Consider the following 57,671-nt stretch of genomic DNA (forward strand, 5'->3'; position numbering starts at 1 on the left):
TAGTTTATAATCACTCGGTCCATAATACCAATCCATAGACTGGTTAATTTCTCCTGCTTGAAGTGTTAGAGGAATTGAAGACGCGAAGTTTTTAGTATACAACGTATCAACCTCCTCATTTTTAACGAGATTTTCTGACTTTAAGGTTACCTTATTGAACTTCGAATCTGTTAATAAAACCGATGCAAAGAAATGTTGTTTATAGCCAATCCAGGAAACATCATTTATGGTTTCTTCTTCATCACGACGCCCCATATAATCGGCTTTATCGTCTTCGTAATCATAATGAATATCAGTGTAGCGGTTCTCGTAAGAAATACTTTTGGCATGGCGGTAACCTTTCAATGTCCAATCTAAATTAATAGGCTGGCTACTATTAATGATATCGCTTAAACCCTGGGAACGTACCGTAAACCCAATCATATAATCGTCCTTCTTGATATCATAACGGTACTCCAAAAATTGCGTTTTTGAAACTTCAAGCTTCATGGAAACTATGGTTTCATCGCCATTTTTAGTAACGGTAGGCCTAAAATAAAGATCCTTGGTGTTTAAGATGCGGCTATCGGTAGTTCCGAAGTTTATATTGAACGAAGCATTTTTATTTTTGATCAGGTAGATGGGAACGGAATCGTAGTTCACATATTTCTTTAATTTTACCTCTGATAAATACCCGCCTTTATTATCAAACTTTAATTCATACAAGTCGCTTTCAACGGTAGTCTGCTCTTCTTTCGCGTTCATTCCGGAGAAAGCAAAAGCACCTAACTTATTTTTAAGTGAATTAACTTTTGTGGAATCCGTGGCATCAGCGGTATAATCCTCAACTGTAGCGGTTGTATCTATTTGCTCTTTAGCCTTTTCTTTATTTTCTTTTTCAACCTGCTCTTGTTTGGCTTTTTGTTGTGCCGCCTGTTCTTCAGGGGTTGGTTGATTTTGCCACAGCATATAGGCCAAAATCACGAAGATTAATACAAATCCTATGATTGAATTAATGTCGAGTTTCTTTTCTTCCATTGATCGTTATATAAATTAAAAAACTGTCTTATTCATTTTTGAATAAGAACTGCACAGCAATTAGCTGTCCAACTTTTAATTTTGTGCCATTCTGACACCTCTATTTTTCTTATTATAATTTAGGGCAGCTTTTACGAAGGCTACAAATAAAGGATGTGGATTCGCCACGGTGCTTCGGTATTCCGGATGGTATTGAACTCCAACAAACCAGGGATGATCGGGAATTTCAATGATCTCAACCAATCCGGTATCCGGATTTAATCCTGTTGGAATCATACCAGCATCCTTGATACGTTCCATATATTCACTGTTGAACTCATAACGGTGACGGTGACGTTCCTTTATATGTTCTGATTTATAAATATCCCAAACCCTACTTTCACGCTTCAGATCACAATCCCAGGCTCCTAAACGCATCGTGCCACCCATGTGGGTGATACTCTTCTGTTCTTCCATGATATCGATCACAGGATATTTTGTGTTCGGATCCATTTCAGTAGAGTTCGCTTCTTTTAGGCCCAGAACATTTCTGGAAAATTCAATGACTGCCATTTGCATTCCTAAGCAAATACCGAAAAACGGAATATTATTTTCTCTTACGAATTGTACGGCATCAATTTTACCTTCAATACCACGCTCACCAAATCCTGGAGCTACTATAATGCCATCCAGATGTTCTAGCTTTACGCTTACATTATCTTTATTAATGTATTCTGAATGAATCGATTCCACATTCACCTTCACCTCATTTTCAGCGCCGGCATGAATAATGGCTTCTAAAATAGATTTGTAAGAATCCTGTAATTCTACATACTTCCCGATCAATCCAATATTGATCTCCATTTTCGGATTTTTAAGTCGTTTTAAGAAAGCGTTCCATTTTTGGATATCAGGCTCCTTGCTTTTTAGGTTTAATTTTTTCAAAACAACCTTATCCAAACCTTCTTTCAACATAAAATTAGGAACTTCATATATGGTTGAAGCATCTATAGATTGGATCACGGCTTCTTCTCTTACGTTGCAGAACAAAGCCAGTTTCTTACGAAGATCGACTGACAAATGATGTTCCGTTCTACAAACCAAAACATCAGCCTGTACCCCACTTTCCATGAGGGTTTTTACACTGTGTTGTGTAGGTTTTGTTTTTAATTCGCCTGCGGCGGAAAGATAAGGCACCAAAGTTAAATGGATAACAATACCATTATTATCCCCAAGATCCCATCGTAACTGACGCACGGCTTCAACATAAGGTAGTGATTCAATATCACCTACCGTACCACCAATTTCTGTTATGATTATATCGTAATCTCCTGAATTACCAAGAATTTGAACACGTTCCTTAATTTCATCAGTGATATGCGGTACAACCTGAACCGTTTTTCCTAAAAACTCGCCACGACGCTCTTTTTCGATAACACTTTGATAAATTCTACCTGTAGTAACGTTGTTTGCCTGACTCGTTTTTACATTCAAAAACCGCTCATAATGTCCAAGGTCCAAATCCGTCTCGGCTCCATCCTCCGTGACGTAGCATTCGCCATGTTCATAAGGGTTTAAAGTTCCCGGATCGACATTAATGTAAGGGTCTAATTTTTGAATGGTTACACGATATCCCTGAGCTTGAAGTAATTTGGCCAAAGAGGCGGCGATAATACCTTTTCCTAAAGAAGAAGTTACACCTCCGGTTACAAATATGTATTTTGCTTTGTTTGTCATGTTGCGCTTATAAACGCAGGCAAATTTACAAAATTAAAACAGTTAATCAGGAATAGTTATTTACATATTTCAGGCGGACTTGTTAACAACATCGACCTGAACAATAAATTAGCTATTTCGGATATTCTTTTTTGATTTTTCGAACCAAATATTCCAGACCATTTATTTTTAGCTCATAAACTTGAGCCATCATAAGTCCGAGTTGCCCTTTAGGAAAACCTTTTCTGTGATAGAACACCATATAATGCTCCGGAAGATCAATTAAATAGCGGTCTTTGTACTGCCCGAATGGCATTTTTGTATGTGCAAGTTTGATTAGAAATTCCTTATCAGGGAGCATGAGCATGTTTTAAAAAATTAAATCACTGCTCAACCACAACAATGTTAAGCTGATCATATTTCACTAAATAGGCTGTATCGTTGTAATAACCACCGAAAAGTTTCTTCTTGTAAGCGAATTTGTTTTCTACATATTCCGTCATAGGTGCTTTAATAACCGATTGATACAGATTTTCAGAAGACACTAAACGAAGTACCACATCCATGGTTAAGTCGAAGCCTTTCACCGCCCATTTATTTGGAGTGATGTTGTAATTCCGAGCATAATGTTTTACAAAACTATCAGGCTCAATATCGCTATAGCTTCTGGAACCGGTAGCATAAGAAAACTGAAGTTTGGATAAATGTTCATTGGAAATTTCATCGCCCGTAAAAGCCGAATTAAAGTTCGTGGTGTATAATCTAATATTAATCTCCGGCAATTCTTCTTCCTTATTTTCCTTTTGAATCAAAGAAGCTAAAACACTGGTAACATTCGAAGCAAAACCGGCATTTTCAGTTTCAAGAAAAACCTTATTATTACCAGGTTTTAAATGATCCTTTATGTCATCAACCAATACATAATTCACATCTTCTCCATCCTTATTTTTTCTGGATTGAATGATTTGAGCTCTTGAAAAATCATTTTTCAATTCATTCGCCGTATTGATGTGTTTAGAATCAGTTATGATCAGAACATTAGCAGCCGACGTATCTTTTTTTACATAATTTACCACCTTTTCTTTCAATAAATCATCTGAAGGTCGTGTTTGAAATACATTATCGTATAAATTCAAATTTGTACCAATAGGTGAAAAAATAGGAACATTCGTGCGTCGAAGTTCTGAAGAGGCTTTTTCAAAATTATTGGAAATAAGCGGACCTATTACAGCATCCATATTTTCAAAATCATTTTCAACTATAATTGAGGATACTCTGCTGAGTTCATTTTTAGTATCAAAAACATCTACTTTTACTGAAATACCAAGGGTTTTTAAAGAATCCAAAGCCATTAGTACGCCTGAATAGAAATCCAACGAAGCCTTGAGGTACGGATCAGTTTTGATACTTCGTTTTGTATTATTTACGGAATCAAATTCTACCCGATTCAATCTGAAAGGCAGCATAACCGCTATGTGTTTCTCATTATAATCAGAAATACTATCTACCAGGTTTACGGCATAGGAAGCAGTTTCATCAACCAGATCAGTGGACCCTTTTCCATAAGGAACTTTGAGGATCATACCAGCCTTTAAACCGCTTTCCTTCAAACCGGGATTAAGCGAATCTAACTGCGTTTCATCCAGGCCCAATTTCAATTTTAGACGATAAAAGCCTTCTTTCGGTAAAACTTTATAATAGCTGTAAGTATAATCTACCTTGTTTTCTGCATCTTTCTCAATATTTGGTACTTTCAATTCCTGACCTTCCTGAAGCACTTCGCCCATATCCGGGTTTAATTCTTCCAACTGATCGATCGTGATCCCGAACTTATAAGCAACACGCCATTTTCCTTCTTTCGGCTGAACGATATACGTTTTAAAATCGGGGTTTTCTTCAACTACTTCCGTTATTTTATATACAGGGATTTGAATTTTATCGCCTTTTTGTAAAGGTTTTGCATACAAGGATCTATTATACTGCTTGATATCTTCTTCATCAACATGATATTCTTTGGCGAGACTATATAAGGTTTCTTTACGGCGAACTTTGTGCTCTTTGAAACCAGTTAGTTCTCTTTTTTCAACAACCTTCGGTGCATTAGCCTTGGATATTGGGATAATTAAAATCGTATTAGGCTTCAACCCTTTCTTAGCATCCGGATTGTAAGTATAAATGTCTGAAGGTGTTACGTAGTATTTTTTTGCGATCGATTCTACGGTTTCTCCTTCTTTAACCTGATGGGTACTAAAATTTTGTGCTTTTAATGTTTGAATTCCAAAAAAGAAAACCAGAATTGAGACTAAAAATAATTTCTTCATGAGTTGTTTTTTTCTAACGGATACTAATGTAATAATATACGTTCTTTTTCTGCAAATAAGATGCCAATGTTATAACTAAATTTGAGGTCTTTTATTTTAACACAGCACAGAATACAGTAATTGTCGGATTCTTTAAATGTTTTCCGAAGGATATAGGTAAAAATCAAATCTTACTCCCACTCTATCGTTGCCGGAGGTTTTGAACTGATATCGTATACCACACGATTTACACCTTTTACTTTATTAATGATATCATTCGAAACTTTCTGAAGAAAGGCGTACGGTAAATTTACCCAATCTGCCGTCATGCCATCAGTACTTTCAACCGCTCTTAAAGCGACACATTTTTCATAGGTACGTTCATCTCCCATAACTCCCACACTGTTCACCGGCAAAAGCATGGCTCCGGCCTGCCAAACCTGATCATACAACCCCCAGGCTTTAAGTCCGTCGATAAAAATAGCATCAACTTCCTGTAAAATACGCACCTTTTCAGCCGTAATATCACCGAGAATTCTAATGCCTAATCCGGGACCTGGAAATGGGTGTCTGCCCAATAATTCGGGATTAATTCCTAGAGTAGCGCCCACACGACGTACTTCATCTTTAAAAATAGCGCGTAAAGGTTCCACAACTTTCAATTTCATAAAATCCGGTAATCCACCAACGTTGTGGTGACTTTTAATAGTTGCCGAAGGACCTCCGGTTGCTGAAACACTTTCTATAACATCCGGGTAAATGGTACCTTGGGCCAGCCATTTTACATCTTTTATTTTGTGGGCTTCATCATCAAAAACTTCAATGAAGGCATTTCCGATAGCTTTTCGTTTTTGCTCCGGATCTTCAATACCTTTTAAAGCGGCTAAAAAACGACCGGAAGCATCAACACCTTTAACGTTTAGCCCCATACCTTCGTATTGTTGTAGCACATTTTCAAATTCATTTTTCCGTAATAAACCATTATTTACAAAAATGCAATACAAGTTTTTACCAATAGCTTTATTCAACAATACTGCAGCTACACTAGAATCTACACCTCCTGAAAGACCAAGAACTACCTTATCATTACCAACTTTTTCCTGAATGGCTTCAACGGTTTCTTCAACAAAAGAAGCCGGCGTCCAATCCTGATTCAAGCCTGCAATATTAACCAGGAAGTTTTGTAATAATAATTTTCCGTCTGTCGTATGATACACTTCCGGATGAAATTGAATGGCATAAGTGGTTTCGCCTTCAATTTTAAACGCTGCATTTTCAACATCGCTGGTACTAGCCAGTAACACGCCGTTATCCGGTAATTGCTTGATGGTATCACTGTGGCTCATCCAAACTTGACTTCCTTCACTAATTCCGGCAAAAAAAGGTTCTTCTTTTTTTATTGAAGACAAATTCGCTCTACCATATTCTCTCGTACTAGAGGGCGCTACTTCACCTCCTGAAAAGTGAGCTAAATATTGTGCGCCGTAACAAACGGCCAACATGGGTTTTTCCCCTCTGATCTCGGAAAGGTCCGGATGCAAAGCATCTTCACCTCGCACCGAATTCGGGCTACCGGAAAGAATTACCGCTTTAAATTCAGATAGATTGTTTGGAATTTTGTTGAATGGATGAATTTCGGAGTAAATGTTGAGTTCTCTAACCCGACGGGCAATAAGCTGTGTGTATTGCGATCCGAAGTCTAAAATGAGTACCTTATCATGTTGCATGCGCAAAAGTAATAATTGATTTTAAATTGGCATATTTGAAGTTCTCATTTTTTATGAACAATCAAATCATCGATTTTAAAATCTGCTCGATATCATCTTCAGTCGTATCCGGATTGATAAAACAAAAACGCGAAACGGTTTCAAAAGATGCTCCCGTTTTCCATTTTGTTGGTGTTACAAGCGCAAACCCTTTTTCATGATTCTCGTAGGTCCAATGGGTATAATCATCCGGCTCCCAACCTACACGTCGGTATAATACACAAGACAAACTCGGTTCCCGAACCAATTCCACATGATCCATTTTAGTGATCATTTCACCTGCAATTTGCGCTAATTCAATCCCACGCTCTACCGCTTGTTTGTATCGATCTGTTCCGTGCATGGCTAAAGAAAACCAAAATGGCAAACCACGAACCCGACGTGTTAACTGAATTTGATAATCTGTTGGATTGAACCCATGAGCACCTTCATCTTTAAAAATATCTAAATAAGAACCCTCTTGAGAGTGCGCATTCTTTGCCAACTCAGGATTTTTATATATCACCGCACCACAATCATAGGGAGAAAACATCCATTTATGAGGATCGATAGTAATGCTGTCTGCTTTTTCAATCCCGTTGAATAAATGCCTTACAGAATCTGCCACTAAAGCGCCGCCACCATAAGCTGCATCTACATGAAACCATAAATGCTCTCTTTCACAAAGCGATCCAATACCGTACAGATCGTCAATAATACCTGCGTTTGTAGTTCCTCCTGTAGCAACCACTGCGAAAAGGCGCTTGCGTTCTTCACTTGTTAAATTATAAATAACTTCTTGTAAAGCTTCCGCAGTCATCACATCTTCGGTATCTACTAATAAAATTTCTACATCGGCAACTTTAGCCATGGCCTTTATGGATGAATGCGCTCCAATAGAAGTAATTACCAATCCTTTTTTATTTTCATTAACAACATCTAAACTGCGCCAATACTCGCGGGCTGCTACGATCGCCGACAGGTTTGCTGCTGTTCCTCCACTGGTAAATACGCCAAAAGCACCTTCAGGTAATCCTGTGAGCGATACCATCCAGCGCATCGCTTCATTTTCGCAAAAAATACCGCCGGCACCTTCCATCCAATAGGCGCCATGAATACTGGAAGCCGAAGTTACCAGATCGAACATGATCGCTGCCCTGGTAGGTGATGCGGGCACAAAGGCTAAATGTCTGGGATGATCGATCGGGACATTGGATTTGGTTAAATACTCCTTCCAAAGGTTAAAAGCTTTCTCGCCTCCGATCCCTTCCTTGGTGATGGTCTCTCCAACAAGCGCCTTAAGTTCTTCTGCTTTTTTAGGTTTATTAATTGTAGTCTGGGTATTAGAAATTCTATCGATGACATATTTCATGACATCCATAGTCATTTCTACCAAATCCATGTCTATTTTGTGCATAATTTATAGCGTTAGGATTAAAAATTCTCCACAAAATGGATCTAAGCATTCTAACAAGCTTGGAATTAAAGTATCTCCATATTCCAGATAAAATTCTGAAAAATTAGTGTTTCGTTCTTGCAATCCACGTTGTGGAAATAATTCATTTTGCAGCCTGGTTAATCGTTCTACATGATCCGAAAGTTTCCGCTTTTGTGCTCGCAACAATCGTTTTTCAAGTTTTTCAAGACCATTGATTTGCTTTACCTCCTGAGCCTTAACAGCACCAATAAAGGATTTATCGGTTTGCTCTGCCAGGGTATACAAATCTTTGAACTGCTGTTTTAAATAGTCTTTTTGAGGTGTAAAGTCGATGTCGATCTCTGAAAGTTCTTCAACCTTTTTATTAATTAATACATCCTGATCTTGAAATAAAGCTTCAGTGGTAACACCAAGTTTTTCAAGTTTTTCTTTTTGCTTTTTAGTTTGAATTAAAACCGAGTTTCTTAAAAGTAAGATCGGATAAGGAACCTGAACATGTTCAAAAAAACCTTTTAACTGAAACCAATATGCTAATTCTCCGCCACCACCGATATAACATAAATTAGGGAGTATAACTTCCTGGTATAACGGCCGCATGATCACATTTGGTGAAAAGCGTTCGGGATGTTGTTCCAATTCCTTTAAAACCTCAGCTTCAGACCAAATAATATCAGTATTCAACACCTTATAAACCTCATTTTCAAAAACGATTCGCTCCCGTAGATTGGCATTCAAATAAAATAAGTTGATCGCACGGGGATTTACTTGCAAACCATAATGTTTCTCCAGTTCGGCATTGGTTTCAGTCACTTTTTTATGGGAACATTGCTCCAAAAGTTCCATTCTAACATAGGGTGAAAAGAGCTGTTTCAGGTCTCTATCATTCGCATCGATAATAACCAAACCCGCTTCTTTAAACAAAGCATTTGCCAAATATCTGGTGGCATCAGCTAAATTATCATGTTTCAAATAGCTCGCTTCAAACAATTTCTTGAGGTCCTGAGCTACAAAACTATCACCGAATGCCTCTGAAATTACGTTGAAAACAGAATCTAAACCTGAAGTATCAAGTTCTCCAACAGCGCCGTTTGTCTCTTTAGACCAACGCATTTTCCCTCCTTTGAAATTGAAATAATTGATCTCATCAAAATCATGATCTTCCGTAGCCATCCAATACATGGGTACAAAGTGGTAATCGGGATAGTGTTCTTTTAACGTTTTGGTTAGATTTATAGTTGAAATGATCTTGTAAAGAAAATATAACGGACCGGTAAATAGATTAAGCTGGTGACCTGTAGTGATCGTAAAAGTGTTGGAATTTTTTAACGCAGCTATATTGGTTTTTGTTTTTTCCGACATTTCAGAATTTGCATATTGCTCCTTCAATACCTCGGCAAGTACGGAACGATGCGATTCCGGAAAGACCTTTTTAGTTTCTTCTATCTGTACTTTAAAAGAATTTAACTTTGGAAAACGATTATAGAAAGGTTCAATTTTAGGATCTTCCGCCAGATAATCTGTAATTAATGAAGTGAAATAGCCTGTTTTTTTAAATGGTATGTATTCTGTTTGCATAGCGTGTTAAAAAATCACGTAAAGATACGTCTATTTAAATTTTTTAAATCTAAAAATAACGTTAAGAGTAAAAAGCCTGAAACCTCAGTTATAATTACATATCAAAACGATTGAAATTAACATAAAATTTGACATTATTTCTTAAGAATTTCGTATTTTAATTACTTAAAATTAAACCTTTTGTAACAAACAATATGAAAAAGAAAACAATCTTAAAATTTACCCCAATTGTCGTCTTACTTTTTTTTACCTTTTTTAGGATCACCGCTCAAGAAACACAAGCCTTTAAAGAAGTAAAGGGTGTGGTTATAGACCGTAATACCAAAGACCCATTAATGCTTACAGATCTTGCTGTAAAGGAGTCTAATATTACAACGATTACAAATTCAGATGGCGAATTTTTATTAAAGATTCCCAGCTCGCAACTTAATGGAACATTGATCATATCCAGATTGGGATACATTAAACAGGAAATTCCCATATCCGATCTAACGGATGAGATAACTATAGCTTTAAGTCCGGCCGTAACACAACTCAAAGAAATTGAGATCGCTTCATTTAAAAATGCTAAAAGTTTGTTTGATGCGGTTATGGATAAGCGCGGAAAACTATATAACGTTGATAACACTTTAATGACCGCCTTTTACCGCGAAACTATTAGAAAACGTCGTCGCGATGCCTCTTTATCAGAGGCCGTCCTTTTAATTCATAGACGACCAAATGTAGGTTTCAGACGTGATGGCATTGAACTTGTAAAAGCCAGAAAAAGCACAGATTACTCCAGATTAGATACCCTAGCTCTTAAATTGCAAGGCGGGCCATTTAGCAATTTATATACGGATATTGTTCGTTATCCTGAATATATTTTTGATTATGATGATATATCGAGTTATGATTTTTCCTTTGGAAAATCTACGCAAATCAATGACACACCGGTTTACGTTATAAATTTTAAACAAAAACGTGAAGTTGTTCGACCTTTATATTATGGCAAATTATATATCGATGCTTCTTCGCTGGCTTTGATCAAGGCAGACTACCGTTTAAATGTGGAAAATAAAGAGTTAACCAGCAGGATGTATGTTCGTAAAAAACCCCGGCGTGTAGATGTTTATCCAACGGAAGCCCACTATACCGTAACTTACAGAAACAAAGGTGGTTCATGGCAGTTTGCATACAGCAATATCGACCTTACCTTTAAGGTAAATTGGAAAGGCCGTTTGTTCAATAGTGTGTACAATTTGAAAAGTGAAATGGCTATTACTGACTGGAAATTAAGTGAAAATGCTACTGCAAAAAACGACGAGAATATTTTAAGACCTTCAACCGTGCTTGTTGATAAGGCTTCAGGATTCTCAGATCCAAGATTCTGGGGAGAATATAATATTATTGAACCCGAAAAGTCCATAGAATCAGCAATAAAGAAAATTCAAAGACAATTGGAACGGTCTTGATGTAACGAATTAAATAAATCCATTAAGCAACCTTATTCTTCCTCATCGAATAAGGTTGCTTGTGATTTATCTTCTTTTGAATTTGACTTATTATTCGTATTTGAAGAATCTTCCTCTTTGGAAGTGGATAGATCTTCTTCATCTACAACTTCCAAATCATCTGCATGCACCTCCTCCGGCGCTTCGTATGGCAAAGGATCCAGTAAATTAATTTGATTCACCTTGTCCTTGGTTAATTGATTACCTAAGGCAGTAATTCCTTTAACAGCAATAAAATCTTCCAGGTCAACCTCAAGATTGTCTTTACGATCTTTTCCGCGCTCTTTGGCAAAAACAACTTCAGCTACCGGTCGCCAGTCCGTGGAAACCACTTCCAGTTGTGAATTTGGATGTTCTGAAATAAACAACTCCTCTTTGCCTTCATTCTCTATTAAAAAGCGCTTCACATAGTACAATTCTTTTTCACCATTGTAATAAATCGCAGAAATAGGCTTTTTAGGAATCCATTTTTCCATCACGATCATATCGCTGTCAAAATGTGTGGTTAGTTCAGGAATAATGGTTTTTGCTACACCATTTTGTTTGATGATCAGAATACGATCTTCCCCACGGAATTCACCGACCAATTCTCCTCTGCCATCAACATTTAAACGTTCAACGGTATCGTCGAACCAGATCTTTCGGGGTTTCAAGGTGGAAACACCTTTTTCTTTAAGTTCGATACGCTTTATGGTATATTTTGTTACCAAATTACCTTTCGAAGTGCGTCCTTTTATAATGATATCAGCAAAATCAATATCCCATTTCAATTTTTTAATACTTCCAGCCTGACGCAGATGTACAGTAACAACCTCGGCCTCACCATTCGGATTGGCAGAGAAATATAAGACTTTTGAGTTCTTTGACCCGTTTGTAAGGTCGTATTCACGATCGCGGGTCATACTGGTAACAGCAAAGCGTTTGATGTATGAAGGTCCACCTTTACCATCGCGATAGATCATATTGTAAATGGTACGCTTGTCTTTTTTCTTGAAAACGGCAACGTGAATGATATCTTTACCAATGAAGGTTTTGGCATCCACTTTTGTAACCATCATTTTACCTTCTGCCGTAAATACAATGATATCATCGATATCACTACAATCGCAAACATATTCGTCGCGACGAAGGGATGTTCCTATAAAACCTTCTTCACGGTTTACATATAATTTTGTATTTCGAATAACTACTTTGGTCGCATCCACATCATCAAAGATCTTGATCTCCGTTTTACGCTCGCGACCTTCACCATAATCTTTCTTAAGGCGTTTGAAATAAGCCACTGCATAATCAATAAGATGTTCCAAATGATGCTTGATCTCAGCGATCTGAGCTTCTAAAGCTTCAATTTTTTGTTGTGCTTTGTCTATATCGAATTTTGAAATACGCTTGATTCGAATTTCAGTCAGGCGAACAATATCTTCCTCCGTTACGGCACGCTTCAAATGTTTTATGTGCGGTTTTAAACCTTCATCGATCGCTTTTATAACACCTTCCCAGGTTTCTTCTTCTTCAATATCACGATACACCCGGTTTTCAATAAAGATACGCTCAAGAGAGGCGAAATGCCATTGTTCTTCAAGTTCGCCTAATTTGATTTCGAGGTCTTGTTTTAGTAAGTCTACTGTATTATCCGTAGAACGACGTAACATTTCTGTAACCCCAATAAATAAGGGTTTATTATCTTCAATAACACAACCTAAAGGCGAAATGGAGGTTTCACAACTTGTAAAGGCATAAAGAGCGTCGATAGTTTTATCAGGCGATAAACCTGAAGGTAAATGTACCAGAATTTCCACCTCAGCTGCCGTGTTGTCCTCAATTTTCTTGATCTTGATCTTGCCTTTATCATTGGCTTTTAAAATAGAATCTATTAATGTAGAGGTCGTTGTTCCGTAGGGTACTTCAGTAATAACTAAAGTATTTTTATCTAACTGCGAAATTTTGGCACGAACACGAATACGTCCGCCGCGCATACCATCATTATAATTTGAAAAGTCGGCTTCACCTCCGGTAGGGAAATCCGGAACTAATGTAAAGCGTTTGCCTTGTAAGTGTTTTACTGAAGCATCGATCAATTCGATAAAGTTATGAGGCAATATCTTGGTCGATAACCCTACAGCAATACCTTCGCCGCCTTGTGCTAACAAAAGTGGAAACATCACCGGAAGGTTCACGGGTTCCTTTCGTCGGCCGTCATAACTAGCCTGCCATTCCGTTATTTTAGGATTAAAGACAACATCCAGGGCAAATTTGGATAAACGCGCTTCGATGTAACGTGAAGCAGCTGCACCATCACCGGTAAGTATATTTCCCCAGTTTCCTTGAGTATCAATTAGTAAGTCTTTCTGACCAATTTGTACCATAGCATCAGCAATACTGGCATCACCATGGGGATGGTATTGCATGGTATGGCCTACAATATTGGCTACTTTGTTATAGCGACCATCATCGAGATCCTTCATCGAATGCATAATCCTGCGTTGCACCGGCTTAAACCCGTCTTCAATGGCAGGAACTGCACGCTCCAGAATCACGTATGAGGCATAGTCCAAGAACCAATCTTTATACATGCCGGTAACCCGGGTTATGGTTTCTTGTGACTCTTCTTCAGGTTGGTTATTTAATTCGTCGTTGGTTTCGTCAATCATGGATTAGGACACTTTCTCGTCTTCAATTAAATCTAACTCTACTTTCAAATTGTCTATGATGAATTCCTGGCGTGAAGGCGTATTTTTCCCCATATAGAACTCGAGTAACTCATCGATCGACATGTTATCATCGAGCATCACGGGATCCAATCGCATATCATCACCAATAAAGTGTTTGAATTCATCCGGTGAGATCTCACCCAGCCCTTTAAATCGGGTGATCTCCGGTTTTGGTTTTAATTTTTCTATTGCCGCTTTACGTTCTTCGTCAGAATAACAATAAATGGTTTCTTTTTTATTTCGAACACGGAATAGCGGGGTTTGTAAAATATACAAATGGCCTTCTTTAATTACTTCAGGGAAAAATTGTAAAAAGAAAGTGATCAATAACAGGCGAATATGCATACCATCTACATCGGCATCCGTAGCAATTACCACATTGTTGTATCGCAGATCTTCAAGAGATTCTTCAATATTCAATGCCGCTTGCAAGAGGTTGAACTCCTCGTTCTCATAAACGATCTTCTTAGTGAGTCCGTAACAGTTCAAAGGTTTTCCTTTCAAACTAAAAACGGCCTGCGTATTCACGTCTCGAGATTTAGTAATACTTCCCGAAGCCGAATCTCCCTCAGTAATGAACAAGGTGGTTTCCAGATTTCGTTCACTTTTGGTATCACCAAAATGAATGCGGCAATCGCGTAATTTTTTATTGTGAAGACTGGCTTTTTTAGCACGGTCTTTCGCCAATTTTCGAATACCGGAAAGTTCTTTTCTTTCGCGTTCCGCCTGAAGAATTTTACGTTGTATCTTTTCTGCAGTTTCAGGGTTCTTGTGTAAATAATTATCCAGATGAGTTTTAAGGAAATCATTCACGTAGGTACGAACCGTAGGGTAATCACCACCCATATCTGTAGAGCCCAATTTCGTTTTGGTCTGACTCTCAAAAACCGGCTCCATAACCTTGATAGAAATAGCACTAACCACAGATTTTCGAACGTCCGAAGCATCGTAATTCTTTCCGTAAAATTCGCGAATGGTTTTTACCAACGCCTCACGAAACGCATTCAAATGTGTTCCGCCTTGAGTGGTATTCTGACCGTTTACAAAAGAATGATATTCTTCACTATATTGTGTTTTACTATGGGTTAAGGCCACTTCAATATCGTCACCACGCAAGTGAATAATTGGATATAAAAGATCGGAATCATTAATATTTTCACTTAAAAGATCCTTTAACCCATTCTCGCTGTAATATTTCTCACCGTTAAAAACTATGGTCAGTCCTGGATTCAGGTATACATAGTTCTTCAACATTTTAACTACATATTCACTTCTGTATTTGTAGTTCTTAAAAATGGTTTCGTCCGGAATGAACGATACTTTGGTACCTTTTCTACGTGAGGTGTCATCCAATAATTCTTTATCCTTCAGATTACCTTGTTCAAATTCGGCAGAAGCCGATTTCCCATCACGCGTAGATTCAACTCTAAAATAATACGACAAGGCATTTACGGCCTTGGTACCAACACCATTCAATCCCACAGATTTCTTAAAGGCCTTAGAATCGTACTTTCCTCCGGTATTCATTTTGGAAACTACATCTACCACTTTTCCGAGAGGAATACCACGACCGTAATCACGAACGATCACTTTATTGCCTTGAATGGATACCTCAATGGTTTTTCCGGCCCCCATCACATATTCGTCGATGGAGTTATCCAGCACTTCCTTTAAAAGAATGTATATACCGTCATCCGGAGACGAACCATCACCAAGTTTCCCGATATACATTCCGGGACGCATGCGGATATGCTCCTTCCAGTCCAGTGAACGTATATTCTCTTCGGTATATTTCGTTTCTGTAGTCATATTAAAAATGCAGGGGTTTTAAGGTAGGTCGCTAATATAACACAACACCATAAAAAATAAAACAACCGCTTCACAAAGTAATTAACAATAAATCGGCAAAATTGTTGAGAACATTGATAATCAGGCCGTCATTACGAATTTATTTTTGTCATTCAGAGCACTAGCGAAGAATCTCACCGTCAATGCGAGTAAAACGATTTGTCATTCCCGCGAAGGCGGGAATCTATAAATTATCATAACACTTTTATATTTTTTTTCGGGCGTTCCCCTGCGGGTCGGGCTATCCGCTACAAGTCCGCGCTCGTCCCTCGCTGTGGGCTTTCCGCTACTATCCCTAACGCGGGTGTATTGCTTCCTTGAACATTTCGTTAAAAATTAAGACAAATCTTCAAGTAAGCCAAAAACCTTGAGCAATCAGTCATTCCTGCAATGGTGGGAATCTTTAACCTAAAAAAAAGACAATCAGTCCTGTGGATTCCTGCCTGCGCAGGAATGACGATAGTGATATGAACACGTTAGTGTGAACCTCGCAATGTCTAACCTGTCATTCAGAGCGTCAGCGAAGAATCTGAAGCAAAGAAAGGAGATTCTTCAGTCGTTGCCTACTTCTGAATGACAAAAAGCATGGTCATTTAAAACCAGAACAAAAATCAGAGCGTCATTGCGAGCAAAGCGGAGCAATCTTTCAAATTGGAGTATTCATTATGAGATTACTTCGTCGTTCCTCCTCGTAATGACGTTAAACATTAAACAAGAAATGCATCACATCGCCATCCTTAACAATGTAGTTCTTCCCTTCAACACGCATTTTACCGGCCTCCTTCACTTTAACTTCAGAGCCATAATGCACATAATCGTCGTAAGCAATAACCTCAGCACGTATAAAGCCTTTTTCAAAATCCGTATGGATCACACCGGCAGCTTGTGGCGCAGTTGCACCAACGTCAACCGTCCAGGCACGAACTTCCTTGACACCGGCAGTAAAATAGGTTTGCTGATTTAATAATTTATAAGCACCACGGATCAATTTTGCAGAACCGGGTTCGTCTAAACCAATATCTTCCAAAAATAACTTCCGTTCTTCGTAATCATCCAACTCATTAATGTCAGCTTCTGTTCCAACAGCCAAAACCAAAACTTCAGCATTTTCATCCGTTACGGCAGCCTTTACCTTTTCTACATAGGCATTCCCTGAAACTGCAGAGCCTTCATCTACATTACAAACGTACATCACCGGCTTATCGGTAATAAACTGAGATGGTTTTACAAAATCGTTATAATCATCGGCTTCAAATTCAATAGCACGAACAGAGATCCCGGACTCTAAGCCTTGTTTTATCTTTAAAAGTACCGCTTCCTCTTTTTGCGCATCTTTATTTCCTGTTTTAGCAGCGCGCTTCACTTTGTCCAGTTTTTTCTCTACCGTTTCCAGATCCTTCAACTGCAATTCCATGTCTATGGTTTCCTTATCTCGTATCGGATTCACCGAACCATCAACATGCACAATATTATCGTTATCAAAACAACGCAGTACATGCAGAATCGCATCAGTTTCACGAATATTTGCTAAAAACTGATTCCCCAGGCCTTCACCTTTGCTCGCCCCTTTTACCAGACCGGCGATATCTACAATTTCCACGGTGGCAGGAACCACACGCTCCGGTTTAACCAAAGACTCCAATTTTTCCAAACGCTGATCCGGAACATTTACCACACCAATATTGGGTTCAATAGTACAAAATGGAAAATTGGCACTTTGCGCCTTGGCATTCGATAAACAATTGAACAAGGTTGATTTCCCTACATTTGGCAATCCTACAATTCCTGCTTTCATCAGTTTAATTTTTATTTTTTTTGAGGTGCAAATGTAGCAATAAAAAAGGATTATCAGGTGCAAAAACAGTTCTCGAATCGCTATCTTTAAAAACAAAATTTTCTGTAACAATCCACGGTCTTATTCGTTGTACTGAAAAAACATCATTTATGAAATATTTATACGGTCTTGCTTTCCTTTTTATGGGAATTTTTTCAAGCCAAAGCCAAAATATCACCACACAACTTATCGACAAAGGAACTGGAAAGCCCATCCCCTATGCCACGATTAAAACAGGGACCTACAGTGGCGTTATTTCAAATGAAGACGGTTATTTCACCCTTAATCTAAACGATAATCAAATCTCTGAGATCAGCATATCTTGTTTAGGATATCAAACCTTAACCTTGACCAAAGCCGACTTTAGAACCTCCAAAGGCATCATAAAACTTGAGGAGAATATCAATCAACTCGATGAAGTTTACGTAACGAACAAATATCCAGGTGTAGAAAGCATTATCGCTAAAGTAAAGGCCAATATATCCTCAAATTACAGTAACGAACTCCATAAATACAACGTTTTTCATAGGAACAGTGAATCGGTAGACTTTAAAAATTTAGACTTCGAAATTGAGAAAGCCAGTCATATTAGTAAAAAGAATATCGCTGCCGCCAACGCCGATTTTAACAATTTTTCAAATAAGATCCGCGAAAGCGATATGGTCTATTTTACCGATTTCAAAGGAGAATTTTACAATTTCAATAAGGACAGCAGTAAATTATCCGTATCCAAAGCCACGAAACTCATCGATTATAAAAACGATTTTTCCATAGATGAAATTCAGGAAAAGGCACAAAATATCATGCTCACCTATTTGGATACCACAAAAACATATAAACTTAAAACAGGCATTTTTAAGATTGAAGACTCTCTTTCTTTGAAAAGTGACGATCTTAAGGAAGACAACCCGAATGAATTGTCCGTAAAGCAATTAAACAATAGCACACAAGATTTATTAAAACGTGGTCTGTTCTATAATGAGTCCTTTTTAAGTGCAATACTCAATCCGGAAGATTATGAGTATCATTTAGATGATGTAAGCACTATTAATAACCAGCTTTCTTATGTGATCAGTTTTGAACCGAACAGACATCGTGCAAAATTTGAAGGTAAGATGGTTGTGAATGCTGATGATTACGCTATGACACGGTTGCAATACACGTATTTCAAAAACAGACACGGCAGTAAATTAAATTTGAAATTTTTATTGGGCGTGAAATACGAGGAAGACCTTAACGACGGTCTGATCCTTTTTGAGAAAAATGCCAATAACACATACTTTCCAAAATATGTGCAGCGCAAAACAGGGAGCTATTTTTATGTGAATCGCAGTTTGAAGTTTATTGAGAACAGTTCCGAAAGAAATAAAATTGGATTTGAATTTAAGATCGAAGGACATAATACCAGCAAAGACGAACTTTTAATTATTGCCGATTCTAAATTGAATTTAGATGAATTCAAAGCTTTAAAACCAGAGGATAAGATAAAAGTTGACGTCCTTAGCAAATATGATAAAACGCTTTGGGAGAATGAAGTAAGTATCGAACCTTCCAAAGAGATGAAAGCTTTTGAAGCGAAAAACTAAAAGCAAAAAAAATCCCGCAAGTAGCGGGATTTAAATATCAGAAGTTTAAAATTTTATCCATCAGGATGCATGAAACGCTGTTTCGCCAAAAGTTCATCTTCCGTTTCTACATGGTCCTCATCAGGCACACAACAATCTACAGGACAAACAGCAGCACATTGCGGCTCTTCATGAAACCCTTTACATTCGGTACATTTATCCGGTACAATGTAATATACTTCATCACTAATAGGCTCTTGTGCCTCATCAGCATTAACCTCACGACCATTGGTTAGCACCACATTGCCCTCCAGACTAGTTCCATCTTTATAGCGCCAGTCATCGGCTCCTTCATAAATTGCAGTATTCGGACACTCAGGTTCACAAGCACCACAATTAATACATTCATCTGTTATAATAATTGCCATAGCGTAATTTTTCCTTTTTAATTATTTAATTTTGCACCTGCCTGCCGATAGGCAGGATCGCAAAAATAAAACCATTAGCATTGATAACCAAATAAGAATGGCATTACCTGAAAGAATTAACGCTTTTATAAAATTAGGAGATTTTTTAAGGCAATTTTCTAATGATATCGTTGAAAAAAATACGAATGTTGAATACAACGAGGTGTTCTTCGATGGGTTTAAGCATCAGATAAAATTAGCCGAAGAAGCTAATGGTTGGTTTACCGGGGCAAACATAAAATTCGCATTGAAAAGCTGGGCCGACTCGCTAACATCCAGTAATTTAGAAAAATGGCTCAGTCCTTACGATATTAAAAATAACGATTCAAAGCGTGTCGCTATAATCATGGCGGGAAATATTCCCCTGGTTGGTTTTCACGATTTTTTGTCTGTTTTGATCACAGGTCATGAGGTTTTGGTGAAACAATCTTCAAATGATAAACATCTCCTGCCCTATTTAGCCAAATATCTTGAATACGTAGCACCTGAATTTAAGGGAAGAATCAAATTCACTGAGGATAAATTAGAAGGTTTTGATGCTGTTATAGCAACAGGAAGTGATAATACAGCGCGCTACTTTGAATATTACTTTAAGGCTCATCCTTCGATAATAAGAAAAAATCGAAATTCAGTAGCTGTTCTTTCCGGTAACGAAACCCAGGAAGAATTAATAGCACTTTCTGAAGATATTTTCAGATATTTTGGCTTAGGTTGTCGTAATGTTTCTAAAATCTTTGTGCCTGAGGGTTACAATTTTGATGCATTTTTTGAAGGATTTTACCATTGGCACCCCATTATTGACATAGCAAAATATGCTAATAATTACGACTACAATAAGGCGGTATATTTAATGAGTGAGTTTGACATGCTGGAAAATGGGTTTTTCATGATCAAAGAAGACGAAAGTTATGCTTCACCGATTGCAACTCTTTTCTACGAACACTATAAAGATAGGGATGCACTTAAAGCTAGCTTAGAAGAAAACAAGGATAAAATTCAATGCATTGTTTCAAAAGGATTTGTTCCTCAAGAAATTCCGTTTGGTGCCACTCAAAAACCAAATCTTTGGGATTATGCGGATAGTGTCGATTCTGTTGAATTTTTGTTATCAATTTGATTAAAAAATTATTGATTTTTTAACGACTATTCCCCAATTAATTTGGAACTTTGCATCTGAATTTTTACTAAATTATCTGAAGTTTTCATCAGGATAATCAGGTAAAAAATAACGGATTACTAATTAAAAATACCCATAAAAACCTTTCTCACCAAAGAAAGAAAAGGGAAACAAAAAAAATGAAAAAACACAACTTTAGTGCAGGACCATGTATTTTACCCCAAAGTGTATTGTTGAAAGCTTCTGAAGCGGTAATGGACTTAGACAACAGTGGTTTGTCTTTAATTGAAATTTCCCACAGAAGTAAAGCCTTTGTTGATATTATGGAAAACGCCAGAGCCCTGGTTTTAGAACTTCTTGGTTTAGAAGGCAAGGGTTATAAAGCATTGTTTTTACAAGGAGGCGCCAGTACGCAATTTTTGATGGTAGCACTGAATCTTTTAGAAAAAAGAGCCGGTTATCTAAATACTGGAACATGGGCAGATAAAGCTATTAAAGAAGCCCAAATTTATGATGACATTTACGAAGTAGCATCATCAAAAGGTGCTAACTACAATTATATTCCTAAGGGTTACACCATTCCGGAGGATTACGATTATTTTCACTGTACTTCAAACAATACCATTTTTGGAACACAGATGAAGTCCTTTCCGGATTCTCCGATCCCAATGGTCTGTGATATGAGTTCGGATATTTTTTCAAGAACATTAGATTTCACAAAATTTGATCTTATCTACGCCGGAGCTCAAAAAAATATGGGACCGGCAGGAACAACTTTAGTGGTGGTTAAAGAAGATATTCTTGGAAAAGTATCTCGAAAAATTCCATCTATGATGGATTATAAGTTACACATCAGTAAAGGAAGTATGTACAATACACCTCCTGTTTTTGCGGTTTACACCTCCATGTTAACTTTAGAATGGCTTAAAGAAAAAGGTGGTATTGCGGCTATTGAAAAGGAAAATGAGAAAAAAGCCCAATTAATGTATTCTGAGATCGATCTGAATCCTTTATTTAAAGGGTTTGCAGCTAAAGAAGACCGTTCTACCATGAATGCGACGTTCACCCTTGAGAATGAAAATCTTAAAGAAACCTTTGAGACCATGCTTAAAGAAGCCGGTATTAATGGGTTAAACGGTCATCGTAGTGTTGGTGGCTACCGCGCTTCAATGTACAACGCTTTACCTCTGGACAGCGTCAAAGTTGTGGTTGAAGTAATGAGCGAACTTGAGCGTAAAGGCTAAAAACCAAAACAAAACAAATTAACTGATTTATTAATCATAAAATTTAAGATTACAACGAAGAAGCGTAATCAACAAAACAATGAAAGTATTAGCAAATGACGGTATTTCACAAAGTGGAATCGATGCATTAAAAAAAGCAGGTTACGAAGTATTAACTACAACTGTAGCTCAGGAACAACTTATAGATTATATCAACAAGAATGATATTGCAGTGCTCTTGGTGCGTAGTGCAACCACGGTACGTAAAGATCTTATCGATGCCTGCCCGGGACTAAAAATTATTGGTCGTGGTGGTGTTGGTATGGATAATATTGATGTCGCATATGCCCGTGAAAAGGGTATTAAAGTGATCAATACACCTGCAGCATCTTCACATTCTGTAGCTGAATTAGTTTTTGGTCATTTTTATAGCTTAGCACGTTTTTTACATCACGCCAACAGAGAAATGCCGCTTGAAGGTGATAGCAAGTTCAAAGCCCTTAAAAAAGCTTACGCTAAAGGAACAGAGCTGAAAGGTAAAACCTTAGGAATTCTTGGCTTTGGCCGTATTGGACAAGCGACCGCAAAAGTGGCTTTAGGAGCTGGTATGAAAGTTATTGCTTTTGATCCGTTTTTAGATGAAGCTAAATTGGACCTGGAATTCTTTGACGGACAAAAAGTAAGTTTCGACATTAAGACCATCAGCAAAGAGGAAGTTTTAAAACAAGCTGATTTCATTACGCTTCACGTTCCTGCTCAAAAGGATTATGTGATCGACACCAAGGAATTTGAAATGATGAAAAATGGCGTGTTTATTGCCAATGCCGCACGTGGTGGTGTAGTAAATGAAGTTGCTTTGGTAAAAGCCATCGAATCAGGAAAAGTGGCAGGTGCTGCTCTGGATGTGTTCGAAAAAGAGCCTTCTCCTGAAATCCAATTATTGATGAATCCAGGTTTATCATTAACACCGCATACCGGTGCAGCTACGAATGAAGCTCAAGACCGCATTGGTGTGGAGTTGGCAGATCAAATTGTATCTATTTTAGGCTAATAAGCGTTATAACATGATAACGAAGCCCTGGCAAGATTGTCAGGGCTTTTTTTGTTAAATTAAATTAAAACACAAGGTAAATCCGTCTTAATTTCTTAAATTTAAGAGAGTTGAAAATTTTCAATTCCTAAAGATTTATTGTTATGAAGTACCTTTTATATAGTGTTATTGTTTGTTTATTCCTGGCAGGATGCCACAGCACCAAACCTACGGTTCTTAAAAGTCAGGATGAGCAAGTAGCTAATACCACTCAAAATGATACCGTTAAGATTGAAAATAAAGATGAAGATTACGAGATCATCATTATAGATCCCGGCTTTAATACGTTTCTATATGGCTCTGCAAAACCACGTGGGTTTCACAACCAAACTTATTTGGAAAATAGAAATCGCATTTACGTAACGGAATGGAATCGCCGTGTTTTACAACCTCAGGTATACAATCCAAACCTTTACGAAATGCAAATTAACTACGATCCTCAGATCGATTATGGTTATGAGGTTAATTATTTACTCTACAATTACTTTATTTACTTTCAATTAAAATATAAACAAAGATTAGGTCCTTACACCCCTAGAATTTAGAAGTCTTTTAGCTATTTTTGCAATTAAATTTCAGGGTCTGTGAATAAATTAAAAAAGCGTTGGGGCATTGACTCCAATTGGCAGATTTTTTTGATCATTATAGTCTTTGCCATTACGGGAACGAGTTCTGCGTACGTTGGCAAATCTATACTTGCCGCCTTGAACCTGACCCACGAAAGATTAGGCGATTATCTGTATTGGTTATCTTACGCAGTTGTAATATCTGTAGTTTATCAATTTCTATTAGTCTTTTTCGGATGGCTTTTCGGACAATTTCGCTTCTTTTGGAATTTTGAAAAGCGCATGTTAAAGCATATCGGTTTTAAACGTTTTTTTAAAGAATGAATCAGCTAAAAAAACATATCGCTTTTAAGATAGTTGGTGTTCTTTTGGTTGCAGCCCTTCTGATTCCTACAGGAGCTAAATTTGCACATATTTTTAAAACGCATAAGCACGTTTTTTGTACGGCAAAACATGAAACGCACCTTCATAATTACGATTTTGATTGTCAGTTTTACAAGTTCCATGTTAATGCTAACTTTACCTTACCTGATTTCCATTTTAATATTCCTGAAATATTTCAACCTTGTGAAACTATTGAAGCACCATACGTCGCTTTGATCGAACATGAGGACCTCCATTTTTCACTTCGCGCACCACCAAATTTCATTTAATAGTAAAACCTGCTGACATCCTGTTCAGCCCGTATACTCAACCATATTGAGTTCATTATTTACCATTAAATTATTTTAAATGAAAACCATTTTTACCTTATTGCTATGTTTGGCAATAACGCCTTTTTATGCGCAAAACACCTTACAAGGCCGCGTCATCGACAGCACAACTCAGCAACCCATTACTTTTGCTAATGTTTATATTCCAAAATTAGAAAAAGGAGTAGTTACAGAAGATTCCGGAGATTTTACCATAAAAGATCTTCCTTCCGGTAATTATAATTTACTTGTTTCTTATGTAGGTTATCAAACCAAATCCATTAATATAAGCATCCCCAATCAAAAGTCATTAAAGATTGCTTTAACACCTTCAGCCATAGAAATGGAAGAAGTCATTATTTCCACCCCCTTCCACAAACTTCAAAAAGATAATGTGATGAAGGTAGAACGCGCTTCAGTGACCGAATTAAAGTCTCAAGGAGCCGTTACACTGGCTGATGGCATTAGCAACATTGCCGGAGTTGAAAGTGTTACAACCGGTCTAGGTGTTGGAAAACCCGTGATTCGCGGATTAAGCTCGAATCGCGTTTTAGTTTACACTCAGGGTGTTCGTTTGGAAAACCAACAGTTTGGAGACGAACATGGTTTGGGCATCAATAGTGCCGGTGTGGAAAGCGTGGAAGTTATCAAGGGCCCCGCATCTCTACTTTATGGTAGTGATGCTTTGGGCGGTGTGCTTTATTTGAATCCTGAACGTTTTGCCGAAGCTAACACATCAAAAGCTGATATTAGCAGTAACTATTTCAGTAATACGGAAGGTTACAGTACAGATTTAGGCTATAAAACATCCTTGGATAACGTAAAATTGTTGTTTCGAGCAAATGCAACGGGACATTCAGACTACAACACCAAAGATTACCGCGTAACGAATTCCAGGTTTAATACTAAGGATTTTAAATCCGGAATTGGATATCAAAAGGGTGATTTTAAAACAGAATTTCGTTATAATCTGAACCAGTCCAAAATTGGAATTCCTGAAGACATCGGCATTCAAACACTTGAGAAAACGCCAAGAACACCGTTTCAAGACATCACTTCACATATATTTAGTTCAAAATCCTCATTATTTTTTAATGGATCAAGTTTGAATTTGATCTTGGGTTACACTTATAACGACCGTCAGGAATTTGAAGATTACGTAGCTCCTGCCCTTCATATGAAACTGAAAACCGCGAATTACGACCTAAAATATAATCTTCCAAATTGGGGTAAATTCGAAACCATTGTTGGTATTCAAGGCATGAATCAAATCAATAAGAATTATGGCGAGGAAACCTTAATACCCGATGCAACTACGAATGATTTTGGTGTTTTCGGGATGTCTCACATTCATTTCAAAACTACAGACTTTCAGGTAGGCATTCGTTACGACAACCGAAATATTGAAGTTACCAGTGCCCAAAACACTCATTTCAGCAGTTTTAATGGTGCCTTAGGTTTTAAGCAAGATCTTGGACAAAATATGACTGCCAGATTTAATTTTGCTTCCGGCTTTAGAGCGCCCAACTTATCGGAACTTTACTCTGATGGCGTGCATGAAGGAACTAACCGTTATGAAGTGGGAAATAGTGATCTCAGCTATGAACAAAATTTACAATCGGATGTTGCCTTAGAATATGCCAATCAGCATATCGAAATTTTTGCGAATGGTTTTTATAATCGTATCAATAATTATATTTATTTGTCTCCTGATGGCACCGTTAGAGAAAATAGCCCCGTCTATAATTACGCCCAGAGTGACGCCAAATTATTTGGTGGTGAGGTCGGATTTCATTTGCATCCACATCCTTTGGATTGGCTACACTTAGAATCAAGTTTTGAAACGGTAACAGGAGAACTGAACGCCGGTGGTTATTTGCCGTTAATTCCAGCCAATAAATGGTCGAATACCATTCGTGTTGAATTTTCAAAGAACTGGTTGAATAATGGATATGCTTTTTTTAAAGTGCAGTCCTATTTTAAACAGAGTAAGGTAAGTCAGTTTGAAACACCAACACCGGGTTACGACCTTTTAAGCCTTGGTTTTGGGGGAACTTTAAAATTATTCAACAAAGATCTCAGCGTCACCATATCCGGAACCAATTTGACCAACAAGACCTATATTAATCATTTATCACGGTTAAAACCTGACGGAATTTTTAATATGGGGCGAAATTTAAATATTGGATTTACATATCAGTTATAAACTAAAAAGCCTTTCAATTCGAAAGGCTTTTTGTTTTTTTCTTTTTGGTAAAGAATTCGGTATAAAACCACATGATCGTAAACGTGGGGATCACATCGACGCCCGGTAAGGCTTCTTCAACAAAAGAAACCACTCCAGCCACTTTACCGGGATTTCCTTTGTATAATTTGATCATGATCCAGGCCGATAAAGGGGCCCAAATCACATCGGAAAATTCACCAACACCGGGAATGATAAAGGAAACGTAGCCAATGGCATCTAAAAGAATACTTAATGCTAATTTCTTATAACGGCTCATAAAAATTACCGGTTCGGAGCAATCAGTTTCAAAAACTCGTTACGTGTTTCGATCTTTTCAAACTGCCCTCTAAATCCCGAAGTTGTTGTAATAGAATTTTGTTTTTGCACACCGCGCATCATCATACACATATGTGACGCTTCGATAACAACAGCAACACCTTGAGGCCGTAAGGTATCGTTGATACAATCCAAAATTTGTTCGGTTAGGCGTTCCTGAACCTGTAAACGTCGTGCAAACACATCCACGATCCTGGGTAATTTACTGAGTCCTACAATATACCCGTTTGGAATGTAAGCGATATGAGCCTTTCCGAAAAATGGTAAAATATGGTGTTCGCAAAGCGAATAGACCTCGATATCTTTCACAATTACCATTTCATCATAAGACTCTTTAAACATGGCACTTCTCAAAATCTCCTCAGGATCCTGATGATAGCCTTGCGTTAAGAACTGCATGGCTTTCGCTGCGCGCTCCGGTGTTTTTAACAGGCCTTCGCGATCAGGATTTTCACCCAAATCCGAAATGATATGTTTGTAACGATCTTTTACATCGTCGGTTACCTGCATGTTGTATTCTTCAAAACTTCTGTATGGCATAACAGTTTAATTTATTCTTTTAATTTATCGGCATAATAGGTTTTCAGTTTTTTGATCTTCGGATTGATGATGAACTGACAATAGGGCTGCGATTGGTTATTATCGTAATAATTTTGATGTACATCTTCAGCTTTATAAAATACCTTCAAAGGCACAATTTCTGTGACTACGGGAGCGTCGAATTCCTTTTCTTCTTCTAAAAATGAAATGAATTTCTCAGCAGCTCCTTTTTGATGTTCATCTGAATAAAAAATAGCGGAACGGTATTGTGTACCAACATCATTCCCCTGCCGATTTAAAGTGGTTGGATCGTGAGTTGCAAAAAAGATCTCAAGTAATTCCGTGTAATAAATTTTATCCGGATCGTAAACGATCTGAACGGCTTCAGCATGTCCGGTTCGTCCGGTGCAGATCTCACGATAGGCCGGATTTTTAATTTGTCCCCCAGTATACCCGGAAACCACCTTTTCAACACCCTCAAGGCGCTCAAAAACAGCTTCGGTACACCAAAAACAGCCTCCGGCAAAAGTTGCTACATCCCAGGTTTTATCCATAAACAATTTCGTTTTGGTCTTTTAGTAGATTATCATAACGATTCCTTACCAGAAATTTCTTTAAAGATAGTTTTAAATCAACTTCTCAACAATAAAAATAAATCTTAATTGTCCAAAAGCATCTAAAGTATTAAATTCACACCTTATTCATAAATCTATGATTGAAGCTAAGAATATTCATAAATACTACGGTGAATTAGAAGTTTTAAAAGGCGTTGATATCGCTGTAAAAAAAGGTGAAGTTGTTTCTATCGTAGGAGCTTCAGGTGCCGGGAAAACCACCTTACTTCAAATTTTAGGAACGCTGGACAAGGCAACTCCTTCCGAAGGTTTTCAGTTAAAAATTAACGATACCGATATTCAAACTTTGAATGATAAAGCATTGGCAAATTTCAGAAATAAACATATTGGTTTTATTTTCCAGTTTCACCAGTTGCTCCCTGAATTTTCTGCTTTAGAAAATGTGTGTTTACCGGCTTTTATCATGGGTACCAAAAAAGCTGAAGCTGAAAAACGCGCTAAAGAGTTATTGGATTTTCTGGGTTTGAAAGCACGCTACGAACATAAACCCAGTGCGCTTTCCGGCGGCGAGCAACAACGTGTAGCTGTAGCCCGGGCACTGATCAACAACCCGGATTTCATCTTTGCTGATGAACCTTCAGGAAACCTGGACAGCGAATCAGCTGAAAAACTGCATCACTTATTCTTTAAACTTCGAGACGAATTTGGCCAGACCTTCGTTATCGTTACCCACAATGAGGATCTTGCTAATATGGCCGATCGAAAACTCACCATGGTGGATGGTAAAATTCTAGCTAAAGAACTTATTGAATAACCAGTGTTTGCATGGCATGCGCTGGAATTTCAAGCTTTACTTCACTGTTATCAATAATGGTATTATAATTTATAGCATCGTCACTTTGATTCATCACGATAGTAACCAATGAACCGTCCGGATTCATGAAAGAAGTGCTCAACAACGGACTTCTACTTGAAGCCGTGCTGACGCGCTTAGCATCTTTCTGAATGAATTTTGAAAAATGACCGATGTAATAATACGACGGCGTAAAAATCAGTTCTCCGGTATCCGTGTTCGCATGAACCGGCGCAAAACAAAAATTACCAACATGGTTAGGACCTCCGTGTTGATCAAGTAAAATATTCCAGTCGGTCCAACCCACCGTGCCATTATTAAAATCGTGGATCATGGAACTACCATAACGCTCGGCATTTGGCCAATACTCATAATGATCGGCATTAAAACTTTCGCTACAACCTTCAGTGAACAACAGGTTTTTATCAGGAAAGTTTTCTTTCACCTTTCTAATATTATCATACATAGGGTCTCCGCCTGCCCAGGTTTCATACCAATGGAAACCAGTGCCCCAGGCGTATTTTGCCGCCTCGGGATCTTCAAAAATAGTATTGGCTCGATGGTTGATAAGATCGCGATTATGGTCCCAAACCACTATATTTTTGTCACCAAGACCTTCGGCTTCCATCGTTGGTCCTAAATGATTTTTAAGAAAATCCCGCTCCTCTTCAGCAGAATAAATACAAGACTCCCATATTTGCTTGGCCATTGGTTCATTTTGCACTGTGATACCCCAAATTGGAATTCCGAGGGCTTCATAAGCCTTAATAAATTTGGTGTAATATAAGGCCCAGGCTTCTGCATATTCCGGTAGTAACTTTCCGCCGTGAAGCATGTCTTTGTTGGTTTTCATAAAGGCCGGCGGACTCCACGGACTTGCATATAATAACAAGTCTCCTCCAGCTTCGGCTATAGCCCGCTTGATCATAGGAATTCGATATACAGTATCGTGAGCTATAGAAAAGGTGTTTAGGTCTTTAGCCTCATCCGATACATAAGTATAACTACCTGAACTAAAATCGCAACTGTGTATATTTGTTCTGGCCAAACTGTACCCTATACCATTTGTTTTACCGTAATAGGCTTTTAACAGGGTCTCTTGTTTGTCCTTTGGTAATTTTGCAAATACCTCAGCCGAGGCATCCGTTATGGCGCCACCTATCCCCATAAAGGTTTGAAAGGTTTTATTTGTGTTCACAAAAACTGAAATTTCAGATTCTACAGGTTGCTCTGCTTTCACAAAGGTTTTCGCGGCAGTTTTAGTTAATCTAAGTGCAGTGTTTTCAGCGGTTGTATAAACCATAACTGATTTGTTAGCAACCGAATACTTAGAAATGGTGTCTTGATTCATTTGATTTTCTATAGGTGTTTTAGATGCATTTTGTTTGCAAGCGTTGAGAAGAAAAATTAGGCTTAGTAAACCGTAAAAAGTTTTCATAATGTTTAGTTTAGTTATTAAAGTTCAAAAGCTTCCGTAAAGTTCTTGAAAATTATGGAACACTAATTTAAGTTTTTATAATTTAATTATTGAAGCCTATGTCAAAGGAATTCTTAGAAATTTGACCAAAAACCTGTATTTTTACAAAAAAGACGCATTGAAAAAAGAAGCCCTTAAAGACTTTCTTGATGCCAAGGTTTTACAATACAATAATATAGCGTTTATTGAAAGTGATCCTATTCAGGTACCTCACCGCTATACTAAAAAAGAAGATATTGAAATTTCAAGTTTTTTTACTGCTACTATAGCCTGGGGAAACCGGAAAAGCATCATCAATAATGCCGAGAGATTAATGCAACTTTTTGACGAATCACCTTACGATTTTGTTATGAACCACCAGGAATCCGATCTCGAACGTTTAATGCCATTTGTGCATCGCACGTTTAACGGTTTAGATTGTATACAGTTTGTAAACTCTTTACAACATCTGTACAAAAATTATGGTGGCCTGGAACCTATTTTTGCCAACCACGGAACCTCTAAATCCCTACAGCCTGCTATCTCCGAGTTTAAATCCCGTTTTTTCGAAATTGAACATCTGGAACGAAGTAAAAAACATATCAGTGATCCTTTGAAGAATTCCGCGGCAAAACGGCTTAATATGTTTTTAAGGTGGATGATCAGAAGGGATAACGCCGGTGTAGATTTTGGTATCTGGAAATCTATTTCTCCAGCAGTCCTATCTTGTCCGTTGGATGTTCATTCAGGAAAAGTAGCCCGGAAATTAGGTCTGTTGAAACGAAAACAAAATGATGCTAAAGCTTTAGCAGAACTAGATAAAAATTTGCGACAATTGGATCCTTCAGATCCTGTAAAATACGACTATGCCTTGTTCGGTTTGGGCGTTTTCGAAAGTTTTTAGAAATAAGATGAATTTAATAATAATCCAAATATGAATTTTATGCGACTAACTCTAATTTTTTTGCTCACCACCTTTTTGAGCTTCTCTCAATCGAGAAAAATCCCGGTGGACACCATGGTGGTAACCAACCACACAGGAATTATTAACGGACAAAATTTATCCTATACGGCAACAGCCGGAACACAGCCGGTTTGGGATAATGATGGTAACCCCATTGCTACACTTTATTACACCTATTATGAACGTAATAATGTGAAAAATCGCGCTAAACGACCTTTAGTGATCTCATTTAACGGCGGACCCGGATCTGCTTCCGTTTGGATGCACATTGGCTATACCGGACCTAAAGTTTTAAACATAGACGATGAAGGTTATCCCGTTCAGCCCTATGGTATGCGTGATAATCCAAACTCTATACTTGATGTAGCCGATATTGTGTATGTAAATCCGGTAAATACAGGATTTTCCCGAATGATACCTGACAAAGACGGTAAACTTCCTGATAGAAAAACCTTTTTCGGTATCAATGCCGATATAAAATATCTTGCTGAGTGGATCAATACGTTTGTAACTCGTAAACAGCGTTGGGAATCTCCAAAATATATTATCGGTGAAAGTTACGGTGGAACCCGCGTTATGGGATTAGCTAATGCACTTCAAAGTAATGAGTGGATGTATCTTAACGGTGTTATTATGGTATCGCCTGCCGACTATAAATTATACAGCACAAGCCAGCCGGTTTATTCAGCTTTAAATCTACCCTATTATACCGCTGCAGCCTGGTATCACAAAATGCTGCCGGCAGAGCTTCAGCAACAAGATCTTACAGATATTTTACCGCAAGCGGAAGACTTTGCCATTAACAAGTTAATGCCTGCATTAGCCAAAGGCGGAATGATCTCTGAAGCTGAAAAAAATACGGTTGCTGAAAAAATGTCTTTCTACTCAGGTCTGAGTAAAGAAAGTATCATGAAGAACAATCTTGATGTTCCTACGAGCTTCTTCTGGAAAGATCTACTTCGTAATTCTGAAGGTATGATTATAGGACGTTTGGATTCCAGATATCTGGGTATTGATAAACGTGAAACGGGTAGCAGACCGGATTATAGTCCGGAATTAACAACCTGGAATCATGCGTTTACACCTGCTATTAATTATTACATCAGAAGTTTTTTAAACTTCAAAACTGATGTAAAATATAATATGTTTGGAAATGTAAATCCATGGGACAGAGAAAACGATAATGTACGCGATGGATTGCGTCAGGCTATGGTTCAGAATCCTTATTTAAAGGTGTTGATCCAATCCGGATATTATGATGGCGCCACAACCTATTTTGGTGCAAAATACACTATGGGACAAATTGATCCCAGCGGCAAATTAAAAGATCGCTTTACCTACAAAGCCTATCGTTCCGGTCATATGATGTATATCCGAAATGATGATTTAATAAAAGCAACTAACGATCTTAGAAATTTTATTAAGTCTACAATGAATCCTGAAACATCGGCGAAGTACTAAAATATTTATCATGAAAGTAAAAAGGCGGAAATCTCATTGATTTCCGCCTTTCTTTTTCTATTACTATTGGAAAATTAACCTTTCAACCAGGCTTCGCGAATTTCCATTTGATGTGGCGTTACAGTATCCATATCTACGATACCGGTGCCCTGAGTGTACGATTTAGTCACTGTGGTTTTTATCTCTACAGGTTCACCATCGCGCTCAAGCATAACTTCTACCTCTTGACCTGGTGTCCATCGCGCTACACCATTTAAAATCTCATTAGCATTTTGAAGCGTTATCTGTGTACCATTTATACTTTTAATAACGTCGTTGGGCTCTGCTCCCGCATCATGCCAAAAACTATTATCACTTACCGCATCCGTAAAGAAAATTTGTCCTGTTTGTCCGCTACCGGCCAATATCAATTCCGATCCGTTTTGGATATATCCGGTTTCAACACGACCTTCTCCAATTTTCAAGCCTACTTTAGCTAGATATTGGTTATAATCAATAGGAATATCACCAATTACATGATCATAAAAGAAAGGCTTTAAAGACGGATAGGTCATGGCAATGATCTCATCAATTAAGGCATCATCTTCAAAAGGTTTGTCTTTACCATATTTCTCAGAAAGCTGTTTCATTAATGATAAAATCCCACGCTTACCATCACTTTCATCGCGCATCATGATATCGATACACATACCGATCAAGGCCCCTTTTTGATACACATTCAGGTATTGATCTTTGTAAGGCGCTTTCAATACATTTTCACTCATTATGGTGAAACTCATAGCATCATCCATTTGCTTTGAATAATTGATTTTATCCATCAATTTCTTATAGAATGCGGAATCATCGATCAAGCCCTGATTCACCTGAAATAAATTTGCGAAATATTCCGTTACACCTTCATACATCCATAAATGCTTTGAAAATGTCGGGTTATTGTAGTTGAAGTATTGAATGTCCTCAGAATGCACTGAAAGCGGGGTTACAATATGAAAAAACTCATGCGAAACCACATCGATCATGCCACTACCCAACTCTTCATTAGAATAGGCATCTGGAAATACCACCACTGTAGACGTGTGGTGCTCTAAGGCGCCATAGCCCTTGGCATAGCCATCGGTTCCTTCAGACAGGTATAAAAATATATGATATTCCGGTGTTGAATTTATATCCCCTAAAAAGGCTTTTTGAGCCTGCATCATTTTATAAACCGTATTCTTTAAAGAAGCTGCCGTGTGTTTTCCTGAAGGAGAATATACACTTAAAACAATTTTAATATTCCCCACGTTAAACGCATCAACATCCTGTTTACCATACATCATTGGGTTATCGGTAACATCAAAATAGCGATTGGCCAAATAGGTTGTTGTCAACGTTTGTCCGTCTTCACTTGTTTTCTCAGAACTTTCAGGAAGCGCTGAAACGCGTTTAAAATCGGATGGTGACGTAACTTCAATTTTATACTGGTGATTTTGTAAAGATTCAAAATAGCCTACAAATCCATGTAAATTCAACACAAATTCATCAGGTTCAATATCTGTTCCGGAAGGAGAAAAAGGCACATCATAACCGATGCCTCCCGTTTTTTCCTGATCGAAGGTATCATTTACCCAATAGGTGATTTTATCCAGGTTTTTAGCATCAGAGATCGTCCAGGTATTATCATCAACGTGAACAAAGGGCATTTCTTTTCCTGAATAATCAAGCGCTTTGAAATCGTCTATATATTTTCCAAAATCACTAATGGCGTAGGTTCCCTGTACTACTTTTGGTAATCGAAAAGTAATTGTTTTTTGTGTAAAACGTCCGGGATCGATAGTTACAGGAACTTTATCGTTGGAAACTTTAGTGAGATTAATTGAAGATTCGATGGGTACAACTGTTGCTAAATCGTTAGTAGTTGATTTGGTAGAATTACAACTTACTACTAGTAATCCTGCCATAAACAGGGCAAGTATTTTCGCTCTCATAAAATGGTTTTTATGTTATTTTTAATACGACCTGAAAAATACTACAATGTTACAAGGGGTGTTCTTAAGGTTTTGTTAAATTGAGTATTTCGTATATTCGAAAATGCAAAATCCTTTGGTAAGCATCTTAACCCCTTTCAAAAATACAGCGCCTTTTTTAAAAGCCTGTTTAGAATCCATTATTAATCAAACTTATGAGCATTGGGAATTGCTTATTGTAGACGATCATTCTTCAGATACCAGTTACGAGGTCGTAGAAGCATTTGCAAAAAAAGATTCGCGAATAAAACTTTTTAAAAATACTGGGAACGGTATTATTGAAGCGCTTCGGATTGCCTTTAAAAACAGTCAGGGAGACATGATAACCCGCATGGATAGTGATGATATCATGACACCGGAAAAGCTTGAAGTTCTTATAAATAATTTGATCCAGGCCGGACCAGGAAACATTGCCGTGGGGCAAGTGAAGTACTTTGCTGAAAATGGGGTGAAACCCGGTTATAAACGTTATGAAAATTGGCTAAACCAATTAACTCAAAATGGTGATAATTTTTCTGAAATTTATAAAGAATGTGTGATTCCATCTCCAAATTGGATGGCATATCGAGGTGATCTTATAAAAGCCGGAGCCTTTGACCATTATGATTATCCCGAAGATTACGATCTCACCTTTCGGTTTTATAAAGCCGGTTATAACTGTATTCCCTGCAATACGGTATTACATTTATGGCGCGATTACAGTAGCCGAACGTCAAGAACACATGTGCACTATGCCCAAAATTATTTTTTGAATATTAAGATGAAATATTTTCTGGATATTGATCATGATCCAAATAAAAATCTGGTGATCTGGGGTGCCGGTTATAAGGGTAAAAAAATTGCCAAACACCTTCTTAAAGAAAAGGTCCCTTTTGATTGGGTTTGCGATAACCCCAAAAAGATCGGAAAGACCATTTATGGAAAAACAATGAAATCATTTGAAGCTTTAAAAAGTATTGAAAATGCACAAAGTATTATAACAGTTGCTAATACTAAAGCACAAAAACAAATTAGAAATTATTTGAATGCCTTAGAACTAAAGCCAGTTGAAGATTATATTTTCGTGTGTTAATACCACAAAATTGAAATAAATGTCGATTTCATTTTCTATATTTGACAAATCTAAAAAGCGATGCAGTTTAAACACCCGGAACTTCTTTACGCCCTATTTTTACTGCTCATCCCGATAATTATTCATTTATTTCAACTTCGAAGATTTAAAAAAGAACAATTTACGAATGTCGCTTTATTAAAAAAAGCGACCCTTCAAACCCGAAAGAGCTCACAAATAAAAAAATGGTTGATCCTGGCCACAAGACTTCTGGCCCTTGCGGCTCTAATTTTAGCATTCGCACAACCGTTTACGAGTCCTCAAAGTGGTGCTAAAAAACGAGTAGAAACGGTTATTTATCTTGATAATTCTTTTAGCATGCAGGCCCAGGGTACCAAAGGTCCGCTTCTTAAAAGAGCCATCCAGGAATTAGTGGCAACTATTCCTGAAGACAGTAAAATATCTTTGATCACGAATAATGAAATTTACCGAAATACAAGCATCAAAGCCATTAAAAATGATTTACTGGAACTCGACTATACCGGAAGCTCACTAAGCACAAACGAGGCCTTATTAAAAGCAAAAACACTATTTACAAACAATTCGAGTAGTATTAAAAACCTTGTTTTTATCTCAGATTTTCAGGATAATGATAATGATTTCCAATTTATTGAAGATAAAACCTTAAAGCTGTTTCCCATTCAGTTACAACCTGAAAGCCGTAACAATATCGCCATTGACAGTGCTTTTATTGAAAAAGAAAATTCAGGCAACCTTTCCTTGCACGTCCGGTTAACCGATTTTGATAAATCTGGAAATACGGTGCCTATTTCTCTGTTTGATCAAGGAAACTTAATTGCAAAAACAGCGGTTGAAATGAATGAGACTTCGGAAGCTATTTTTACACTTCCGGATAACCAACCAATTCAGGGTAGATTATCCATTGATGACAATAGCTTGCAGTTCGATAATACCTTGTACTTCAATATCAATAAACCTCCGAAAATTAACGTACTTGCTATTAATGGAGCATCAGATTCATTTTTAAAACGGATCTACACACCTGATGAATTCAATTTTAGTTCTACTTCAGAATCTCAATTAGATTATAGCCTTCTGGACGCCCAAAACCTCATCGTTCTTAATGAATTGCAAGCGTTGCCGGTTGCCTTAGCTTCAGCTTTAAAAAGTTTTCTGGAACGCGGTGGTGCATTAACCATCATTCCCTCAAATAATACGGAAATTAAAAGTTATAATTCCTTTTTAACTACATACGGTCTGGCGCTTAACTCTTTTAATAATTCTGAAAAGCGCATAACGAAAATCAATTATAGTCATCCGCTGTTCAGAAAAGGAGTTTTTGAAAAACAAGTTACTAATTTTCAATACCCCAGGGTGAATGAATATTATGAACTGTCTCGTTCACAGGGAGCTTCTGCCTTAGAATTTGAAGATCTAAAGCCATTTCTAATAGATTCAAATAAACTTTTCTTGCTCACAGCGCCTCTGAACGAAGCCAATTCAAATTTTAAAAATTCACCACTCATTGTGCCAACGTTTTATAATATGGCCAAATATGGGTTAGATATCCCCAGCCTTTATATGATCATCGGTCAGCCTAATCGTTTCGATGTCAAAGTAAAATTGGGTCAAGATGATATATTATCTATGGAAAATAAAGGTCATTCTTATATACCTCAACAACAATATTTCAATACCAAAGTACGTATTCAGGCAGATAACATTCCGGATATAGCTGGAATTTATGCTATAAAAAATAAAGAAGAAACTCTGGAATATGTTAGCTTCAATTACGATAGATCTGAAAGCAGAATGAATTACATTGATATTTCAAGCCTTAAAGGGAGCTTTGTAAGCAATTCCATTGAACAGATTTTCGATACGATAAAAAGTGAGACAAAAATTAATGCCTTATGGAAATGGTTTGTTATTTTTGCAGCAGCACTTTTGATAATTGAAATGGCCATCTTAAAATATTTTAAATGAATATCCTTCTCAAAGCCGCCACCATTATAGATCCAGAAAGTGAGTTTCACAATACAACTCAAGATGTTTTAATCGAAAATGGTGTCATTACGAAGATTGCCTCCTCCATAACTAATTCAAAAAAGTATCAGGAAATAACGCTGGATAAGCTGCACATCTCACGAGGGTGGTTTGATAGTAGTGTCTGTTTTGGTGAACCGGGATACGAAGAGCGCGAAACTATTGCTAATGGTTTAAAGACTGCTGCGAGCTCAGGTTTTACTGCAGTGGGCTTAAACCCGAATACACATCCGGTAATTGATACGAGTTCAGATATTGCGTTTGTTGTATCAAAAGCAAAAAACCATGCTGTAAACCTGGTTCCGCTAGGGGCATTAACTACAAAAAGTGAGGGTAAAGATCTGGCCGAACTTTTCGACATGCACTCTGCAGGAGCCGTTGCCTTTTACGATTATAAAAAAGCTGTTAGTAATCCGAATCTCTTAAAGATCGCCTTGCAATACGCGAGTAATTTTGATGGTTTGGTTTGTTCGTTTCCTCAGGAAGATCAAATAGCCGGACAAGGGGTAATGAATGAAAACGAAACAAGCACTCGCCTGGGATTAAAAGGAAATCCTGCGTTAGCAGAGGCTCTTCATGTTAGTCGTGATTTATTTATCCTGGAATATACCGGAGGTAAATTACACATTCCAACCGTTTCAACAAAAGCCGCATTAGATCGGATCCGCGAAGCGAAAAAGAAAAAATTGGATGTGAGCTGTAGTGTCGCGATTCATAATTTATATTTCACAGATAAATCGTTGGCGGATTACAATACCAATTTTAAAGTACTTCCTCCCTTACGGACAAGAACTGATGTAGAAGCGTTGATTGAAGGTTTAAAAGATGGCACCATAGATATGGTAACTAGTGACCATAACCCGATGGATATAGAGCAGAAAAAAATTGAATTTGATCATGCTGCATACGGTACTCTTGGGCTAGAAAGTGCATTTGGTGCTCTTCAAAAACTTTTAACGCTTAATAAATCCATCCAATTACTAACCAGTGGAAAGGCGCGTTTTGGATTAAAAAATTCGCCAATAGCCGTTGGTAACAAAGCAGACATTACGCTTTTCAATCCGGATTATAAATATACGTTTACCAAAGGAAACATTCTTTCAAAATCGAAGAATGCTATATTTGAAAATGAAACACTTAAAGGACAGGTATACGGTATTATTTCAAATAGCACCTTGTCTTTAAACAAAAAATAACATGACGACTCAAGATATCGAAAAAGGAAAAACTTACGCCATTGTTAGCTATTTAACTATTTTCGGTGTAATAATAGCCTATTTCATGAATAATGAACCTGAAAATAAAAGTGACTTCACGAGCTTTCATATTCGGCAATCACTGGGACTTTGGTTAACCTTTTTTGCGCTGGGCTACATTGTTGGAAATTTTAATAGCTGGTATGTTTCCTCAGGATTCTATCTATTTTTTGCGATACTTTTCATCTACGGATTTGGTAGTGCTTTAGCCAAAAAAGCCAATGCTGTCCCGATTCTTGGTCCTTTTTATCAAAAATTATTTGCAAATCTAGGTAAATAATGATGTCTGATTCCTTATCCCTTTATCATATAACAAGACCTTCTTCTTTAAAGGAAAATGCGCCTTTACTGATCATGTTTCACGGTTACGGAAGCGATGAAAACGATCTGTTTTCCTTCGCCAGCGAATTGCCTGATTCTTTGTTTATTATTTCAGTTCGGGCACCTTATCAAATGCAACCTTTCGGGAATGCCTGGTATGCTATTAACTTTGATGCGGAAAAAGGTAAATGGAGCGATAACGATCAAGCGAAAGACTCAAGAGACCTGATTAGTACCTTTATCGATGAAGCGATAGACGCCTACCCCGTTGATAAAAGTAATGTAACCTTATTAGGGTTTAGCCAGGGCACCATTCTGAGTTATGCCGTGGCACTTACCTACCCTGAAAAAGTAAAAAACGTAATTGCTTTAAGTGGTTATATTAACCGGGATATTTTAGACGGTAATTTGGAAGGCAGAAACTATAGTCATTTGGATTTTTTCTGTTCACACGGCAGTGTAGATCAAGTCATTCCTGTGGATTGGGCACGACGCACGCCTGCCTTTTTGAATGAGTTAAATATTAAGCACGTTTACAAAGAATATCCCGTTGGTCATGGTGTTGCTCCACAGAATTTTTTCGATCTAAAGGCCTGGCTTAGCGATAGACTCTAAAAATCTATTTTAAAAAGAAAACCTCTAACAATCGCATAAATCATTAGAGGTTTAGGTTTTATTCAGGTAAAATTTATTCGTTAACTACAAGTCGGAATCCTTCGCCATGTATATTAAGGATCTCCACTTTATCATCAGGTTTTAAATACTTACGCAGTTTGGCAATATAAACATCCATACTTCGTGAAGTAAAATAATTATCATCACGCCAGATTTTAGTTAAGGCAAGTTCACGTGGCATCAAATCATTTTCATGAAGCGCCAATAATCTTAATAACTCATTTTCCTTAGGTGAAAGTTTTACAGGTTCTCCACCATCGAAACTTAAGAAACGTAATTTTGAGTTTAGATCGAATTTTCCAATTTTAAACTGGAATTGCTTACTATCAGAGATTGATTCTGTTGCCTTACGCTGCATAATCGCTTTGATCTTCATCAACAACACTTCACTATCAAAAGGCTTGTTCAGGTAATCATCAGCGCCTACCTTATAGCCTTTTAAAACATCCTCTTTCATTGTTTTTGCTGTCAAGAATACAATAGGAACGTCACTGTTTTTATCTCTGATTTCTTTAGCTAATGTAAATCCGTCCTTATATGGCATCATCACATCCAATATGCATAAATCAAAATCATCTTTTTTGAATTTTTCAAAACCTTCCATCCCATTTTTAGCATGCGTAACTTCATAGTCATTCATGATCAAATAGTCTTTAAGGACGGTTCCAAAATTAGGATCGTCTTCTACTAGTAAAATTCTTTTCTTTTGCTCTTCCATAGTTATGATATTAGAGGAAGTCTAATAGTAAAGATACTTCCCTTGTCTTTTTCACTTTCAACAGATACATAACCCTGATGGTCATCAACAATGCGTTTTACATAGGCTAAACCTAAGCCATGACCTTTAACATTATGTATATTTCCGGTATGTTCTCGATAAAATTTTTCGAACACCCTTTTGGCAGCGGCTTTACTCATGCCACTACCCTGATCTTTTATTTTTAATAAAATATTAGTTCCAACATTTTCCGTGTAAACATCAATTTTCGGAGCGTTGGGTGAATATTTAATAGCGTTGTCGAGTATGTTTACAATCACATTTGTAAAATGAGTTTCATTTGCTAAAACCGTACATTGCTCGGCATCAAAATGTGTTTTAATATAGCCTTTCCGGTCTTCTACAATCAACTCAACATGCGTAATAGCGTCATAAATTAAGTCGTGCAACTCTACTCTATCCTTACTAATATTAAGTTCGTTCTTTTCTAATTTAGATATCCGAAGTACATTTTCAACTTGAGCATGCATGCGCTTATTCTCTTCCTTGATCATGTTCAAATAACGCATGACTTTGTCCTTATCTTCTATAATTTTTGGATTTCGAATAGAATCCAAAGCAAGATTTATAGTTGCTATTGGTGTTTTGAACTCGTGCGTCATGTTGTTAATAAAATCCGTTTTGATCTCGGATATTTTCCGTTGTTTTACCAACTGATAAAGAGCGCTTGAGTAGGCAATGATTATAATGGATGTAAAAATAACAGACATTAAAATCATTCCTATGATACTCGATAGTATAAATTTACTATCATCAGGGAAATTTACCAAAAGTTTATATGGACTTCCGTCGTTTTGATTTTGAAAAATAGGTACGGAAAAAGTCGAAGCTTTATCATATTCAAAGTCATCACTCTGCACTTTGGTAGCCAGATCATTACCATAAATGGCAAATTGAAAGTCGATATCTATACCAAGATCATGAAGCTTTTTTTGCAACAGATTCTTAATTTCATTTTCAGAAACACGCTTTCTTATTGGTTGCCTTGGAGCCAGATCTTTATAAACATCTTCAAATAAAATTTCGTCTGTGCTTGAAATTTTATCAAGTAGCAATAGTTTCTGTTGTGTGCTTAAATCCGCATCACCTTTTTTATTGCTAATGTCCTTGTAAACTTTGGTTTCCCTATCGTTGTAAACACGTTTTACACTTAGGGTATCTAAACCGATGTCAAAGAGCGGTGAGCTAAACTTATAGTTTTCCTCCAAATTCCCCAAGCGATACACAACGGTTTCCTTGGAGTCTTGATTCTCCTGAACAACATAAAGATTTCTGATGGAAGCTGTATCAACCACAGCATTATTAGAAATCAGATCCTGCAATTTGTATACATATTCCGAATATTCCCGTTTTTGAATCGTATTCGAAACATAATACAAAGCCGTTTTCACATTGTCAGTGAAACGATCTTTTTCGTTCTTAACCGAGTTGTTAATATAATAAGCTTGAATAGAAATAATTCCTATCAAAGACAAACTCATTAAAACAATCAATAAGAAGAATTTGCGTTTGCTCATTGCTCAAAATTAACATTTTAACATTTATAAATTTAGCTTTTAACCTTACCTTAACAAATGCTTCGGTGAAGGGTACCTAAATTTTTAGTAGAATTTGCTGATGAATATCAAAAACCTGCGATTTCGTGTCTTCTAAATTGATGTTTTCAATTTTGAAATCTGTGAAATTCAGGCGTTTATCGTCAGTCCATTGATTTTTCATGATAGCCTCGATCTTACTCTCAGACGTATCATCACGCTGCATCAAACGTGTCATTTTAATCCCTTTAGGCGCTGTTACGGTAATTACAAAATCACACTGTTTATAGCCACCGGTTTCAAATAAAATAGCAACTTCCTTGATAACATAGGGAGCATCCTGCTTGTCCACCCATTGTTTAAAATGTTTCGCAACTCTGGGATGTACAATGGCATTCATTTTATCAAGTAACGATTTATCGTTAAAAATACGGTCGGCAATAAAGGGTTTATTTAGTTCGCCTTCTTTATACGCTTCATCACCAAATAATTCTATTAATTTACGCTTGATAACCTTGGAGCGACGCATTAATTTTTTAGCTTCCTTATCTGCAATATATACGGGAATGCCTAATTTTTTGAACATTTTTGCTACGGTTGTTTTACCGCTTCCTATGCCTCCTGTAAGCCCAACAATAATCATTCTGTAACTATAAATTCTATGCGATTCTGATTGATTTTAGCATCTTTTACCAAATCACTTGTAGCCATTAATTGAGGAATCAAAACAGATTGATTTTTTGTAACCTTATTGAAATCACAAACCACTTTAAAATCTTGAGCTTTAACCTGATTAAAATTGGTTAAACTCACATAATACGATACAACAACCACCTTTGGAAAATATTTGATCTTCAATGTATCCGGAACATTGATCAAGTTTACAGGAACTTTTACCATACCTTCTGTAAATTTACCCACCTTGGCATGAACATCAACCTGCTTGTGTGAAAATTTAATATCTCGGTTTTTTGGAAGTTTTAGAGCTATGGTCTGATCAATATTCGCCTTGATATCCTTCAAAGTTAATTTTTCAGTGGAGATATTTAAAATGGTATCGACAAGTGATTTTGGCCCAACCACAGTTATAGAATCAGGGTTAGATTTCAGGGCGCTTTCCAGATCATAACCCAAACTGAATTTAATATCCGAATTAATATTGATATTTACTTTTTTAACTTCGTTTACATCAAATTTGAAATATAATGTATCCGGTGTCATAGCCAAAAGCTGTACTTGTTTATCAAACTGTGTATTGGTTAAAAACGACATTGATTTTGACCAAATGAATGTTGAATCTCTTTTAACAACGTCTTTACTGAAATCGATATTGATCTTCGGCTCATTTAAATAGTAGTTTAGCCACTTAAAACCGTATGTTTTTAATGTTAATTTTAAATTTCGATTACTATCATTCAAAATAACAGCCTCTTGAGGAACATTTACCGTATTAATACCAAACTCAATGGTATTTGTATATTGCTTCGATAACTTACTAAACAACAAAATAACGAATGAGGAGATCAGAAATAAAATGAAAACATTTATTTTCTTGTTCTTTATTGAATCCCTGATTTTTGTTTTTATCCTCTTGATCATCACTAATTAAAAAATAGTTTTGGAAACTGTGTTTGCGGTTCCTTTTTTAATAGCTGAATATAATAAGTTGATTTTAAAAACCCGTATCCATAACCAAAAAATTGAATGCTTAAGGCCATTAAACTCATAAAAGCCACAGTTAAACTTTTGGTATTCCACAATGCGGTTAAAAAAGCTAAAATAAAATATATGACATAAAGTAAGAACAGCTCATTTATTCCAAAGAATAACAGAATAATGGCTATCATAAATCCAACAGAAAACAAACCCGGAAACCAATAGGTGAGCGATTTTGTTTCAGGATGCCATTGATTTAAAATGGCGCGAACCTGGCCAAATTTGTACACTTGAGTATAAAATTTTTTCCATGAAATGCGACGTTTATGATACACTTTGGCTTTAGGAAAAAGTGTCGTTTCAAAACCTTTATTCCACAAGCGAATGGAAAGATCAGGATCTTCGCCAGGATGAATTTTTCCAAAACCACCGGTAGCTTCAAATGCTTTTTTTGAGATTCCCATATTGAAACTTCTGGGTTGAAATTTACCTACGCCTTTTTTACCACCCCGAATTCCACCGGTAGTTAAAAGCGAGGTCATCGAGAAATTTATGGCTTTCTGTAATTTACTGAACCCTTCGTGGGCAGCATCAGGTCCGCCAAAACAATCTACATATTCTTTTTTTAAAGCAGTTTCTGCCTGATGAAGATAATCCGATGGTAGCACACAATCAGAATCTAAAATAATAAAGTAATTGCCATGGGCTTTAGACATACCGTAATTTCGGGAGTCTCCGGGACCAGAATTTGGCTTGTAGTAATAAGAAATATGCAGTCGTGATTTATAGGTTTTAACCACATTTTCTGATGAAATGGTAGAGCCGTCTTCAACAATAACAACCTCGAACTTCGATTGTGTTTCAAGTTTGGTAAAGCTCTCCAAAAGCTCCTCCACTTCCTGAGGCCTGTTGTATACCGGAATAATAAAAGACAGCTGTAAATCCATATCACAAAAGTAACAAAAAAGCCACCGCTAAAACGGTGGCTTAAACATATTATGATTTGATATTATTCCTCTTCTCCGGTAAATGTTGCCATCACGGCATCACTTACACCCATATTACTGAATCCGCCATCATTATAAAGATTTTGCAGGGTAACACGCTTGGTAAGGTCACTAAACAAGGTTACCGTATAATTGGCGCAATCTAAAGCTGTTGCGTTTCCTAATGGCGACATTTTTTCCGCATAAGCAATAAATCCATCAAAACCTTTAACTCCACTACCAGCTGTGGTAGGTGTTGGTGATTGAGAAATGGTGTTTACTCTTACTTTCTTATCGCGACCAAAGAAATAGCCAAAACTACGTGCAATACTCTCTAAGTAGGCTTTATTGTCAGCCATATCATTATAATCAGGAAAAACACGTTGTGCAGCCATATAAGTTAGCGCTACAATACTTCCCCATTCGTTCATCGCATCCTTTTTGTACAGGGTTTGCATAAGCTTATGAAAAGACATAGCTGATACGTCTGTTCCCTTTTGAGTCCAGTCGTAATTTTGATCGGTATAATGGCGTCCTTTACGAACATTGATAGACATTCCGATAGAGTGTAAAACAAAATCGATCTTCCCACCAAGAATTTCCGTAGATTTTTCTATCAAATTCTCAAGATCTTCAAGGTTAGTTGCGTCGGCAGGAATCACCTGAGAACCTGTTTTTTCAGCTAATTCATTGATTTGTCCCATACGCATAGCGACAGGAGCATTCGTTAAAACAAATTTACCGCCTTCTTCATGAACACGCTCTGCTGTTTTCCAGGCAATAGAATTCGAATCCAATGCACCAAAAATGATTCCTTTTTTTCCTTTTAATAAGTTGTACATCTTTTAATGTTTATTTAAATCTTGGTTAGTCTTTTATTCATAGATCAAAAATACTAAACTTCTGCTTTAAAACTCAAGCTTTTGTTGGTTTTCAATTCAGTAATTCCTTGGCATGGGCTATGGCAGAAGACGACATGTCTTTGCCACCAAGCATTTGAGCAATCTCCACAATACGCTCGTCGTGGTTCAGTTTTACCAAATTGGTTTGCGTAACCTCATTCACATCGGCTTTATAAACTTTAAAATGAGAATGACCTTTTGCAGCAATTTGAGGTAAATGTGTAATTGAAAATACTTGCATACGTTTACTCATTTCAAGCATAATATCTCCCATTTTATTCGATATTTCTCCTGAAACCCCGGTATCGATCTCATCAAACATGATGGTTGGAAGTTGGATATATTGTGCTAAAATAGATTTTATAGCCAACATAATTCGCGATAACTCTCCTCCGGATGCTGCCTTTTTAAGCGCATTAAAGTTACCTCCTTTGTTTGCTGAAAATAAAAATGAAATATCATCTTTACCATTTGCATAAAAAGTATCGGTTAATGATACATCGATCTTAAACTGTGCATTGGGCATGCCCAAATCTGCTAAAATACGTTCTAATTTTTCTTTTAGCTGAGGAATTACAGCCGCTCTGTTATTATGAATCGTTTCCGATAATTGGTCCAAAGCTGTTTTTTGGTTTTGAACCTCGGTTTCCTTTTTGGCTATTCGGTCATCCAAATTTTGAGTTTCGAATACTTTATCATCCAATTCATTGCGAATAGCTATAAGTTCTGAAACATTCTCAGCAACATGCTTCTGCATCAGGTTATGCAAGGTTTTTAGTTTTGCATCCACCGTTTCCAAACGACCGGGGTCTGCTTCCAAACCTTCCTGAAGATCATCCACCTCAGTAAAAACATCATCCAATTCTATCAAACTACTATTCACGCGCTCAAAAATACCTTGATATTTTGACGAATACTGACTCAGTCTCTGTAAGGTATTTTTTAAGGCTGTTAAACCGCTTAAAATACCAACCTGTTCATCACCCAAAGCTTGATACGCTTCAGCCAACTTTTCCTTGATAACCTCCATATTATTGAGGGTTTCGTATTCCTCCTCCAGGGATTCCAATTCTCCTTCAATTAAATTGGCATCAATAAGTTCGTTTAAAAGAAATGTGTTGTAATCCTGCTCTTTTAAAGCTTCCGCCTGAAAGGCAACCAAATCCTTTAGCTCCTTTTTCAGGGTTTTATACTTGGCGAGTTCCTGATTATAGTTTTCCAAAAGTGAACTATTGTTAGCCAAAGCATCGATAACTTGAAATTGGTAATCATCGTGGGTTAACTGTAAGGTTTCATGCTGAGAATGAATATCCACTAACCTATCGCCCAAAAGTTGTAAACTATTCAGGTTTACCGGAGTATCATTTACAAAAGCTCTGGATTTACCGGATGGTAAAATTTCTCTGCGTATAATGGTTTGTGCTTCATAATCGAGGTCTTCAGATTTAAAAAGATCTTCTAAATTGTAATTTTTAATATTGAAAACTGCTTCTATAATACACTTTTCCTCAGGATTTTTTAAACTACTTAAATCGGCTCGTTTTCCTAAAATAAGTGATAGACCTCCTAGTAAAATTGATTTACCGGCTCCGGTTTCTCCTGTAATTATAGAAAAACCATCGTTAAAATCGACCTGAAGATCGTCGATCAAAGCATAATTTTTTATAGAGAGAGCACTGAGCATATTGGGTTAAATTACTTGTAATTAAAAGCTGATTTTTTGCCATTTACTATTATAAGTTGGCGCTATTTTTTGCAAAGTTTCCTTTAATGCTGCCACATTTACCTGGGGGCCATCTGAAAATATTTGTTGAATTTCATCGGCTTTGGCATCAAAAAAAGTTCGAAGTAAAAAGGAATTTGGTCTACGACTGTTCATAGTTTTAAATTCCTGCAAACTTTTAGCTATTTGTTCTTTACCTTCTTTGGTGTTGCTGCTCATAACATCAAGGCCTTTTCGATGATATTCATAAATCACATCACGATATTCTTTGAAGGTTGGCGACAATAGGTTATCGATGAGAATAAACCTGCTTTGTAAACCATCTTCAACTTTCCAGCCCTTAAAATTACTTTGTTGTGAATAATTGGTGATGATCTGAGCCTGCGTTAAATAAGGCGTTCCGCCATTAGGAGCAAATGAATCCGCATCCAGAGCTAGCATGATATTGATATGAAAAGCGATCATGGACACCAAATTGGACTGAAATTGAGTAGGACTGTAAATTAAATTCTGAAATTCTAAATAACGAAAATTGAAATCGTTATCATTAAAATTGTATACCGGCGTGTTAAATGTAGAACCATAAACCGGTCTGGAAGATTGTACCTGAAGAGAACCTTGAAAATTTTCACCACTATAATTTTTTATATTGATGAACATGGTACAATCAATACGTTCCTGAGGCAAAAATGTTTTATTCGTCCATTTTGTGTTATTAATAAACTCATTGAGTTGTTTCTCAAGAGTTTTAAAAATCGGGAAGTTCTCGTTTCCGGTTTGCTGAGCATTTACAACTACTTTACAGTTCAGTTCCTGTGCCTGAGACATCCAAAAAAAACAACAAGTAAGAAGTAAAAAAATATTACGCATTTAAATCGTCTAAAATTTTGTTTAAAATATCTTTGGCTACTTCCGATTTCGGTTTTAGCTCAAAGGTTTTAATATTCCCGGCCTTGTCAATTAATGTCACTTTATTGGTATCTCCTTGAAAACCTGCGCCCGGATCGTTTAACGAATTTAATACAATTAAGTCTAAATTTTTACGATCCAACTTTTCTTTTGCATGTTCGAGTTCATTGTTTGTCTCCAAAGCAAAACCAACCAGGTATTGATGTTTTTTAGAAGCTCCTAAAGATGCCAGAATATCCTGAGTTTTTTCCAGTTCTAAGGTTAACGCAGATGTAGTCTTTTTTATTTTCTGATTGGCAATTTCTTTTGGTTTAAAATCGGCCACAGCCGCAGATAATATGGCAATATCCACATTGGAATAGTATTTATGAACCGCATCATACATATCTTGAGCACTGGTAACCTGCACCAGATTTATTAAACTATGATCAGCCTTTTGGTGTGTAGGTCCGGATATCAAAATTACCTCAGCACCAAGGTTTGCAGTTGTTTTGGCTATTTCGAATCCCATTTTACCACTGGAATGATTTCCAATGAATCGAACGGGATCGATAGCTTCATAGGTTGGACCAGCAGTAATAAGGACTTTTTTCCCGCGAAGCGGAAGTTTTTTAAGAATATCCGCTTCAATAAAGGCAACAATATCTTCCGACTCTGCCATACGCCCCTCGCCTACTAAACCACTTGCCAATTCGCCACTCGTAGCAGGAATCATAATATTCCCAAAGGATTTTAAGGTTTGGAATGATTCCAGAGTTGAAGGATGCTTGTACATATCGAGATCCATCGCAGGTGCGAAATAAACCGGACATTTAGCAGAAAGATACGTAGCCAACAAAATATTATCACTGGTACCATGCGCCATTTTGGATAAGGTATTTGCAGTCGCCGGAGCAATCACAAATAAATCGGCCCAAAGCCCAAGTTCAACGTGGTTGTTCCATACGGCATTATCATCTTCCTCGTGTGTGAATGATGATACTACAGGATGCTTTGATAATGTTGAAAGGGTAAGCGGTGTAACGAAGTCTTTAGAGGCAGGCGTCATTACGACTCTAACCTGAGCACCAGCTTTAATAAAAAGCCTAACGAGTGTAGCAGTCTTGTAAGCGGCTATACCAGCTGTTATTCCTAAAAGTATATGTTTTCCGCTTAGAATACTCATAAAAAATAGCTTTTTAGAATAAAACTTAACTTGATTTTTTTGCTTCTTAAAGGGTTAAATTAACAACTGTAACTTTTTTACTATGCCTGAAAATTTATGCCTTGATAAAAGTAAAAAAATGCGCTAAATTCTCCCAAAAAGCTACTTTTTGTGAATTTGAGACATTTTAGAATCTACTCCTGATTATCCTCTTCAGTATTTCTAAAATAAATTTTATCAGTCAACCATTCGTGAATGGCCAACGCATGAGGTTTCGGTAATTTTTCGTAAAATTTAGATACCTCGATCTGCTCCTTATTTTCGAAGATTTCTTCAAGGCTGTCGTTATAAGTAGCAAATTCTTCCAATTTTTCAATCAATTCTTTTTTGATCTCTGTATTGATTTGCTCTGCACGCTTAGCAATAATGGAAATTGACTCATAAATATTGCCTGTTGGCTGGTCAATTTGATTTCTGTCATACGTTACCGTATTTACAGGAGCATTAATTTTCTTTAAATCCATGTTATTAATTATTTAACGTATTGCTGTAATTCTCTAATTCTTTATCCAGGTCTGAAGCCATGCCATCAGCTTCAATAATATGTTTAGAATTTACAAAGGACTTTTTAAAGTTCGTATAGTATTCTTTGGCTTTTTCAAGACGTTCTTGCTTTTTACTTTCCACACTATTCATGGCTAGCTTATAAGCAGAATCCAAACGATAGAACAAGGCATCTTCACGCAAGGAAGAACCCGGGAAATCAAACAAGAAATTATCAAACGATTTTATAGATGCTTTATAATCAGAAATGGTATTATACTGTTTCGCAATTGCAAAGGCCTTTTCTTCCAATTTGAATTCTAGCTCTTTCATTAAGGTATTTGCTTCAGATACATTTTCTGATTCAGGATAAGAGTCTATAAATGCCTGAAGCTTATCAATAGCTTCGTTTGTTTCTTTTTGATCTTTAGTGTATCGCGGCGATAACATATAATAGCTCTTGGCACTCAAAAAAGAAGCTTCTGCAGCTTTTTCACTTTTTGGGTAACTTGATGCAAAACGTTCAAACTGGTAGCCTGCAATGTAATAATCCTTCATTTCATAAAAGGTTTTACAATACAAATACATCAATTTTTCGGCTTGCGGCTTTCCTCTGTAGGCTGGTACAATCTGAGCGAATAGTTTATTCGCTTTTTCATACTTACCCTGACTGTACAACGAATCACCTAATTTGTACTTAAACGCTGTATCTTCAGATTTCAGTGCTTTTTGGTATTCGCTGCAACTCGCAAAAAGTGTCGCTACAAGTGCTATATAAATAAAGTTCTTCATAAAAATAAACAGGCTGCAAAATTAAGTTAATAATATGGATTTAAAAAATATAATTTCGAAGCTAATGTAAAGGCTAAAACTTGGGTTACAAGAGGGTTTAAGTATAATTTAACACCCTAAAAGGATTTTACAAATTCCTTAATTTTTGCTTTAAGTCCATCTGAAGCAGGTACCAAAGGTAACCGGACGGTATCCTGACATAATTCAAGCGCTTCAAAAACAGCTTTAATACCGGCAGGATTGTTTTCTTCAAAAATATAACCAATAATATCCATCATTTTAAAATGAATCGCATAGGCCTGCTTGGCATGTCCCCCTAAACCCAGATGAATCATGTTTGAAAATTCTTTAGGAAATGCCTGTCCAATAACCGAAATAACCCCTGCTCCACCAGCTAAAACAATGCCTAGAGCCAGATCATCGTCGCCGGATATAATCAGGAAATCATCAGGTTTGCTTTTTAGCAATTCCAGGTATTGCGCTACATTATTTCCGGCTTCTTTCACGCCAATAATATTATCGAAATCATTGGCCAAACGAATTGTTGTACCCGGCTCCATATTCTTTGAAGTACGCCCCGGAACATTGTACAAAATAATATCAATTGGCGAGGCTTCAGAAATAGCTTTAAAATGTTGGTAAAGTCCTTCCTGTGTAGGTTTACTGTAATATGGGCAAACGGACAAAATAGCATCTATTTCGCTTAGATCCGTATTGGAAATTTCATCCAAAACACTCGTTGTGTTATTACCACCTATACCCAAAACTAAGGGTACACGTTTCTTATTTGTTTCAACAATGGTTTTTACAACGGCTTGCTTTTCTTCTCTATTTAAGGTAGCACTCTCACCGGTGGTACCACAAATAACAAGATAGTCGGTACCATTTTCTATATTAAAATTCACAATGGCCGCAAGTGCCTCGTGATCTACACTTAGATCAGATTTAAAGGGTGTTACCAGAGCAACCCCAGTTCCTAAAAACCTACTATTAGTCATGTTCAATTTTGTTTAGTATGGTTAAGTATTTTACAACTTCAGCTTTAAAAACATCAAATTTTTTGACGCTGGTTTTAATAATCAAATCATTCAGACGCTCATCGGGTTGAAATAATCCTATTTTAAAATCAGCTTTAGAAAGCGCTGTTAAAAGCTTTAATTCTAAAATATCCGTTTCGTAAAAACTAACAAGTGCATCGAACTTTTTATTTAAAAAACTCTCTAACTCAACATTTTTAATGACACCCTTTCTTCCGAAGTCGTCCGGATTAAAACATTTATCCCAGGTATTCAAATTGCTTTTATCTTCAAGTGTAAATGAAATAACCTCTAAACGATTAGGTCTGATATGAAGTTCCTGAGCTAAATTTTCAAAAGCACTCAAATAATTAAAATCCTTTAAATAGGCAATAACGCCTAAGCTCTTAACAGGGGTATTAGAAACCTGCTGAGCACGAGAAGTTAACAATTTGTTTAAATACTTTTGATTGGATTTTTCTTTAAAACCTTTAAAAATCATGTATCTTTAAGCCTTTTCGCAAAGGTAGCAAAAGTATACTCAAAAACGCCGTTTCGTTATGCGCTTAACACATTTTATTTTTTTGTTGTTTATCACAACTTTTTTCGGTTGCAAAGATAAGCCCCTAGGAGTTTCTCGTATTGAAGGTAAACAAATTCCTGTTGCAGATAGTATTATTGGAGACCCCTCTATTGAGGCCTATGTAAAGCCCTTTAGAGAAGGTATAAAAGCAGATTTGGATAGCACTCTGGCGTATGCCCCTAATACCTTGTCTAAGTCTGATGGCGAATTCAATACGGCTATAGGTAACTTGATGGCCGATGCCGTGTACGAACAAGCCAGTCCGGTTTTTGAAAGACGTACCGGCCATAAAATTGATGCCGTTTTATTGAATTACGGTGGTATTCGTGGTTTACTACCTAAAGGGAATGTAAGTAAGCGCACAGCCTATGAAATTATGCCTTTTGAAAACAGCATTATGGTTGTAACTATGAAAGGTTCAGCAATAAAAGATCTCATGCATTATTTATTAAAAGCCAAGGCAGCGCATCCAATTTCAGGTTTGAAATTAAGCATGGATGCCGATTTCAAACTGGTTAATGCTACAATTAATAATAATCCAATTGATGCAAACAAAACCTATTATGTAGCCACAAGTGATTATTTATTTCATGGTGGTGACAATATGGATTTCTTTAAAGATAATGAAGGGTCGACTTTGTTGAATTATAAAATAAGAAATGCTTTAATTGATTATTTTATTAAAAAAGACACCATCAATCCGAAAAGAGACGATCGATTCATTCAAATTAAATAAGTTATGAAACGCAGATCATTTATTCAGAAAACTGCTGTAGGAACTGCGGCATTAGGGCTTGGAGGACTAGGCCTTCAATCTTTTACTTCCAACTATAAAAAACACCTTACAATTCTTCATACGAATGATGTGCATAGTCATATTGATCCATTCGGACCAAATGAAGGCAGATTTTCCAAGTTGGGAGGTGTTGCCAGACGAGCCACTTTAATTGAAAATATTCGAAAAGAAAACCCAAATAACTTATTGCTTGACGCCGGAGATATTTTTCAAGGTACGCCTTATTTTAATTATTACGGCGGGGAACTGGAATTCACCTTAATGAGTAAGCTGAAATATGATGCCGCTACCTTGGGAAATCATGATTTTGATAATGGTTTAGAAGGATTATTAGCTCAATTACCAAACGCTCAATTTCCCTTTGTTTCTGCCAATTACGATTTTAAGAATACCATTATGGAAGGTCATACTAAGCCCTACACCATTTTTATAAAAGATGGGATTAAGGTAGGTGTATTTGGTTTGGGTGTTGCCTTTGAAGGTCTTGTAAATAAAATAAATTACAAAGAAACTCAATACCTTGATCCGGTTGAAATTGCCCAGGATATGACACGCATTTTGAAAGAAAATGAAAACTGCGATCTTATTATTTGCTTATCGCATCTTGGCTACTACTACAAAAATAATCCTGATCGGGTATCAGATCTGAATTTAGCGGCAAAAACGAAGGATATCGACCTCATTATTGGTGGACACACACATACCTTTTTAAAAAAACCCACAGTTACTAAAAACAGTGAAGGAAAAAATATGTTAATCAACCAGGTGGGTTGTTATGGTGTTAATTTAGGACGTATTGATTTTTATTTTGATGACCAAATGAAAACAGCCGCAGACGGCACTACCATAATAGTTTAAAACGAAGTCTTTAAAGCAGGTTTTCAAAAATTAGGAACTTCCTAAGAATTATTAATGATGTAATTCGATTGTTTTTTATTGGAATATTTCATCCTGGCCTGTTGATAAAGAAAATAGAAAGCCAGAATTAAAAATGTTGTTGAAATAACATTTAAAATACATTTTTTGGTCAAGTACAAATAGGCAATACCAATAACCTCATAAGAGATAAGTAGTACAGAACCGATAAGCAGGTACATCGATTTCTTATCATCCCTGTAGAAATAATTAATTATTGCAGAACACAACAACGAAACTAAAATTCCATTATAAAAAAATTCAAAGAAAAGGTTCGCGGAAGATGATCTAATTATAATATCCTGTAACTCGTAAAGCGCATAAAAACTAAAAAACGCCAAAACAAAAAGGTGAAATCTGAAATTTTGCCAAACACTTCTGAAATTAATAGAATTCAAAATTTCAATTAACAAACAGGCATAAGCAATAATATAAAGCGCATTTCCTAAGTAGTAATCTAAATTATTAGGCATGATCCCACTGAATAACGAAGCGAAATCCGACATGGCAAAACAATAAACAAACAAGGAAAAAAATAAAGTTTTCTTCTTGACTGAAATAGTATATAATATGGCAATTAAAGGAAGAATAAAACTTGCAGTCAAATGAGCATAATCGCCATGTTCCCCTAAATCAAAAGAGATAAAAAGAAGATAGATAAAAACGATTAACGCTACTAAAAATTTAGATTTGAGTGACATAGCTAACAAATAACCTTAGCAAACATAAAATAAATTTTGCAATTAATCGACAAAAAAATGCTTTTTATCGTTTTTTTTTATCTTTTTATCGGATTTAAATACATTTTACCTACAATTTTAGACAGTTTTACCTTACGATATTAATGGATTTTTAAATATAATTAATACTCTTCTTCTTCCTCCGGGTAGGCCGATCGTTTTTTTGATTTCATATTTGTTTGCATAAGAAAAAAATAATACGACCCTAAACTAAATGAAATCCATATCAAAGCATAAATCATTTCACGACTTAAATAAGCGTATACTATACCTAAAACATCCTGAAATACAATAAGTAAACAGCCTAAAAAGAAATAAAAAGACTTTTTGTCATTCCAATATAAAAAATTTATTAAGGCTAAAGTGAATAAAATCAGTAATGATAGATTATATATAAGATCAAATAAAAACATGGTGAAATCAGCAATTCTCACAGAGTTGACAAATACATAAATTATATAAGTGCCAAGTGCGGTTAAAACAAATAATGGAAGCTTAAAATTTTTCCAAATCAACTTAAAACTAATTTTAGAAGAAATCAAATAAATTAAAGAAATGTAACCAACGGCCAGAAGACTATTTGTGATTAAATAATTGTGCCGCTCTACAATAAATGAACGCAAATAGATACCAAAAATCACGGAATAATCCCAGTACGACAAAAAGTTTGCGACCATGCAACAAATCATAAAAATGTTGAAATACAAGGATTTTTTCTTAAGAAATAAAAAATAAAAAAATCCAATAACAGGAGCAGTTAAATAAACTACTTTCATTCCAGCTCGAACATCAAAGGAAACCAGCATGAAATATAAAACAACGGATAGAATAAATAACCCTATAAAAAATAAAGAAATGGACTTCATAAGCAATTTTTTAAAATTTTACTTTTTTTCGAAATGTAACGAAAAAAAATAGTTTTTTTTTCTGTGTCTCTTAATTATGTCCTTAAATGCTAATTTTTTAAGTTGAAATTAATTTCTTAATCGATAAAAAATAAATATCACCAACTCTCGCCTCAATATTTTTTAAATTTTTTCTAGAAATTCATACTCACTCAACAAGAGAATATTTAGTTTTTCAGCCTTTTCCTTCTTGCTCGGCCCCATATTAGCTCCGGCTACGATGTAACTGGTTTTAGAAGATATGGAACTACTTACTTTTCCGCCGTTATCTTCGATCAATTTTTTTAATTCTGGTCGGGAAACAGTTTCAAAAACCCCGGATATTACAACAATATCTCCTTTCAATTTATCTGTTTGTGCTGCCAGATCTTCGGCAGAAAGGGCTAATTGCACTCCAATTTCTTTAAGATTATTAATGATATTGAGGTTTTCTTCCTTATCAAAAAAAGCTACGACACTGGAGGCAATCTTACTGCCTATTTCATCAACGTTGATCAATTCGTCTTCTGAGGCGTCCATTAAAGCATCAATATTTTTGTAGTGTTTGGCCAATTTCTTAGCCACTGTTTCTCCTACATAACGAATACCCAAAGCATAAAGTACGCGCTCAAAAGGAACTTCCTTTGAAGCTTCAATACCTTTAACCATATTTTCAGCACTTTTATCTGCCATCCGTTCTAAAGGAATGATCTGCTCTTTTGTTAGACCATACAGATCGGAATAATTAGTAATGAGCCCTTCATTGACCAATAATGCCACTGTTTCACCGCCAAGACCTTCAATATCCATGGCTTTTCGGGAAATATAATGTTGTATCCGACCAATTATCTGTGGTTTACAACCGTTGTAATTCGGACAGTAATGTTGTGCTTCGCCCTCCTGACGTACCAATTCGGTATGACATTCCGGACAATGCGTGATAAAATGGGTAGGTTCTGAATCTTGAGGTCGTTTAGATAAATCGACTCCTAAAATTTTCGGAATGATCTCCCCGCCTTTTTCCACATACACTGTATCGCCAACACGTATATCCAATTTTTCAATTTGATCGGCATTATGAAGTGAAGCACGTTTCACCGTAGTTCCCGCCAGTTCCACTGGTTCTAAATTAGCCACCGGTGTTATTGCTCCTGTGCGCCCTACCTGATAGGAAATACTTTTCAAAACAGTTGAAACTTGTTCTGCTTTAAACTTGTACGCCATGGCCCAACGCGGGGATTTAGCGGTATAACCTAATTCCTCCTGTTGCGCTAAACTATTTACTTTAACCACAACCCCGTCGGTTTCAAAAGGTAAATCCCTTCTAGCTTCATCCCAATGATCTATAAATTCAAAAACAGCATCCATGGAATTAACCAATCTTGCGGCATCGGGAACTTTAAAACCCCATTCACGGGCCTTTTCTAAACTTTCATACTGGGATTTTAATCCTAAATGCGAACCAATAATATTATAAAGTAAACACTCTAAAGGTCGTTTGGCAACCTCCGCGCTGTCCTGTAATTTTAAGCTTCCTGAAGCTGTATTTCTAGGATTTCTGTAAGGCTCCTCACCTATTTCTATCCGTTCTTCATTCATTTTATT

51 protein-coding genes (2 of these 51 only partly in view) are annotated in these 57,671 nt (G+C 36.7%); 19 read left to right on the top strand and 32 right to left on the bottom strand.

All coding sequences use genetic code 11. From position 1 onward, the window contains the following. The 7 genes from yidC to bshC all read right to left on the bottom strand — a co-directional run. Positions 1 to 1,017 carry the 5' portion of a membrane protein insertase YidC gene (yidC, locus tag ABD682_RS14055; RefSeq protein ID WP_344742210.1) on the bottom strand. Its footprint begins 879 nt before the window's first position, so the window shows 1,017 of its 1,896 coding nt (coding positions 1-1,017); its start codon is at positions 1,015 to 1,017; the stop codon falls past the left edge of the window. A gap of 75 nt (positions 1,018 to 1,092) precedes the next feature. Beyond that, entirely contained in the window at positions 1,093 to 2,733 is a 1,641-nt protein-coding gene (gene pyrG, locus ABD682_RS14060; RefSeq protein ID WP_344742212.1) for a CTP synthase, read from the bottom strand. Between the two features lie 112 nt (positions 2,734 to 2,845). Beyond that, complete coding sequence (locus tag ABD682_RS14065; protein WP_344742214.1) at positions 2,846 to 3,073, bottom strand: DUF3820 family protein; 228 nt, start codon at positions 3,071 to 3,073, stop codon at positions 2,846 to 2,848. Positions 3,074 to 3,095: 22 nt separating this feature from the next. Then, on the bottom strand, positions 3,096 to 5,033 hold the full coding sequence (locus ABD682_RS14070) for a LysM peptidoglycan-binding domain-containing protein (protein WP_344742215.1): 1,938 nt from the start codon (positions 5,031 to 5,033) through the stop codon (positions 3,096 to 3,098). 170 nt (positions 5,034 to 5,203) lie between these two features. Further along, a complete protein-coding gene (gene guaA / locus ABD682_RS14075) occupies positions 5,204 to 6,739 on the bottom strand; it encodes a glutamine-hydrolyzing GMP synthase (protein WP_344742216.1) in 1,536 nt (511 codons plus the stop codon). 61 nt (positions 6,740 to 6,800) lie between these two features. Further along, positions 6,801 to 8,174 (bottom strand): pyridoxal phosphate-dependent decarboxylase family protein, encoded by a 1,374-nt coding sequence (locus ABD682_RS14080; RefSeq protein WP_344742217.1) that lies wholly within the window; start codon positions 8,172 to 8,174, stop codon positions 6,801 to 6,803. Positions 8,175 to 8,177: 3 nt separating this feature from the next. Next, positions 8,178 to 9,770 (bottom strand): bacillithiol biosynthesis cysteine-adding enzyme BshC, encoded by a 1,593-nt coding sequence (bshC, locus tag ABD682_RS14085; protein WP_344742218.1) that lies wholly within the window; start codon positions 9,768 to 9,770, stop codon positions 8,178 to 8,180. A gap of 194 nt (positions 9,771 to 9,964) precedes the next feature. Here bshC and ABD682_RS14090 point away from each other — a divergent pair, with 194 nt between their 5' ends. Continuing rightward, positions 9,965 to 11,224, top strand: coding sequence for a carboxypeptidase-like regulatory domain-containing protein (locus ABD682_RS14090; RefSeq protein ID WP_344742219.1), 1,260 nt, complete (start codon positions 9,965 to 9,967; stop codon positions 11,222 to 11,224). Between the two features lie 32 nt (positions 11,225 to 11,256). Here ABD682_RS14090 and ABD682_RS14095 read toward each other — a convergent pair whose 3' ends face one another. The 3 genes from ABD682_RS14095 to ychF form a co-directional block, all read right to left on the bottom strand. Next, positions 11,257 to 13,914 carry a DNA gyrase/topoisomerase IV subunit A gene (locus tag ABD682_RS14095; protein ID WP_344742220.1) on the bottom strand — a complete coding sequence of 886 codons (2,658 nt, stop codon included), beginning with the start codon at positions 13,912 to 13,914 and terminating at the stop codon, positions 11,257 to 11,259. Between the two features lie 3 nt (positions 13,915 to 13,917). Continuing rightward, entirely contained in the window at positions 13,918 to 15,783 is a 1,866-nt protein-coding gene (locus ABD682_RS14100; protein WP_344742221.1) for a DNA topoisomerase IV subunit B, read from the bottom strand. 739 nt (positions 15,784 to 16,522) lie between these two features. Next, on the bottom strand, positions 16,523 to 17,617 hold the full coding sequence (gene ychF / locus ABD682_RS14105; RefSeq protein WP_344742223.1) for a redox-regulated ATPase YchF: 1,095 nt from the start codon (positions 17,615 to 17,617) through the stop codon (positions 16,523 to 16,525). A gap of 149 nt (positions 17,618 to 17,766) precedes the next feature. Here ychF and ABD682_RS14110 point away from each other — a divergent pair, with 149 nt between their 5' ends. Beyond that, the gene (locus tag ABD682_RS14110) at positions 17,767 to 19,242 is read left to right on the top strand and encodes a carboxypeptidase-like regulatory domain-containing protein (protein ID WP_344742224.1); all 1,476 of its coding nucleotides are present in this window, start codon (positions 17,767 to 17,769) and stop codon (positions 19,240 to 19,242) included. 53 nt (positions 19,243 to 19,295) lie between these two features. Here ABD682_RS14110 and ABD682_RS14115 read toward each other — a convergent pair whose 3' ends face one another. Next, complete coding sequence (locus ABD682_RS14115; RefSeq protein WP_344742226.1) at positions 19,296 to 19,649, bottom strand: 4Fe-4S dicluster domain-containing protein; 354 nt, start codon at positions 19,647 to 19,649, stop codon at positions 19,296 to 19,298. Between the two features lie 97 nt (positions 19,650 to 19,746). Here ABD682_RS14115 and ABD682_RS14120 point away from each other — a divergent pair, with 97 nt between their 5' ends. The 7 genes from ABD682_RS14120 to ABD682_RS14150 all read left to right on the top strand — a co-directional run bounded on the left by ABD682_RS14120 (position 19,747) and on the right by ABD682_RS14150 (position 26,582). Continuing rightward, a complete protein-coding gene (locus tag ABD682_RS14120) occupies positions 19,747 to 20,805 on the top strand; it encodes an acyl-CoA reductase (protein WP_344742227.1) in 1,059 nt (352 codons plus the stop codon). 179 nt (positions 20,806 to 20,984) lie between these two features. Further along, entirely contained in the window at positions 20,985 to 22,049 is a 1,065-nt protein-coding gene (gene serC / locus ABD682_RS14125; protein ID WP_344742228.1) for a 3-phosphoserine/phosphohydroxythreonine transaminase, read from the top strand. A 79-nt stretch (positions 22,050 to 22,128) separates the two neighbouring features. Next, positions 22,129 to 23,079: a D-2-hydroxyacid dehydrogenase gene (locus tag ABD682_RS14130; protein ID WP_344742229.1), complete on the top strand. Its 951-nt coding sequence runs from the start codon at positions 22,129 to 22,131 to the stop codon at positions 23,077 to 23,079. Between the two features lie 143 nt (positions 23,080 to 23,222). Further along, positions 23,223 to 23,663 carry a DUF6146 family protein gene (locus ABD682_RS14135; RefSeq protein WP_344742230.1) on the top strand — a complete coding sequence of 147 codons (441 nt, stop codon included), beginning with the start codon at positions 23,223 to 23,225 and terminating at the stop codon, positions 23,661 to 23,663. Between the two features lie 39 nt (positions 23,664 to 23,702). Continuing rightward, positions 23,703 to 24,008 carry a DUF6787 family protein gene (locus tag ABD682_RS14140; RefSeq protein WP_344742231.1) on the top strand — a complete coding sequence of 102 codons (306 nt, stop codon included), beginning with the start codon at positions 23,703 to 23,705 and terminating at the stop codon, positions 24,006 to 24,008. Further along, the gene (locus ABD682_RS14145) at positions 24,005 to 24,337 is read left to right on the top strand and encodes a hypothetical protein (RefSeq protein WP_344742232.1); all 333 of its coding nucleotides are present in this window, start codon (positions 24,005 to 24,007) and stop codon (positions 24,335 to 24,337) included. The genes ABD682_RS14140 and ABD682_RS14145 overlap by 4 nt, the downstream gene beginning before the upstream one ends. Positions 24,338 to 24,416: 79 nt before the next feature. Beyond that, a complete protein-coding gene (locus tag ABD682_RS14150; RefSeq protein ID WP_344742233.1) occupies positions 24,417 to 26,582 on the top strand; it encodes a TonB-dependent receptor in 2,166 nt (721 codons plus the stop codon). Between the two features lie 13 nt (positions 26,583 to 26,595). Here ABD682_RS14150 and ABD682_RS14155 read toward each other — a convergent pair whose 3' ends face one another. The 3 genes from ABD682_RS14155 to msrA are packed head-to-tail and all read right to left on the bottom strand — an operon-like array spanning position 26,596 to position 28,033. Then, a complete protein-coding gene (locus tag ABD682_RS14155) occupies positions 26,596 to 26,880 on the bottom strand; it encodes a hypothetical protein (RefSeq protein ID WP_344742235.1) in 285 nt (94 codons plus the stop codon). 5 nt (positions 26,881 to 26,885) lie between these two features. Continuing rightward, complete coding sequence (folE, locus tag ABD682_RS14160; protein WP_344742237.1) at positions 26,886 to 27,479, bottom strand: GTP cyclohydrolase I FolE; 594 nt, start codon at positions 27,477 to 27,479, stop codon at positions 26,886 to 26,888. An 11-nt stretch (positions 27,480 to 27,490) separates the two neighbouring features. Further along, positions 27,491 to 28,033, bottom strand: coding sequence for a peptide-methionine (S)-S-oxide reductase MsrA (gene msrA, locus ABD682_RS14165; protein WP_344742239.1), 543 nt, complete (start codon positions 28,031 to 28,033; stop codon positions 27,491 to 27,493). Between the two features lie 157 nt (positions 28,034 to 28,190). Between msrA and ABD682_RS14170 the strand changes: the two genes are divergently transcribed. Further along, complete coding sequence (locus ABD682_RS14170) at positions 28,191 to 28,868, top strand: ABC transporter ATP-binding protein (protein WP_344742240.1); 678 nt, start codon at positions 28,191 to 28,193, stop codon at positions 28,866 to 28,868. On the opposite strand, the gene ABD682_RS14175 is transcribed toward ABD682_RS14170, so the two are convergent. Next, positions 28,858 to 30,258 (bottom strand): glycoside hydrolase family 30 protein, encoded by a 1,401-nt coding sequence (locus tag ABD682_RS14175; RefSeq protein ID WP_344742314.1) that lies wholly within the window; start codon positions 30,256 to 30,258, stop codon positions 28,858 to 28,860. The two genes, ABD682_RS14170 and ABD682_RS14175, sit on opposite strands and share 11 nt — an antisense overlap. 244 nt (positions 30,259 to 30,502) lie before the next feature. Between ABD682_RS14175 and ABD682_RS14180 the strand changes: the two genes are divergently transcribed. Together ABD682_RS14180 and ABD682_RS14185 are read left to right on the top strand one after the other, a co-directional pair. Next, positions 30,503 to 31,267 carry a TIGR02757 family protein gene (locus tag ABD682_RS14180; RefSeq protein WP_344742241.1) on the top strand — a complete coding sequence of 255 codons (765 nt, stop codon included), beginning with the start codon at positions 30,503 to 30,505 and terminating at the stop codon, positions 31,265 to 31,267. Between the two features lie 39 nt (positions 31,268 to 31,306). Beyond that, positions 31,307 to 32,788 (top strand): S10 family peptidase, encoded by a 1,482-nt coding sequence (locus ABD682_RS14185; protein WP_344742242.1) that lies wholly within the window; start codon positions 31,307 to 31,309, stop codon positions 32,786 to 32,788. Positions 32,789 to 32,862: 74 nt separating this feature from the next. Here the strand turns inward: ABD682_RS14185 and ABD682_RS14190 are convergent, their stop codons facing one another. After that, complete coding sequence (locus tag ABD682_RS14190) at positions 32,863 to 34,755, bottom strand: M61 family metallopeptidase (RefSeq protein ID WP_344742243.1); 1,893 nt, start codon at positions 34,753 to 34,755, stop codon at positions 32,863 to 32,865. Between the two features lie 103 nt (positions 34,756 to 34,858). On the opposite strand from ABD682_RS14190, the gene ABD682_RS14195 reads away from it, so the two are divergent. Genes ABD682_RS14195 through ABD682_RS14215 form a run of 5 tightly spaced genes read left to right on the top strand, consistent with a single transcriptional unit; the run spans position 34,859 to position 40,104 of the window. Continuing rightward, positions 34,859 to 35,866, top strand: coding sequence for a glycosyltransferase family 2 protein (locus ABD682_RS14195; protein WP_344742244.1), 1,008 nt, complete (start codon positions 34,859 to 34,861; stop codon positions 35,864 to 35,866). 60 nt (positions 35,867 to 35,926) lie between these two features. Continuing rightward, positions 35,927 to 37,852, top strand: coding sequence for a vWA domain-containing protein (locus ABD682_RS14200; protein ID WP_344742245.1), 1,926 nt, complete (start codon positions 35,927 to 35,929; stop codon positions 37,850 to 37,852). Further along, a complete protein-coding gene (locus ABD682_RS14205) occupies positions 37,849 to 39,108 on the top strand; it encodes a dihydroorotase (RefSeq protein WP_344742246.1) in 1,260 nt (419 codons plus the stop codon). Before ABD682_RS14200 ends, ABD682_RS14205 begins: the two co-directional genes overlap by 4 nt. A gap of 1 nt (position 39,109) precedes the next feature. Beyond that, the gene (locus tag ABD682_RS14210; RefSeq protein WP_344742247.1) at positions 39,110 to 39,448 is read left to right on the top strand and encodes a hypothetical protein; all 339 of its coding nucleotides are present in this window, start codon (positions 39,110 to 39,112) and stop codon (positions 39,446 to 39,448) included. Continuing rightward, complete coding sequence (locus ABD682_RS14215; protein WP_344742249.1) at positions 39,448 to 40,104, top strand: alpha/beta hydrolase; 657 nt, start codon at positions 39,448 to 39,450, stop codon at positions 40,102 to 40,104. The genes ABD682_RS14210 and ABD682_RS14215 overlap by 1 nt, the downstream gene beginning before the upstream one ends. 73 nt (positions 40,105 to 40,177) lie before the next feature. On the opposite strand, the gene ABD682_RS14220 is transcribed toward ABD682_RS14215, so the two are convergent. From ABD682_RS14220 to ABD682_RS14280, 13 genes are all read right to left on the bottom strand, one after another. After that, positions 40,178 to 40,882 carry a response regulator transcription factor gene (locus tag ABD682_RS14220; RefSeq protein ID WP_344742250.1) on the bottom strand — a complete coding sequence of 235 codons (705 nt, stop codon included), beginning with the start codon at positions 40,880 to 40,882 and terminating at the stop codon, positions 40,178 to 40,180. A gap of 2 nt (positions 40,883 to 40,884) precedes the next feature. Next, positions 40,885 to 42,459: a sensor histidine kinase gene (locus ABD682_RS14225; RefSeq protein ID WP_344742251.1), complete on the bottom strand. Its 1,575-nt coding sequence runs from the start codon at positions 42,457 to 42,459 to the stop codon at positions 40,885 to 40,887. Between the two features lie 76 nt (positions 42,460 to 42,535). Beyond that, positions 42,536 to 43,120, bottom strand: a complete 585-nt coding sequence (coaE, locus tag ABD682_RS14230; RefSeq protein WP_344742253.1) for a dephospho-CoA kinase — start codon at positions 43,118 to 43,120, stop codon at positions 42,536 to 42,538. Then, positions 43,117 to 44,076, bottom strand: a complete 960-nt coding sequence (locus tag ABD682_RS14235) for a CdaR family protein (protein ID WP_344742316.1) — start codon at positions 44,074 to 44,076, stop codon at positions 43,117 to 43,119. Before ABD682_RS14235 ends, coaE begins: the two co-directional genes overlap by 4 nt. A gap of 2 nt (positions 44,077 to 44,078) precedes the next feature. Beyond that, a complete protein-coding gene (locus tag ABD682_RS14240) occupies positions 44,079 to 45,080 on the bottom strand; it encodes a glycosyltransferase family 2 protein (protein ID WP_344742255.1) in 1,002 nt (333 codons plus the stop codon). A gap of 62 nt (positions 45,081 to 45,142) precedes the next feature. Further along, positions 45,143 to 45,961, bottom strand: coding sequence for an enoyl-ACP reductase FabI (locus ABD682_RS14245; RefSeq protein ID WP_344742257.1), 819 nt, complete (start codon positions 45,959 to 45,961; stop codon positions 45,143 to 45,145). A gap of 91 nt (positions 45,962 to 46,052) precedes the next feature. After that, on the bottom strand, positions 46,053 to 47,705 hold the full coding sequence (recN, locus tag ABD682_RS14250) for a DNA repair protein RecN (protein ID WP_344742258.1): 1,653 nt from the start codon (positions 47,703 to 47,705) through the stop codon (positions 46,053 to 46,055). 21 nt (positions 47,706 to 47,726) lie between these two features. Continuing rightward, positions 47,727 to 48,614 carry a type IX secretion system protein PorD gene (porD, locus tag ABD682_RS14255; protein ID WP_344742259.1) on the bottom strand — a complete coding sequence of 296 codons (888 nt, stop codon included), beginning with the start codon at positions 48,612 to 48,614 and terminating at the stop codon, positions 47,727 to 47,729. Continuing rightward, positions 48,607 to 49,818, bottom strand: a complete 1,212-nt coding sequence (gene coaBC / locus ABD682_RS14260) for a bifunctional phosphopantothenoylcysteine decarboxylase/phosphopantothenate--cysteine ligase CoaBC (RefSeq protein ID WP_344742260.1) — start codon at positions 49,816 to 49,818, stop codon at positions 48,607 to 48,609. Before coaBC ends, porD begins: the two co-directional genes overlap by 8 nt. 173 nt (positions 49,819 to 49,991) lie before the next feature. Then, positions 49,992 to 50,321 carry a DNA-directed RNA polymerase subunit omega gene (locus tag ABD682_RS14265; protein WP_344742261.1) on the bottom strand — a complete coding sequence of 110 codons (330 nt, stop codon included), beginning with the start codon at positions 50,319 to 50,321 and terminating at the stop codon, positions 49,992 to 49,994. 4 nt (positions 50,322 to 50,325) lie between these two features. After that, the gene (locus tag ABD682_RS14270) at positions 50,326 to 51,132 is read right to left on the bottom strand and encodes an outer membrane protein assembly factor BamD (RefSeq protein ID WP_344742262.1); all 807 of its coding nucleotides are present in this window, start codon (positions 51,130 to 51,132) and stop codon (positions 50,326 to 50,328) included. A gap of 116 nt (positions 51,133 to 51,248) precedes the next feature. Continuing rightward, positions 51,249 to 52,130 carry a 4-hydroxy-tetrahydrodipicolinate synthase gene (dapA, locus tag ABD682_RS14275; protein ID WP_344742264.1) on the bottom strand — a complete coding sequence of 294 codons (882 nt, stop codon included), beginning with the start codon at positions 52,128 to 52,130 and terminating at the stop codon, positions 51,249 to 51,251. Beyond that, positions 52,123 to 52,650 (bottom strand): DUF6913 domain-containing protein, encoded by a 528-nt coding sequence (locus ABD682_RS14280; RefSeq protein WP_344742266.1) that lies wholly within the window; start codon positions 52,648 to 52,650, stop codon positions 52,123 to 52,125. The genes dapA and ABD682_RS14280 overlap by 8 nt, the downstream gene beginning before the upstream one ends. 58 nt (positions 52,651 to 52,708) lie before the next feature. On the opposite strand from ABD682_RS14280, the gene ABD682_RS14285 reads away from it, so the two are divergent. Both ABD682_RS14285 and ABD682_RS14290 read left to right on the top strand, forming a co-directional pair. Then, entirely contained in the window at positions 52,709 to 53,467 is a 759-nt protein-coding gene (locus ABD682_RS14285) for a 5'-nucleotidase C-terminal domain-containing protein (protein WP_344742268.1), read from the top strand. A 3-nt stretch (positions 53,468 to 53,470) separates the two neighbouring features. Then, a complete protein-coding gene (locus ABD682_RS14290; RefSeq protein WP_344742269.1) occupies positions 53,471 to 54,385 on the top strand; it encodes a bifunctional metallophosphatase/5'-nucleotidase in 915 nt (304 codons plus the stop codon). Positions 54,386 to 54,426: 41 nt separating this feature from the next. On the opposite strand, the gene ABD682_RS14295 is transcribed toward ABD682_RS14290, so the two are convergent. From ABD682_RS14295 to ligA, 3 genes are all read right to left on the bottom strand, one after another. Beyond that, positions 54,427 to 55,143 (bottom strand): hypothetical protein, encoded by a 717-nt coding sequence (locus ABD682_RS14295; RefSeq protein WP_344742270.1) that lies wholly within the window; start codon positions 55,141 to 55,143, stop codon positions 54,427 to 54,429. A 161-nt stretch (positions 55,144 to 55,304) separates the two neighbouring features. Beyond that, the gene (locus ABD682_RS14300) at positions 55,305 to 56,048 is read right to left on the bottom strand and encodes an LTA synthase family protein (protein WP_344742271.1); all 744 of its coding nucleotides are present in this window, start codon (positions 56,046 to 56,048) and stop codon (positions 55,305 to 55,307) included. 162 nt (positions 56,049 to 56,210) lie between these two features. After that, positions 56,211 to 57,671 carry the 3' portion of an NAD-dependent DNA ligase LigA gene (ligA, locus tag ABD682_RS14305; RefSeq protein ID WP_344742273.1) on the bottom strand. Its footprint extends 534 nt past the window's final position, so 1,461 of the gene's 1,995 nt are visible here — the last part of the coding sequence; the start codon falls outside the window, past its right edge; it ends in the stop codon at positions 56,211 to 56,213.

Source organism: Gaetbulibacter aestuarii (genome assembly GCF_039537665.1).
GTDB lineage: Bacteria > Bacteroidota > Bacteroidia > Flavobacteriales > Flavobacteriaceae > Gaetbulibacter_A > Gaetbulibacter_A aestuarii.

Bases quoted from the DNA above. Each gene is read 5' to 3' on its own strand.
- ABD682_RS14295 (WP_344742270.1), bottom strand. From the start codon at position 55,143: ATGTCACTCAAATCTAAATTTTTAGTAGCGTTAATCGTTTTTATCTAT.
- ABD682_RS14120 (WP_344742227.1), top strand. From the start codon at position 19,747: ATGGCATTACCTGAAAGAATTAACGCTTTTATAAAATTAGGAGATTTT.
- ABD682_RS14280 (WP_344742266.1), bottom strand. From the start codon at position 52,650: ATGATTTTTAAAGGTTTTAAAGAAAAATCCAATCAAAAGTATTTAAAC.
- ABD682_RS14065 (WP_344742214.1), bottom strand. From the start codon at position 3,073: ATGCTCCCTGATAAGGAATTTCTAATCAAACTTGCACATACAAAAATG.
- pyrG (WP_344742212.1), bottom strand. From the start codon at position 2,733: ATGACAAACAAAGCAAAATACATATTTGTAACCGGAGGTGTAACTTCT.
- ABD682_RS14210 (WP_344742247.1), top strand. From the start codon at position 39,110: ATGACGACTCAAGATATCGAAAAAGGAAAAACTTACGCCATTGTTAGC.
- ABD682_RS14265 (WP_344742261.1), bottom strand. From the start codon at position 50,321: ATGGATTTAAAGAAAATTAATGCTCCTGTAAATACGGTAACGTATGAC.
- ABD682_RS14110 (WP_344742224.1), top strand. From the start codon at position 17,767: ATGAAATATTTATACGGTCTTGCTTTCCTTTTTATGGGAATTTTTTCA.
- ABD682_RS14245 (WP_344742257.1), bottom strand. From the start codon at position 45,961: ATGTACAACTTATTAAAAGGAAAAAAAGGAATCATTTTTGGTGCATTG.
- folE (WP_344742237.1), bottom strand. From the start codon at position 27,479: ATGCCATACAGAAGTTTTGAAGAATACAACATGCAGGTAACCGACGAT.
- ABD682_RS14145 (WP_344742232.1), top strand. From the start codon at position 24,005: ATGAATCAGCTAAAAAAACATATCGCTTTTAAGATAGTTGGTGTTCTT.
- ABD682_RS14290 (WP_344742269.1), top strand. From the start codon at position 53,471: ATGAAACGCAGATCATTTATTCAGAAAACTGCTGTAGGAACTGCGGCA.
- coaE (WP_344742253.1), bottom strand. From the start codon at position 43,120: ATGATTATTGTTGGGCTTACAGGAGGCATAGGAAGCGGTAAAACAACC.
- porD (WP_344742259.1), bottom strand. From the start codon at position 48,614: ATGCGTAATATTTTTTTACTTCTTACTTGTTGTTTTTTTTGGATGTCT.
- ABD682_RS14240 (WP_344742255.1), bottom strand. From the start codon at position 45,080: ATGGATTTACAGCTGTCTTTTATTATTCCGGTATACAACAGGCCTCAG.
- dapA (WP_344742264.1), bottom strand. From the start codon at position 52,130: ATGACTAATAGTAGGTTTTTAGGAACTGGGGTTGCTCTGGTAACACCC.
- ABD682_RS14225 (WP_344742251.1), bottom strand. From the start codon at position 42,459: ATGAGCAAACGCAAATTCTTCTTATTGATTGTTTTAATGAGTTTGTCT.
- ABD682_RS14215 (WP_344742249.1), top strand. From the start codon at position 39,448: ATGATGTCTGATTCCTTATCCCTTTATCATATAACAAGACCTTCTTCT.
- ABD682_RS14100 (WP_344742221.1), bottom strand. From the start codon at position 15,783: ATGACTACAGAAACGAAATATACCGAAGAGAATATACGTTCACTGGAC.
- ABD682_RS14170 (WP_344742240.1), top strand. From the start codon at position 28,191: ATGATTGAAGCTAAGAATATTCATAAATACTACGGTGAATTAGAAGTT.
- ABD682_RS14270 (WP_344742262.1), bottom strand. From the start codon at position 51,132: ATGAAGAACTTTATTTATATAGCACTTGTAGCGACACTTTTTGCGAGT.
- ABD682_RS14150 (WP_344742233.1), top strand. From the start codon at position 24,417: ATGAAAACCATTTTTACCTTATTGCTATGTTTGGCAATAACGCCTTTT.
- ABD682_RS14090 (WP_344742219.1), top strand. From the start codon at position 9,965: ATGAAAAAGAAAACAATCTTAAAATTTACCCCAATTGTCGTCTTACTT.
- recN (WP_344742258.1), bottom strand. From the start codon at position 47,705: ATGCTCAGTGCTCTCTCTATAAAAAATTATGCTTTGATCGACGATCTT.
- ABD682_RS14115 (WP_344742226.1), bottom strand. From the start codon at position 19,649: ATGGCAATTATTATAACAGATGAATGTATTAATTGTGGTGCTTGTGAA.
- ABD682_RS14300 (WP_344742271.1), bottom strand. From the start codon at position 56,048: ATGAAGTCCATTTCTTTATTTTTTATAGGGTTATTTATTCTATCCGTT.
- ABD682_RS14205 (WP_344742246.1), top strand. From the start codon at position 37,849: ATGAATATCCTTCTCAAAGCCGCCACCATTATAGATCCAGAAAGTGAG.
- ABD682_RS14285 (WP_344742268.1), top strand. From the start codon at position 52,709: ATGCGCTTAACACATTTTATTTTTTTGTTGTTTATCACAACTTTTTTC.
- ABD682_RS14185 (WP_344742242.1), top strand. From the start codon at position 31,307: ATGCGACTAACTCTAATTTTTTTGCTCACCACCTTTTTGAGCTTCTCT.
- bshC (WP_344742218.1), bottom strand. From the start codon at position 9,770: ATGCAAACAGAATACATACCATTTAAAAAAACAGGCTATTTCACTTCA.
- ABD682_RS14155 (WP_344742235.1), bottom strand. From the start codon at position 26,880: ATGAGCCGTTATAAGAAATTAGCATTAAGTATTCTTTTAGATGCCATT.
- serC (WP_344742228.1), top strand. From the start codon at position 20,985: ATGAAAAAACACAACTTTAGTGCAGGACCATGTATTTTACCCCAAAGT.
- ychF (WP_344742223.1), bottom strand. From the start codon at position 17,617: ATGAAAGCAGGAATTGTAGGATTGCCAAATGTAGGGAAATCAACCTTG.
- ABD682_RS14135 (WP_344742230.1), top strand. From the start codon at position 23,223: ATGAAGTACCTTTTATATAGTGTTATTGTTTGTTTATTCCTGGCAGGA.
- ABD682_RS14200 (WP_344742245.1), top strand. From the start codon at position 35,927: ATGCAGTTTAAACACCCGGAACTTCTTTACGCCCTATTTTTACTGCTC.
- msrA (WP_344742239.1), bottom strand. From the start codon at position 28,033: ATGGATAAAACCTGGGATGTAGCAACTTTTGCCGGAGGCTGTTTTTGG.
- ABD682_RS14130 (WP_344742229.1), top strand. From the start codon at position 22,129: ATGAAAGTATTAGCAAATGACGGTATTTCACAAAGTGGAATCGATGCA.
- ABD682_RS14195 (WP_344742244.1), top strand. From the start codon at position 34,859: ATGCAAAATCCTTTGGTAAGCATCTTAACCCCTTTCAAAAATACAGCG.
- ABD682_RS14235 (WP_344742316.1), bottom strand. From the start codon at position 44,076: ATGATCAAGAGGATAAAAACAAAAATCAGGGATTCAATAAAGAACAAG.
- ABD682_RS14220 (WP_344742250.1), bottom strand. From the start codon at position 40,882: ATGGAAGAGCAAAAGAAAAGAATTTTACTAGTAGAAGACGATCCTAAT.
- ABD682_RS14190 (WP_344742243.1), bottom strand. From the start codon at position 34,755: ATGAGAGCGAAAATACTTGCCCTGTTTATGGCAGGATTACTAGTAGTA.
- ABD682_RS14070 (WP_344742215.1), bottom strand. From the start codon at position 5,033: ATGAAGAAATTATTTTTAGTCTCAATTCTGGTTTTCTTTTTTGGAATT.
- coaBC (WP_344742260.1), bottom strand. From the start codon at position 49,818: ATGAGTATTCTAAGCGGAAAACATATACTTTTAGGAATAACAGCTGGT.
- ABD682_RS14080 (WP_344742217.1), bottom strand. From the start codon at position 8,174: ATGCACAAAATAGACATGGATTTGGTAGAAATGACTATGGATGTCATG.
- guaA (WP_344742216.1), bottom strand. From the start codon at position 6,739: ATGCAACATGATAAGGTACTCATTTTAGACTTCGGATCGCAATACACA.
- ABD682_RS14175 (WP_344742314.1), bottom strand. From the start codon at position 30,258: ATGAATCAAGACACCATTTCTAAGTATTCGGTTGCTAACAAATCAGTT.
- ABD682_RS14095 (WP_344742220.1), bottom strand. From the start codon at position 13,914: ATGATTGACGAAACCAACGACGAATTAAATAACCAACCTGAAGAAGAG.